The 57,671-nt window shown below is 63.9% G+C and carries 50 protein-coding genes, 1 tRNA gene and 1 pseudogene; 36 read left to right on the top strand and 16 right to left on the bottom strand.

Annotation, left to right across the window (positions count from 1 at the left end; translation table 11 throughout):
* Positions 1-70 precede the first annotated feature (70 nt).
* From RM530_RS06775 to RM530_RS06765, 3 genes are all read left to right on the top strand, one after another.
* The gene (locus RM530_RS06775) at positions 71-1,357 is read left to right on the top strand and encodes an MFS transporter (RefSeq protein ID WP_311364462.1); all 1,287 of its coding nucleotides are present in this window, start codon (positions 71-73) and stop codon (positions 1,355-1,357) included.
* 69 nt (positions 1,358-1,426) lie between these two features.
* Positions 1,427-1,651: a BrnT family toxin gene (locus RM530_RS06770; protein WP_311364461.1), complete on the top strand. Its 225-nt coding sequence runs from the start codon at positions 1,427-1,429 to the stop codon at positions 1,649-1,651.
* Positions 1,638-1,919: a hypothetical protein gene (locus tag RM530_RS06765; RefSeq protein WP_311364460.1), complete on the top strand. Its 282-nt coding sequence runs from the start codon at positions 1,638-1,640 to the stop codon at positions 1,917-1,919. The genes RM530_RS06770 and RM530_RS06765 overlap by 14 nt, the downstream gene beginning before the upstream one ends.
* Before the next feature lie 114 nt (positions 1,920-2,033).
* Here RM530_RS06765 and RM530_RS06760 read toward each other — a convergent pair whose 3' ends face one another.
* From RM530_RS06760 to tsaD, 3 genes are read right to left on the bottom strand one after another with little or no spacing between them, the layout of a single operon-like run.
* Positions 2,034-2,441 carry a hypothetical protein gene (locus RM530_RS06760; RefSeq protein WP_311364459.1) on the bottom strand — a complete coding sequence of 136 codons (408 nt, stop codon included), beginning with the start codon at positions 2,439-2,441 and terminating at the stop codon, positions 2,034-2,036.
* A gap of 25 nt (positions 2,442-2,466) precedes the next feature.
* The gene (gene folB, locus RM530_RS06755) at positions 2,467-2,823 is read right to left on the bottom strand and encodes a dihydroneopterin aldolase (RefSeq protein WP_311364458.1); all 357 of its coding nucleotides are present in this window, start codon (positions 2,821-2,823) and stop codon (positions 2,467-2,469) included.
* Complete coding sequence (tsaD, locus tag RM530_RS06750) at positions 2,820-3,887, bottom strand: tRNA (adenosine(37)-N6)-threonylcarbamoyltransferase complex transferase subunit TsaD (protein ID WP_311364457.1); 1,068 nt, start codon at positions 3,885-3,887, stop codon at positions 2,820-2,822. The genes folB and tsaD overlap by 4 nt, the downstream gene beginning before the upstream one ends.
* 129 nt (positions 3,888-4,016) lie before the next feature.
* Here tsaD and rpsU point away from each other — a divergent pair, with 129 nt between their 5' ends.
* The 6 genes and pseudogenes from rpsU to RM530_RS06720 all read left to right on the top strand — a co-directional run.
* Entirely contained in the window at positions 4,017-4,232 is a 216-nt protein-coding gene (gene rpsU, locus RM530_RS06745; RefSeq protein WP_311364456.1) for a 30S ribosomal protein S21, read from the top strand.
* A gap of 118 nt (positions 4,233-4,350) precedes the next feature.
* A complete protein-coding gene (locus RM530_RS06740; protein ID WP_311364455.1) occupies positions 4,351-4,797 on the top strand; it encodes a GatB/YqeY domain-containing protein in 447 nt (148 codons plus the stop codon).
* A 41-nt stretch (positions 4,798-4,838) separates the two neighbouring features.
* Positions 4,839-6,587 (top strand): DNA primase, encoded by a 1,749-nt coding sequence (dnaG, locus tag RM530_RS06735; RefSeq protein ID WP_311364454.1) that lies wholly within the window; start codon positions 4,839-4,841, stop codon positions 6,585-6,587.
* A gap of 251 nt (positions 6,588-6,838) precedes the next feature.
* Entirely contained in the window at positions 6,839-8,692 is a 1,854-nt protein-coding gene (gene rpoD, locus RM530_RS06730) for an RNA polymerase sigma factor RpoD (protein ID WP_311364453.1), read from the top strand.
* Positions 8,693-8,910: 218 nt separating this feature from the next.
* Positions 8,911-9,501, top strand: coding sequence for an outer membrane beta-barrel protein (locus RM530_RS06725; RefSeq protein ID WP_311364452.1), 591 nt, complete (start codon positions 8,911-8,913; stop codon positions 9,499-9,501).
* A gap of 405 nt (positions 9,502-9,906) precedes the next feature.
* Positions 9,907-10,452: pseudogene (locus RM530_RS06720) on the top strand (IS3 family transposase); the annotation flags it as partial.
* Positions 10,453-10,653: 201 nt separating this feature from the next.
* Here the strand turns inward: RM530_RS06720 and RM530_RS06715 are convergent.
* A tRNA-Ile gene (locus RM530_RS06715) sits at positions 10,654-10,729 on the bottom strand.
* Between the two features lie 203 nt (positions 10,730-10,932).
* On the opposite strand from RM530_RS06715, the gene RM530_RS06710 reads away from it, so the two are divergent.
* The 9 genes from RM530_RS06710 to RM530_RS06670 all read left to right on the top strand — a co-directional run bounded on the left by RM530_RS06710 (position 10,933) and on the right by RM530_RS06670 (position 20,566).
* The gene (locus tag RM530_RS06710) at positions 10,933-11,526 is read left to right on the top strand and encodes an HvfX family Cu-binding RiPP maturation protein (protein WP_432276080.1); all 594 of its coding nucleotides are present in this window, start codon (positions 10,933-10,935) and stop codon (positions 11,524-11,526) included.
* 58 nt (positions 11,527-11,584) lie between these two features.
* Entirely contained in the window at positions 11,585-11,845 is a 261-nt protein-coding gene (locus RM530_RS06705; protein ID WP_311364450.1) for an HvfA family oxazolone/thioamide-modified RiPP metallophore, read from the top strand.
* A complete protein-coding gene (locus RM530_RS06700) occupies positions 11,830-12,702 on the top strand; it encodes an HvfB family MNIO-type RiPP peptide maturase (RefSeq protein WP_311364449.1) in 873 nt (290 codons plus the stop codon). The genes RM530_RS06705 and RM530_RS06700 overlap by 16 nt, the downstream gene beginning before the upstream one ends.
* Complete coding sequence (locus tag RM530_RS06695) at positions 12,695-13,462, top strand: HvfC family RiPP maturation protein (protein WP_311364448.1); 768 nt, start codon at positions 12,695-12,697, stop codon at positions 13,460-13,462. The genes RM530_RS06700 and RM530_RS06695 overlap by 8 nt, the downstream gene beginning before the upstream one ends.
* A gap of 403 nt (positions 13,463-13,865) precedes the next feature.
* Entirely contained in the window at positions 13,866-15,056 is a 1,191-nt protein-coding gene (locus RM530_RS06690) for a hypothetical protein (protein ID WP_311364447.1), read from the top strand.
* Positions 15,057-15,165: 109 nt separating this feature from the next.
* Entirely contained in the window at positions 15,166-16,455 is a 1,290-nt protein-coding gene (locus tag RM530_RS06685) for a hypothetical protein (protein ID WP_311364446.1), read from the top strand.
* Complete coding sequence (locus RM530_RS06680) at positions 16,445-17,104, top strand: hypothetical protein (RefSeq protein WP_311364445.1); 660 nt, start codon at positions 16,445-16,447, stop codon at positions 17,102-17,104. The genes RM530_RS06685 and RM530_RS06680 overlap by 11 nt, the downstream gene beginning before the upstream one ends.
* 22 nt (positions 17,105-17,126) lie before the next feature.
* The gene (locus tag RM530_RS06675; protein WP_311364444.1) at positions 17,127-19,925 is read left to right on the top strand and encodes an AAA family ATPase; all 2,799 of its coding nucleotides are present in this window, start codon (positions 17,127-17,129) and stop codon (positions 19,923-19,925) included.
* A 362-nt stretch (positions 19,926-20,287) separates the two neighbouring features.
* The gene (locus RM530_RS06670) at positions 20,288-20,566 is read left to right on the top strand and encodes a transposase (RefSeq protein WP_311364443.1); all 279 of its coding nucleotides are present in this window, start codon (positions 20,288-20,290) and stop codon (positions 20,564-20,566) included.
* Between the two features lie 207 nt (positions 20,567-20,773).
* On the opposite strand, the gene dacB is transcribed toward RM530_RS06670, so the two are convergent.
* Positions 20,774-22,189 carry a D-alanyl-D-alanine carboxypeptidase/D-alanyl-D-alanine endopeptidase gene (gene dacB / locus RM530_RS06665; protein ID WP_311364442.1) on the bottom strand — a complete coding sequence of 472 codons (1,416 nt, stop codon included), beginning with the start codon at positions 22,187-22,189 and terminating at the stop codon, positions 20,774-20,776.
* Between the two features lie 221 nt (positions 22,190-22,410).
* Here dacB and RM530_RS06660 point away from each other — a divergent pair, with 221 nt between their 5' ends.
* On the top strand, positions 22,411-24,000 hold the full coding sequence (locus RM530_RS06660) for a peptide chain release factor 3 (RefSeq protein ID WP_311364441.1): 1,590 nt from the start codon (positions 22,411-22,413) through the stop codon (positions 23,998-24,000).
* A gap of 16 nt (positions 24,001-24,016) precedes the next feature.
* On the opposite strand, the gene RM530_RS06655 is transcribed toward RM530_RS06660, so the two are convergent.
* Positions 24,017-24,490, bottom strand: a complete 474-nt coding sequence (locus tag RM530_RS06655) for a hypothetical protein (RefSeq protein WP_311364440.1) — start codon at positions 24,488-24,490, stop codon at positions 24,017-24,019.
* A gap of 200 nt (positions 24,491-24,690) precedes the next feature.
* On the opposite strand from RM530_RS06655, the gene RM530_RS06650 reads away from it, so the two are divergent.
* The 3 genes from RM530_RS06650 (at position 24,691) to RM530_RS06640 (ending at position 27,746) form a co-directional block, all read left to right on the top strand.
* Positions 24,691-26,226: a CocE/NonD family hydrolase gene (locus tag RM530_RS06650; protein WP_311364439.1), complete on the top strand. Its 1,536-nt coding sequence runs from the start codon at positions 24,691-24,693 to the stop codon at positions 26,224-26,226.
* A gap of 79 nt (positions 26,227-26,305) precedes the next feature.
* A complete protein-coding gene (locus RM530_RS06645; RefSeq protein WP_311364438.1) occupies positions 26,306-26,791 on the top strand; it encodes a DUF3617 domain-containing protein in 486 nt (161 codons plus the stop codon).
* A gap of 19 nt (positions 26,792-26,810) precedes the next feature.
* Complete coding sequence (locus RM530_RS06640; RefSeq protein WP_311364437.1) at positions 26,811-27,746, top strand: MBL fold metallo-hydrolase; 936 nt, start codon at positions 26,811-26,813, stop codon at positions 27,744-27,746.
* Positions 27,747-27,762: 16 nt separating this feature from the next.
* Here the strand turns inward: RM530_RS06640 and RM530_RS06635 are convergent, their stop codons facing one another.
* The 6 genes from RM530_RS06635 to RM530_RS06610 all read right to left on the bottom strand — a co-directional run bounded on the left by RM530_RS06635 (position 27,763) and on the right by RM530_RS06610 (position 34,247).
* Positions 27,763-28,503 carry a gamma-glutamyl-gamma-aminobutyrate hydrolase family protein gene (locus RM530_RS06635; RefSeq protein ID WP_311364436.1) on the bottom strand — a complete coding sequence of 247 codons (741 nt, stop codon included), beginning with the start codon at positions 28,501-28,503 and terminating at the stop codon, positions 27,763-27,765.
* Positions 28,485-29,474 carry an amidoligase family protein gene (locus RM530_RS06630; RefSeq protein WP_311364435.1) on the bottom strand — a complete coding sequence of 330 codons (990 nt, stop codon included), beginning with the start codon at positions 29,472-29,474 and terminating at the stop codon, positions 28,485-28,487. Before RM530_RS06630 ends, RM530_RS06635 begins: the two co-directional genes overlap by 19 nt.
* Positions 29,475-29,556: 82 nt before the next feature.
* Positions 29,557-31,038, bottom strand: coding sequence for a Do family serine endopeptidase (locus RM530_RS06625; protein ID WP_311364434.1), 1,482 nt, complete (start codon positions 31,036-31,038; stop codon positions 29,557-29,559).
* A gap of 212 nt (positions 31,039-31,250) precedes the next feature.
* On the bottom strand, positions 31,251-32,423 hold the full coding sequence (locus RM530_RS06620) for a CmpA/NrtA family ABC transporter substrate-binding protein (RefSeq protein ID WP_311364433.1): 1,173 nt from the start codon (positions 32,421-32,423) through the stop codon (positions 31,251-31,253).
* Between the two features lie 11 nt (positions 32,424-32,434).
* Positions 32,435-33,004 carry an ANTAR domain-containing response regulator gene (locus RM530_RS06615; protein WP_311364432.1) on the bottom strand — a complete coding sequence of 190 codons (570 nt, stop codon included), beginning with the start codon at positions 33,002-33,004 and terminating at the stop codon, positions 32,435-32,437.
* 361 nt (positions 33,005-33,365) lie between these two features.
* A complete protein-coding gene (locus RM530_RS06610; RefSeq protein ID WP_311364431.1) occupies positions 33,366-34,247 on the bottom strand; it encodes an OmpA family protein in 882 nt (293 codons plus the stop codon).
* 912 nt (positions 34,248-35,159) lie between these two features.
* Between RM530_RS06610 and RM530_RS06605 the strand changes: the two genes are divergently transcribed.
* From RM530_RS06605 to RM530_RS06570, 8 genes are all read left to right on the top strand, one after another.
* Positions 35,160-37,061 carry a hypothetical protein gene (locus RM530_RS06605; RefSeq protein ID WP_311364430.1) on the top strand — a complete coding sequence of 634 codons (1,902 nt, stop codon included), beginning with the start codon at positions 35,160-35,162 and terminating at the stop codon, positions 37,059-37,061.
* Positions 37,058-39,949 (top strand): tetratricopeptide repeat protein, encoded by a 2,892-nt coding sequence (locus tag RM530_RS06600; protein ID WP_311364429.1) that lies wholly within the window; start codon positions 37,058-37,060, stop codon positions 39,947-39,949. Before RM530_RS06605 ends, RM530_RS06600 begins: the two co-directional genes overlap by 4 nt.
* A gap of 10 nt (positions 39,950-39,959) precedes the next feature.
* A complete protein-coding gene (locus RM530_RS06595; RefSeq protein ID WP_311364428.1) occupies positions 39,960-40,571 on the top strand; it encodes a tetratricopeptide repeat protein in 612 nt (203 codons plus the stop codon).
* Positions 40,568-40,918 (top strand): hypothetical protein, encoded by a 351-nt coding sequence (locus RM530_RS06590; protein WP_311364427.1) that lies wholly within the window; start codon positions 40,568-40,570, stop codon positions 40,916-40,918. Before RM530_RS06595 ends, RM530_RS06590 begins: the two co-directional genes overlap by 4 nt.
* Positions 40,919-41,398: 480 nt before the next feature.
* Complete coding sequence (locus RM530_RS06585) at positions 41,399-42,439, top strand: DUF3034 family protein (protein ID WP_311364426.1); 1,041 nt, start codon at positions 41,399-41,401, stop codon at positions 42,437-42,439.
* 89 nt (positions 42,440-42,528) lie between these two features.
* Positions 42,529-42,999: a group I truncated hemoglobin gene (locus tag RM530_RS06580; protein ID WP_311364425.1), complete on the top strand. Its 471-nt coding sequence runs from the start codon at positions 42,529-42,531 to the stop codon at positions 42,997-42,999.
* Positions 43,000-43,112: 113 nt separating this feature from the next.
* Positions 43,113-43,847, top strand: coding sequence for an FMN-binding protein (locus RM530_RS06575; RefSeq protein WP_311364424.1), 735 nt, complete (start codon positions 43,113-43,115; stop codon positions 43,845-43,847).
* Between the two features lie 6 nt (positions 43,848-43,853).
* On the top strand, positions 43,854-44,729 hold the full coding sequence (locus tag RM530_RS06570) for a PepSY domain-containing protein (RefSeq protein WP_311364423.1): 876 nt from the start codon (positions 43,854-43,856) through the stop codon (positions 44,727-44,729).
* A 78-nt stretch (positions 44,730-44,807) separates the two neighbouring features.
* Here the strand turns inward: RM530_RS06570 and RM530_RS06565 are convergent, their stop codons facing one another.
* Positions 44,808-45,956, bottom strand: a complete 1,149-nt coding sequence (locus RM530_RS06565) for a glycosyltransferase family protein (protein WP_311364422.1) — start codon at positions 45,954-45,956, stop codon at positions 44,808-44,810.
* A gap of 186 nt (positions 45,957-46,142) precedes the next feature.
* Between RM530_RS06565 and RM530_RS06560 the strand changes: the two genes are divergently transcribed.
* The 3 genes from RM530_RS06560 to RM530_RS06550 all read left to right on the top strand — a co-directional run bounded on the left by RM530_RS06560 (position 46,143) and on the right by RM530_RS06550 (position 51,894).
* Positions 46,143-47,693, top strand: coding sequence for a GNAT family N-acetyltransferase (locus tag RM530_RS06560; RefSeq protein WP_311364421.1), 1,551 nt, complete (start codon positions 46,143-46,145; stop codon positions 47,691-47,693).
* Between the two features lie 153 nt (positions 47,694-47,846).
* Positions 47,847-51,098: a UvrD-helicase domain-containing protein gene (locus RM530_RS06555; protein WP_311364420.1), complete on the top strand. Its 3,252-nt coding sequence runs from the start codon at positions 47,847-47,849 to the stop codon at positions 51,096-51,098.
* A gap of 4 nt (positions 51,099-51,102) precedes the next feature.
* Positions 51,103-51,894 (top strand): M90 family metallopeptidase, encoded by a 792-nt coding sequence (locus tag RM530_RS06550; protein ID WP_311364419.1) that lies wholly within the window; start codon positions 51,103-51,105, stop codon positions 51,892-51,894.
* A 10-nt stretch (positions 51,895-51,904) separates the two neighbouring features.
* On the opposite strand, the gene RM530_RS06545 is transcribed toward RM530_RS06550, so the two are convergent.
* The 3 genes from RM530_RS06545 to RM530_RS06535 form a co-directional block, all read right to left on the bottom strand.
* Positions 51,905-52,852 (bottom strand): aldo/keto reductase, encoded by a 948-nt coding sequence (locus RM530_RS06545; protein ID WP_311364418.1) that lies wholly within the window; start codon positions 52,850-52,852, stop codon positions 51,905-51,907.
* 84 nt (positions 52,853-52,936) lie between these two features.
* Entirely contained in the window at positions 52,937-54,472 is a 1,536-nt protein-coding gene (hutH, locus tag RM530_RS06540; protein ID WP_311364417.1) for a histidine ammonia-lyase, read from the bottom strand.
* Between the two features lie 29 nt (positions 54,473-54,501).
* A complete protein-coding gene (locus RM530_RS06535) occupies positions 54,502-55,137 on the bottom strand; it encodes a DNA-3-methyladenine glycosylase family protein (protein WP_311364416.1) in 636 nt (211 codons plus the stop codon).
* 71 nt (positions 55,138-55,208) lie between these two features.
* On the opposite strand from RM530_RS06535, the gene RM530_RS06530 reads away from it, so the two are divergent.
* From RM530_RS06530 to RM530_RS06520, 3 genes are all read left to right on the top strand, one after another.
* Positions 55,209-56,390, top strand: a complete 1,182-nt coding sequence (locus RM530_RS06530; protein WP_311364415.1) for a vWA domain-containing protein — start codon at positions 55,209-55,211, stop codon at positions 56,388-56,390.
* Between the two features lie 121 nt (positions 56,391-56,511).
* Complete coding sequence (locus RM530_RS06525; protein WP_311364414.1) at positions 56,512-56,913, top strand: MAPEG family protein; 402 nt, start codon at positions 56,512-56,514, stop codon at positions 56,911-56,913.
* A gap of 1 nt (position 56,914) precedes the next feature.
* Positions 56,915-57,580, top strand: coding sequence for a SanA/YdcF family protein (locus tag RM530_RS06520; RefSeq protein ID WP_311364413.1), 666 nt, complete (start codon positions 56,915-56,917; stop codon positions 57,578-57,580).
* Positions 57,581-57,671 lie beyond the last annotated feature (91 nt).

The following is a 57,671-nucleotide window of genomic DNA, read 5'->3' as shown; positions in this document are numbered from 1 at the left end:
CTTGCACAATCGCCGTCTCGCGCGCGGCCGCCCTCATTCAAGGCGCGCGCCAGGCATCCGGGGATAGCGCATGACCGAACGACCAGACACCGCCGGCGCGGTCAATTCGCCGGGGCGGGTGCTCTTCGCCAGCCTGATCGGCACCACCATCGAGTTCTTCGATTTCTACATCTACGCAACGGCGGCGGTGCTGGTGTTTCCGGCGTTGTTCTTTCCGGCCAGCGACCCCGCCTCGTCGATGCTTTCGTCGCTGGCCACCTTCGCCATCGCCTTCTTCGCCCGTCCCGTCGGCTCCGCGCTGTTCGGTCATTTCGGCGACCGGATCGGCCGCAAGGCCACGCTGGTCGCCGCCTTGATGACCATGGGCTTGTCCACCATCGCGATCGGACTGCTGCCGACCTACGCCATGATCGGCACCGCGGCACCGATCCTGCTGGCGCTGTGCCGCTTCGGTCAGGGCCTGGGTCTCGGCGGCGAATGGGGCGGTGCGGTGCTGCTGGCCACCGAGAACGCCCCGCCCGGCAAGCGGGCCTGGTACGGCATGTTCCCGCAACTCGGCGCGCCCTTGGGTTTCATCTGCTCGGGCGGCTCGTTTCTGCTGCTGTCCGAGTGTCTCAGCGATGCGCAGTTCTTCGCCTGGGGCTGGCGCGTTCCGTTCCTCGCCAGCTCGGTGCTGGTGTTCATGGGGCTTTACGTTCGCCTCAAAATCACCGAAACGCCGGTGTTCCAGAAGGTTCTGGACGCCCACGAACGCCGTAGCGTGCCGATCCTGGGTGTGTTGCGCGACCACCCGAAGGCTCTGCTGCTCGGCACCCTCATCGCGGTGGCTACCTTCGTGCTGTTCTATCTGATGACGGTGTTCGCGCTGTCCTGGGGTACCGGCGCGCTTGGGGTACCGCGCCAGCAGTTCCTGATGATCCAGCTGTTCGCGATTCTGTTCTTTGCCGCGACGATCCCGTGGTCGGCCAGGCTGGCGGACCGTTACGGCCGCCGCCGTACCTTGCTGGCCGTGTCGGCCGCCATCGCCGCCTTCGGACTGGTGATGGCGCCGATGTTCAACAGCGGCCTGATCGGCATGACGATCACCCTGGTCATCGGTCTGGCGCTGATGGGCATGACCTATGGGCCACTGGGCACGATCCTGTCGGAGTTGTACCCCACCGCCGTGCGCTACACCGGCTCGTCGCTGAGCTTCAATCTGGCCGGTATCGTCGGCGCCTCGCTGGCGCCGTATATCGCCACCTGGCTGGCCACGAACTATGGCCTGCAATTCGTCGGTTATTACCTGGCCGGCGCGGCCCTACTGAGCTTCACCGCGATGTGGTTCAGCCGCGAAACGGCGGATGATGCGTTTTGATCGTTGTTCTGGCGAGCGCATGCACCGTCGGTGATCCTTCGATCGAAAGCGGGACATATGCTGAAATGCATGAACTTCACCTGGGACGAGAAGAAGGCCAAGAGCAATCTTGAGGAACATGGAATTGGCTTTCCGGAAGCTGCCACTGTCTTCTTCGCCCCCTTGTCAATCACGGGCGCACCCGAGTTCGACAGTTCGCCGCCCCCAAAGGCGGAAATAGGCGTTTGTCGAACGGCGGATCAAGGACTTAGCGTCGGAACCAGACGGGAAAGGACGCTCTATGAAGAAAGCTAGTTCCTCCAAAGACACCCTCCGCAACGAGTACAAGCGTTCGGATTTTCCCGGCGGCTTTCAACGCGGGAAATATGCCGCTCGCGCTGCGACTGCGTCCAATATCGTCGTTCTGGAGTCCGAGATCGCCACCGCGTTTCCAACCAGCGCTGCGGTCAATCAAGCGCTCCGCACCATTTTGGAGGCAGCGGAGCAGGTTACGATTCACCCCGAATCAGATGCTCCAACGGAGCATCCACCTGCCGCTTCTCGGCGCACCGGCAACCGTTGAACTTGGGACGACCGAACTCCGTGTCGTAACGCATAACGCCCAAGTTCACCCGCGGCCCAGTTGCCGCGAAGCGGCGGCTGGGACGTCGGCGTGCAACTATTGTTAGAAGGTTACTCATCTAGAAAAGAGCCAGGAAGCAGATGCCCCGAGTAGGAAGAAAATGAAATTAACCCCTACTCCTTTCCAAAAGGACTTCTTGGATTCCTTCCTCAATTCGCCGCCGAGCACCTGAGCGATGGCCTGTACCTGCTCCTCATTCATGGATATCAGCTTGCGATGCTTTTCGGCGTCTTCCTGCAGCTCTTCGACAAGTTGTTTGCGAGTTTCAATCTCTGACTCTATTTCAGCCACAAGCCTACTGGAGTCTTTGAGCGCCCCAGTCAGTTTCGAAATGCGCTCCTCAATCGTTTCTTTGCGACCCTTGTTCTTCTTCGCATCTAAATATCCCTGCGCAAAGCCAACAAGAGCTGAGGCGGTGGCTCCGCCCACGATCATTGCTACAAGTTCAAAAGAAGCGGACATTCTTTCCGAGCCTTCTAACGCCGTTTCAACGTTCGCGCCGAATACGAATGCCCACGTTGCGCGCCACGGTGACGGCGCCGGGCTTGCGGATCGTCAGTTGCACCGAGCCCAGCAGCGAATACTCGCCCAGCAGGTCGCGCGCGATGTGTTCGGCCAGGGTTTCGATCAGGCGATAGTGCGTAGCCTTGCAGATTGCGGTGACGCGTTCGCAGACGGCACCGTAGTCCACGCTGTCTTCCATCGCGTCGCTGGCGGCGGCGCGCTGATTGTCGACGCCCAGCTCCAAACCGATCACCAGCTTGCGCGGCAGCTGCTGCTCCCATTCGTAGAGACCGACGATGCATTCGACCGTCAGGTCCTCGATCAGCACGACGTCGCTCATGGGATTGTCTCTTGTTCCATCGTTTCGGGCCGGCGCTGCACCGGACACAGTTCGGACAGGGGCCAACGCGCACGCACTTCCAGCGCTGCCACTGCCGGACTGCCTTCGGCGCGACGCATCCAGCCGACCAGAGCCACCATCGCCGCATTGTCGGTACAGAAGGCCTGCCGCGGGAAGAACACTTCCGCTCCGCGCGCCCGCGTCCTCTCCCGCAAACTGGCGCGCAGGCGCAGATTGGCGCTCACGCCACCGGCCACCACCAGCCGTTCATAGCCGGTGGCCTCCAGGGCGCGCAGGCACTTGATACAGAGCGTATCGACCACGGCTTCTTCGAAAGCGCGTGCCAGATCGGCGCGCTCGGCGTCACTGGCCGCCTTGGGCAAACTGGTCAGCACCGCCGTCTTGAGTCCGCTGAAACTGAAATCCAGACCCGGCCGGTCCGTCATCGGCCGCGGCAGGCGGAAACGTCCCTCGCGGCCGGACTCGGCCAGTCGCGCCAGCTCGGGGCCGCCGGGATACGGCAGGCCCAACAACTTGGCGGTCTTGTCGAAGGCTTCGCCGACCGCATCATCAAGGCTTTCGCCGAGCAGGCGGTAGTCACCGACGCCGCGTACGTCGACCAGCAGCGTGTGGCCACCGGACACCAGCAGCGCCACGAACGGGAAGGCCGGCGGACGATCTTCCAGCATCGGCGCCAGCAGGTGCGCCTCCATGTGATGCACCGGTATCAGCGGCAGGCCGTGCGCCAGTGCGATGCCGGCAGCGGTGGCGCCGCCGACCATCAGCGCGCCGATCAGGCCGGGTCCGGCGGTATAGGCGACACCGGCCAGATCGCGCGTCCCCAAACCCGCTTCGTCCAGCACCTGCCGCAACAACGGCGCGACACGACGCACGTGATCGCGGGAAGCCAGTTCCGGCACGACGCCACCATATTCGGCATGCAGCGCGACCTGCGAATGCAGGGCATGCGCACGCAGACCACCGTCGTAAATGGCCACGGCGGTTTCGTCGCAGGAGGTTTCCAGGGCGAGAACGGGGGCGGTTTTTGGCAGAGAGGCGCTCATCGGCCGCGGCATTGTGCATCAGCGCAGGCGGCCTTTCGACAAAGGGCTTGTGTATAACTTGCCCAGCCCCTAAAATCGCGGCCCATTTTCCCCTAAGCAACGAAACCCGTTGCCAAGTGAGAGTTGTGAATGCCTAGCGTCCGCGTCCGCGAAAACGAGCCGTTCGAAGTTGCCCTGCGCCGTTTCAAGCGCACCTGCGAGAAAGCCGGTGTCCTCACCGATGTCCGCAAGCACGAATACTTCGAAAAGCCGAGCCAGGAGCGCAAGCGCAAGCGTGCCGCCGCTGTGAAACGCCAGTTGAAGCGCGTTTCCCGCGACGTGTCGCGCCGCACGCGCATGTACTGAGGCGGTACGCGGTCGGGCCGCGGGCATCGCGGCCTTCCCACTACGCGAAAACCGGGCGCTTGCGTCCGGTTTTTGTGTTCCTGCCGATCAAGTTTTGAATCTTAAGAGGTCCAGGCCGATGTCCGAGCTCAAGTCCCGCATCACCGAAGACATGAAGACCGCCATGCGTGGCGGCGACAAGGCGCGTCTGGGCGTGATCCGCATGCTGCAGGCAGCGATCAAGCAGCGCGAAGTGGACGAACGCATCGAACTCGACGACGCCGCGATCGTGGCCATCGTCGAGAAGATGATCAAACAGCGCCGCGATTCGATCCAGCAGTTCAACGACGGCGGCCGCCCGGAACTGGCGGAGCAGGAGGCCTTCGAGATCGAGCAGATCAAGGACTACATGCCGCAGCCGCTGTCCGAGGAGGCCCTGTCCGCAATGGTCGAGCAGGCCATCGCCGAAACCGGTGCCGAATCGGCCAAGGACATGGGCAAGGTGATGGGCTGGATCAAGCCGCGCGTCGCCGGGCGGGCCGACATGGGCGCACTGTCGGGCCGCATCAAGGCGCGCCTGGGCTGAGAACCCCAGGTTCGGGGCCCGCGGCGGCGTAAGCTTCCGACATGAGCGGACGTATTCCAGACAGCTTCATCCAGGATCTGATTGCCCGTGTCGATATCGTGGAGGTGATCGGTTCGCGGCTGGAACTCAAACGCGCCGGCCGCGAGTTCAAGGCCCTGTCGCCGTTCACCAACGAGAAATCGGCCTCGTTCTTCGTCTCTCCGGCGAAACAGATGTTCTTCGACTTCAGCTCGGGGCGCAGCGGCACCGCGATCAGCTTCCTCATGGAGTACGAACGGCTGAGCTTTCCGGAAGCCGTGGAGGAGCTGGCCCGTCAGGCTGGCGTCGAGGTACCGCGCGTCGGCAGCTCCGGGCCATCCAGGGCCGTGCTGGAGGGGCCGCTGGATGCGCTGGCCTTTGCCGACCGCGTGTACCGCGCGCAGCTGCGCGAGGCGCCTCAGGCGGTCGAATACCTGAAGAAGCGCGGCGTCTCGGGCGAAACCGCCAAGACCTTCGGCATCGGATACGCGCCGGAATCCTGGGACGCGCTGACCCGCCAGCTGCCCGATCCGCGGCATGCCATCGAAGCCGGGCTGCTGATCGAGAAGGATCAGGGCGGCGCCTACGACCGCTTCCGCAACCGCATCATGTTCCCGATCCGCGACACGCGCGGCCGCGTCATCGGCTTCGGGGGACGCACCCTCGGCAATGACCCGGCCAAATACCTCAACTCGCCGGAAACCGTGCTGTTCCACAAGGGCCGCAATCTGTTCGGCCTGTACGAAGCGCGACAGGCGGTGGCGCATCCCGCCTACCTGCTCGTGGTGGAAGGCTATATGGATGTGGTGGCGCTGGCTCAGGCCGGCATCCCCGAGGCGGTAGCTACGCTCGGCACCGCAACCACCCAGGACCATCTCAAGCTGCTGTACCGCGCCACCTCGCGCGTCGTGTTCTGTTTCGACGGTGACCGAGCCGGTCGCTCGGCGGCCTGGCGCGCGCTGGAGCAGGCGCTGCCGGAGGTCAACGACGGCCGCGAGGCGGCGTTCATGTTCCTGCCCGAGGGACAGGATCCCGACTCCCTGGTGCAGGAAATCGGCGCCGAGGCCTTCCGCCAGCGCGTGGACGAGGCGGTACCGCTGACTCAGTTCCTGATCAACGAACTTTCGAAGCGCAGCAAGCTGTCGAACATCGATGGGCGTGCTCGCTTCGCGGCCGAGCTGAAGCCGTACTTCGAGCGCATGGTCGGTGCGACGCTGCGCACGACGCTGGTCGATGCGATCGTGCCCATTGTGCGAATGCCGCGCGCGGACGTGGAGGCGATGCTGGGTGGCCGCGGTGGCGGCGAGGGCTCCGACAACAACCATCAGGACCGTCGCATGCTCAAGGGGCCGGTTCTGCGACTGCTGCAACTGGTCCTGGATCGGCCGGCACTGGCCAGTTCGATTCAGGGCTTCGGCGAACTTCACAGCCTGGACGAACCGGGCCTGCCGCTACTGCTGCGTGTGGTCGAATACTTCCACGACCATCCCGAGCAGAACGCGGCCGCGCTGACGTCCACCTGGGACGATCCGACCGAGGCGAAGCTGCTCGGCGAGATTCCGCCCCCAGAGTCCCGCATCTTCGGCAGTGAAGCCGCAATGGTGTCCGAATTCAACGACGGATTCGAGCGTCTGCGGACTCAGGCCCGCCGTCAGCGTGCCAGCGAACTGCTCGAAATCGCCCGCCAACGCGAGCTCAGCGCCGGCGAGCTTGCGGAGCTACGAGAATTGACTGCCTCACGCGCGGCACAAAGCCTGGATCGTCCTGTCTGACGGCCATGCCGCAAGCGCCACCCTGCAGAATGAATCGCCTGCGACACGGCCGTTCCCCCTCAGCCACCACTACTCCCGCAAGCGGGCGAGGGTAGGTCGGCGTCACGCCGCGCGTGATTCACGTCAAACCTTGAATCGGTGGGAGCTTGGACCCATGAAGCGGTTCAAGCCCCGCCATCCTTTCCAAGCGAAAAACCGACGACATCGTTACAATGTCAGGTTCCGCGCCCTCTCTTATCCGTCGGACTTCTATGAGCGTCGAAAAACAATCCCAGATGAAACTCCTCATTGCCCAGGGCAAGGAGAAGGGTTATCTGACCTACGCCGAAGTGGCGGACCACCTTCCTGAAATCGTCGATTCCGAACAGATCGACGACGTCATCAGCATGCTCCAGAACATGGGCATCACGGTGCACGAGGAAACCCCGGACGAAGACACGCTGCTGCTGGCGGCCACCGTCAACGCGGGTGAGGACGAAGAGGAGATCGACGAGGCCGCCGCTGCGCTGGCTGCGCTTGATGACCAGTTCGGCCGCACCACCGATCCGGTGCGCATGTACATGCGTGAGATGGGCAGCGTCGAACTGCTCGACCGCGAGGGCGAGATCCGCATCGCCAAACGCATCGAGGAAGGCCTCAACGAAGCCCTCTACGCGATGGCTCAGTACCCGGAAACGGTCGCCATTCTGCTCGAAGCCTTCGACATGGTGAAGGAAGGCAAGAAGCGTCTCGCCGATGTTGTGGTTGGCTTCATCGATCCGGAAACCGGCTATCCGGAAGGCGCCGGCCCGAACGACACTCCGGCTGCGGAGACCTCGTCGACCGATGACAGCGACGATGATTCGGACGACGACAGCGACGACGACGACGACGACAGCAGTGATGCACCGACCGGACCCGATCCGGTGGTCACCGCCGAGCGCTTCGCCGAAATGCAGCGGCTCTACGACCAGGCCTGGGAAGCGCTGGAGAAGCGCGGTTCCGGTGACGAGAAGACCGAGAAGTATCGCGACGAGGTGGCCTACCACCTGATGCGCTTCAAGCTCTCGCCGAAGATCGTCGACGAGGTTGCCACCAATCTGCGCGCGAAGATCACCGAGATTCGTCGTCTCGAACGCCAGATCATGCGCATCTGCGTGGTCGATTGCGGCGTGCCGCGCACCGAATTCATCGAAAAGTTTCTGCGCGCCGAAAGCGACGAGGGTTTCGTCGAGCGGCTGGTGCGCTCCAAGAAAAAGTATTCCTCGTCGATCAACGAACGTCGTGGCGAAATCATCGGACTGCAGAAGTGCATGCAGCAGATCGAGGCCGACTGCCTGCTGACGGTCGAGGAGATCAAGGACATCAATCGTCGCATGGCGATGGGCGAGGCCAAGGCCCGCCGCGCCAAGAAGGAAATGGTCGAGGCCAACCTGCGACTGGTGATCTCGATTGCCAAGAAGTACACCAACCGCGGCCTGCAGTTTCTGGACCTGATTCAGGAAGGCAACATCGGCCTGATGAAGGCGGTGGACAAGTTCGAGTTCCGCCGCGGCTTCAAGTTCTCGACCTATGCGACGTGGTGGATTCGCCAGGCGATCACGCGTTCGATCGCCGACCAGGCCCGCACCATCCGCATTCCGGTGCACATGATCGAGACGATCAACAAGCTCAATCGCATCAGCCGCCAGATGCTGCAGGAGATGGGCCGCGAGCCCACGCCCGACGAACTGGCCGAGAAGATGGAGATGCCGGAGGACAAGGTTCGCAAGGTGCTCAAGATCGCCAAGGAGCCGATCTCCATGGAAACCCCGATCGGCGACGACGAGGATTCGCATCTGGGCGACTTCATCGAGGACGGCAACGCGATCTCACCGGTGGAATCGGCCACCACCGAGTCGCTGGGCGAGGCCACGCATCAGATTCTGGCGAGCCTGACGCCGCGCGAGGCCAAGGTACTTCGCATGCGTTTCGGTATCGACATGAATACCGACCACACGCTGGAAGAGGTCGGCAAGCAGTTCGACGTGACGCGCGAGCGGATCCGCCAGATAGAGGCCAAGGCCCTGCGCAAGCTGCGTCACCCGAGCCGCGCCAACTACCTGCGCAGCTTCCTCGACGAGTAAGCGCCAGCCGGCTGTGATTCGTGGATGTGAAAAGCCCTGCGCTGGCGGGGCTTTTTCTTGCGCCAGAGCCGGTCGCTGTCCGGGCTTGCGCTGCACGCGTGGCTGAACGCCGAGCGGGTATTTCGATGTCAACAACGTTTAAAGCAGGCCGTTCTATACTGGCGCCACGTCGCCACAGAAGCGGCGTATCCCCAAACTGACAACAGGAAAACAAGCACATGAAACTGGCACCTATCGCGGCTGCACTGTCGCTGAGCCTGGCACCGGCCCTGAGCTTCGCCGCCACCACCAACAATCTGGACATCTACTACATTCCCAGCGCCGATATCGAGATTGACGCCGACGCCGGCGGTGAAGCATCGGACGACGGCGACGGATACGGCATCAAGGGCGAGTTCCAGTTCACCGATCAGGCCTTCTTCACCGGCGAATACCAAAGTGTGGAATACGACGATGCCGGCGATCTCGATCAGATTCGCGCCGGCGCCGGCTACCGCTTCACCACCGATGCCCTGCCGATCTGGTACGTCCGCGGCGAGTTCGTGCAGTTTGACGATGGCGACGACGATCAGAACGGCTACGGCGTCCACGGCGGTGTGCGCGGCGAAAACGGCCGTTTCGGCATCGTGGCCGAAGTCGGCTATGTCGACGTCGATGAAGCCGACGGCTTCGAGTTCCTGGTGGGTGGCGACTACTCCATCGACAGCACTTTCGCGCTGTTCGCGGACTACCGCTATACCGAGCTCGATGCAGATGGTGGCGACATCACCCTGGAGGATGTGCGCCTGGGCGTGCGTGCCCGCTTCTGAACAAGCTCGACGCTGCGTGAGGCCTGGCGGCCTCTATCGGGTAGGAGGCGGGTAGAGGAATAATTCTACCCGCCGAACTACTCACCCCCTGCTACCTGGCTGTGACCTTGCCCGCGAAAAACGTATCCCTTGCCGTGTGATTCAATCCACGCAAGACCAAGACAACACGGGCGCGCTATACGCTTGAATTCAAGCAAGAGGCGGTGCGTGGTCGAGGGTGGTCAAAGCCAAGCCTCGGTGGCCAAGACGCTGGGTCACGTTGAGCAGACGCTGTTCAACTGGGTCAAGGCGAACCGGCAAGGGCAGCTCAAGGACACCGACAGCAAGCCGGTGAGCGCCGAGCTGATCTTTTGGACCGATACACCACGCGGCACCGGCGAAGGGAACGGAAGGTCGAGGATGCAACATCTGCTCGACCGCCAATTCACCATGGCCGAGCCGGACACGGTCTGGGTGGGCGACATCACCTACATTCCCACCGACGAAGCTTGGCTGTACTTGGCCGTGGTGATCGACCTGTTCAGCCGTCAGGTCGTGGGTTGGTCGATGCGTGCGGACATGGCCCGCGACCTCGTGATCGATGCACTGCGCATGGCATGGTTCAAGCGCCATCCCGACAAGGACGCCGGATTGATTTTTCACAGTGACCGCGGCAGCCAATACGCCAGTGAGGATTTCCGAGACGTGCTCAAGGACTACGGCATCACCGCTTCCATGAGTCGGCGTGGCAACTGCTGGGACAATGCCTGCAGCGAAACGCTGTTCGGCTCACTGAAGGTGGAACGGCTGCACGGTCAAGGCTTCATTACTCGCCGCCATGCCAGGGATGAAACGATTGCCTGGCTGCTCTGGTATAACCCGTCCCGATTACACTCCACCTTGAACTACGTCACCCCGATGCAGTTCGAGCAACACTGGCTGACCGACCAGACCAAACAAGCCAGCTCATGACCTCGGTTATGGGGTACGGAATTCGAGGGCAAGGTCAGGTCGTCGCGATGCGAAAACGGAGACGGAGCTATGGGAAGTGCTCGGAGCTGCCGGCTGAAGTGTCTCCGAGGGCCAAGTCGACTTGCGAAAGGCCCGCAAAGTGCGGCCTTTGCGGGCCTTTCAGCGAAAAATATACTTCAAAAACAATAATCTGAGATTGTATGGTGGGCCCACGAGGATTCGAACCTCGAACCAAGGGATTATGAGTCCCCTGCTCTAACCGTTGAGCTATAGGCCCGTTTTGCGTTGCGTTGCGTTGCGCTGCGCCGGGCGGGCAATGAAGGATGCGGATGATACCGTTTTTTGCGTCCTGGTCCGGCAGGGCTTCTGGACGATCAGACACATTTTCGGAACCTCGGGGCGCAGGCGGCTTGCCTTGGGCCGTCTACGCTGCTTGTCATGGACACGACAACCAATCCAGGCAACGACAAGCCCACGCTGATGGCACCCGTTCGAGCAGCGCTCGACCGGACCCGCATTGCGGACGGCCTCGCTCCACTCGCGTTCCGGCTCTACCTGGCGCCGGTGATGTGGATGGCAGGCAGCTCCAAACTGGCCCATTTCGATTCCACGGTGGAGTGGTTCGGAAATGCGGATTGGGGCCTTGGCCTGCCGTTCCCCTGGTTGATGGCTGCGCTGGCAATGGCCACTGAGCTGGGTGGCGCAGTATTGTTGCTGCTGGGCTTGGGCGTACGCTGGATCAGCCTGCCTTTGATGGCGACGATGCTCGTGGCGGCTGCCACCGTGCATTGGGGCAACGGCTGGCTTGCGATAGCCGAGCCCGGCGGCTTGTTCGCAACGGAGCGGACGATGGAAGCGGCCGAACGCTTGTCACGTGCCAAAGCGATCCTGATGGAGCATGGCGATTACGAATGGCTGACCGAGCATGGCTCTCTGGTCATTCTGAATAACGGCATCGAATTCGCTGTAACGTACTTTATCTTGTTGTTATCGTTGTTTTTTTCGGGCGGCGGTCGATTTTTCAGCCTCGATTTCTGGCTGTGGAAGCATCTGAATCGGCAGGTTCGCACGTAACTGTGTCGACCCCGGTCCGGGGATCGACGTGAAAATTGACGGAAAACTGGAGATTCAAATGAAGAAGACGCAGATCAAGAAACCGCTCGCGGTCGCCCTCGGCACCGCAGCCCTGAGTCTGGCCGGCATGAGCGCCGCTCAGGCCTCTCCGTTCGCCGCAAGCGATCTGGCCGCCGGCTACATGATCGCGCAGGCCGACAAGGGCGGGGAAGCCAAGTGCGGGGAAGCCAAGTGCGGTGAGGCCAAGTGTGGTGAAGACAAGGCCGAGCACAAAGATGGCGAAGCCAAATGTGGCGAGGCCAAGTGCGGCAGCAAGTAAGTCCGGTGGCTTCCGGCGCTCGGGTTTCGGGCGCCGGACTCGGTCTGCGGCGGGCCCTGATGGACCCGCTTGCGGACTGTGCCGTGGCCGACCGTCCGGCCTTTCTGGAGGTGGCTCCGGAAAACTGGATGGGACTCGGTGGGCGGCTTGGTCGTCGATTTCGTGAGTTCATGGAGCGATACGACTTCGTGACCCACGGTCTGTCGCTGTCGATCGGTGGCCCCGATCCGCTGGACCTGGCGTTCATCGATCAGGTCAGGAATTTTCTCGACATGCATGGCATCGCTGACTACAGCGAGCATCTCAGTTACTGCACCGACGACGGTCACCTCTATGACCTGATGCCGATTCCGTTCACGGAGGAGGCGGTGCGTCACGTGGCCAGCCGCGTGAAAATCGTTCAGGACGTACTGCAGCGCCGGATTGCGCTGGAGAACGTCAGCTATTACGCCGCACCCGGCGCACGCATGAGCGAACTGGCGTTCGTCAACGCGGTGCTCGCCGAGGCCGACTGCGACCTGTTGCTGGACGTCAACAACATCGTGGTCAATTCGATCAATCACCGCTACGACGCCAGCGCATTCCTCAAAGGATTGCCGCTGGCGCGCGTGCGGTACATCCATGTGGCCGGGCACTACGTGGAGGCGGAAGACCTGCGCGTGGACACACACGGCAGTGCGGTCAGCGACCCGGTCTGGGATCTGCTGGACGAAGCCTACGCGCTGCTCGGACCGGTACCGACGCTGTTGGAACGGGACTTCAACATTCCGCCGATGGAAGAGCTGCAGCGCGAACTCGGCGTGATCCGCGGCTTGCAGGCGCGCCAGCAAGCCCCCCGGAAGTCGGCGAATGACTGAAGCTGCCGGTCTGCGCGAACTACAAATGCAGTTTGCCGCGCATCTGCGCGATCCGGCCGCCAATCCGGCGCCCGCAGGCATCGAGGATCGGCGCCTGCAGATCTACTGCGATCTGTTCTACAACAATGTGCAGGACTTTCTCGCCAACGCCTTTCCGGTATTGCGCCGGATACTCGGCGACGATGCCTGGCACGCTCGCGTTCGCCACTTCTACGCGAACCACCGCGCTGTGTCGGCGCAGTTGTACGCACTGGCCGAGGAGTTCGCGGACCACCTGGCTGCGGAGGCCGGCACGCGCGTGGACGATCCGCCGTTTCTGGCGGAGCTGGCGCACTACGAATGGGTGGAAATGGCGCTGCTGGTCGACGAGGACGAAATCGACGCGGTCGAGGTCGATCCCGATGGCGACCCCATGCTGGGGCTGCCGGCACTGTCGCCACTGGTGTGGACACTGGCCTACCACTGGCCGGTGCATAAAATCTCGCCGGATTTCCAGCCGCAGCAAGCGCCTGCGCAACTCACCTACCTGCTTGTCTATCGCGACCGTGCCGACAAGGTTCGCTTCATGGAAGTCAATGCGGTCACGGCGCGCCTGATGGAGCTGATCGAGAGCGAACCGGATACCGGCAATGCCCTGATGCATCGCATCGCCGTGGAAATGCAGCACCCGCATCCCCGCAGTGTGGTCGACGGCGGCGCCGCATTGCTGGCCGATCTGCGCGCGCGTGACATCGTGCTGGGCACCCGTCGACTCGCCTGAAGACGCGCCGGCGCGATTCGCCGAAGGCATCCGTTCGTGCCGCGTATCGAATGGCGCATACCGCGGGCTTGAATCCCGGCGCCCGAATCGCGAGCATGGCTGGCGGCAATCGCGGCGGCCGCGGTAATGGATTGAACTTCCGGATGCAGGTGCCTTCAAAAATGGCTCACCCGCCTGGAACCGTTCATGCTTGAACCATTGCAGCTCGGGACTTGATGCACAGTTCGGCCGCGTCCATGCGTGCAAGCTTCTTGCGTGCGTCGGGAAAGCAATGCGACTTATGCGACTTGGATTTTTTTGGGTTGTTGTGACGAGGAAACACGTGAAAGGCTGGAGCCTGCGTCAAGCCTTTGTGCTTTTGACGCTGATCACTACGGGATGCGCGTCGGCGCCGAGTACGCCGATGCCCGGTTCGGCTGCCTGGGAATCCCGCTACGACCTCATCTATCAGGACCTTTCCGACGAGCGCCTGTTCAGCGCACAGGCCCAAGCCGATGCCCGCCTCGTGGGCCCGGTCTCGTTCAGTGTTGCCAGCGCGCTGCCACTGGTGCAGCGGCAGGCAGATACCTGGCTCGCCAGCAACCTCAACGTAGGGTCCGGCAGCGGACCGCTCAGCTACATGGCCAGCTACTCTCTGACGCCCGGCGACATCATCTTCGCTGACGATATCGAATACGCCAATCTCAACAAGCCTCAGCGTTTTGGCGGCCAGCACATCGGACAGAACGTACGTCTGCAGCTGCCGGCTTTGGCCGGCGCGCCGCTGGCGATTGCCGTGACCCACGAGTCCGATGATTTCTGGACGGTCAATGGCTATACCCAGCAACAGCGGGAGATTGCCGACCTGAGCTGGAAGCCACGGCATGCGATGGTCAACCTGCAATGGGCCGGCGCCTCGTCGGGTCTGGATTCCAGCCTGGCGCTGGACTGCGAACTACGTGGATCGGTCGGCGTTCCCACACCCAGCCGGGCGAATCGCAAGCGGGCGGTGCGCATCTCGGGCCGCGATTGTCAGGTCGTGTCCGACGATGTCCGTTACAGCGATCTCGCCGCGCAGACCTACGGCGTGGCCTACACCTGGGCGCGTCCGCAGCTCGAAAACGCGGTGAAGCTGTCCGCGATCGATCCGATGTGGGGGGGGGGCTCCATGCAGCCGGATATCGACCCGAGTTACGAACTTGGCCTATCGCAAACCCGGACACGGGGCGCCTGGACGGCCAAGGCCTTGGTGGCGGTGCGCCACGCCGCCACAGGGGCCTCCATCGAACTGGTGGACGGTGACACGATGGGCATGCCGATGGCGGACAGCGACACCTATTTCGCCTCCAACGCCACGATTACGCGGCGCTTGCCGACGGTCTCGGTATCCGCCACCTGGGCGCACGGCGCCGACCCGCTGTGGTTCGTTCCGGAAATCGGCCAGGAAGCCGACCGCTTCGGACTGGCGGTGGATTTCACGCGCTGGGCGCAGACGCTGGCCCCTGGCGTGAACCCCACACTGGCGATGAGCTGGAACTGGACGCAGGCCAAGACCCGAGCCAATCAGCGCACCTCCGACAACGCCCTGAAGCTGAATCTCTCTGTGCTCTGGTAGCCCGGCGCGCAGACGCCCGCGCCTGTAGAATCGCCGGTTTAGAGTCGCCCATCCGCAGGTGGCTTGAGGCGAGTTCCCCCCGGGACGCGCCACCGTGCGAATCACGAGTATGTCCCGACCCATCCCTAGCACCGAAGACCGGCTGGCCGACTTTCTGCAGCCGCATATCGAACCCGGCGATGTGGCCGCATTGCTGCCCTTGCAGCGCGCCCGGCCTGCGCTGAATGCCTTGACCACGCTGTTTCATGGCGGCGAGGCGGCCGTAATGGCGCGCCTGCTGGTGCTGCGCGAAATCGCGGCGCGTGGCGACGCCCCGTTCTGGACGCCGGCCGAGCTGCGCGAGCGCCTGGCCTATCTCGATACCGGCAAGCTCGAAACCATCCTGCTGCGCCTGCGCGAGAACGAGCTGCTGCTGTGGGACAGTGAAACCCTGCGCTATCAGATCAGTCCGGCCGGGCGCATGGCGATCGCCGCCGTCAACACCCTGCTGAAGTTCGACGACGAAGGCTCCGAGCTCGGTTACCTCGCCTCGCAGCTGGCCGCCAGCGGCGCGCTGGGCCGCGTCGCCGCCGATGAGCTTCAGCACCTATTGTCGCGCCTCACCGAGCTCAAGGACGATTTCGAACGCGCCGTGCTGTCGGGCTCCGAATCGCGTATCCGCAATGCCGAGAAGCGGCTGGCGCAGGTCTGGGATTGGGTCGACAAGGGCACCGAGGTGTTGCAGTCGATCACTGAAAACGACGAGCTCGACGCCGCCTCGCACCGCGTCGCGCAACGCATCGGCCAGGTGCAGAGCGAGCTGCTGCGCATGGGCGGCGTCTTCCAGCGAGCGCTCAACCAACTCGAAAGCCAGAAAGTGCACCTGGGCACCACCGGCCTGTCATCCTCGGACGTCACCCGATGGCTGCGCACCTGCTCGATCGACCAGCTGATCGGCCTGGTCGGCGCACCGGAGACCGTGTCCGCGGTGCCGACGCTGCCGCTGGTGCTTGGCGACATCGCGCTGGACATCGCCGAATACGAACTCGTCGACAAGGCGATCCCGGAACGCATCGAGACACCGCTGCCGCCGGTGGAGGCGAACACCACCGCGACACTCGATGTGGAGGCCATCGACTTCAGCGCCGCCGAGGATTTTCTCGACGCGATGCGCGTGGCGCCGGACGGCCTGCCGCTGCAGGACGCCGTGGCCGCGCGCGACTATCTGGAATCGAGCTATCGGCTGTCGCTGCTTTCGGTGTTGGGCGATACCGACATCGAAACCCTGGACGGCCCCTTGGCGGCACTGGCGCGCCTGCCGCGCCGTCCGCAGTGGACCGGCGACATCGTTCAGGTCGCGCGCGGCGGCATCGCCGAAATGAGCGCCGGCCAACTGACGGAAACCGAACATGGATGCTGAAATCCGAACGCTGGCGGCGCGCCTCGCGGCCGCCCAGGTATTGCGCCGCGACGACCCGATGGTACGCCGCGTGCTGACCGACGAACTGTTCTATCAGCAGCTCAGCGAGCGGCTGGCGGCCGTCGGTCTGGAGTTCGTCGATCATCCGTACGCGGAGCACGTTTCGGTGCGTCTGGCGCGAGAGCAGGAACAGGCCGTGTTCGGCGGCGAGGAAACCTGGCTGTCGAACAATCTCGGCCTCGCCCGCGACCAGATCGCCCTGCTGGTAGTGCTGTGGGCGCTGCTGATCCTGCCCAAGCGACAACGCCAGATCGAACGCAAGTCCTCGCGTGATTCGATCTCGCAAAGCGAGATGTTCGCCACCGACAAACCCATTCCCACCGGCGCAGAACTCGGCATCGGCGTCAACGAGAATACGCTGCTCGCCGATTTCGGCGACCGCCTCGGCGGCAAGACACGCATCAGCATCGGTCTGGGTGTGCTGTCGCGACATCGACTGATCGACCGCCGTGGCGGCCAGATCGTCGAAGGGCCGCTGCTCGATCTGGCACTCGACTATGAGCGCATGGCCGGCCGCGTGCTCGACGGCACGCTCACCGATCTGTTCGGCACGCAGCTGGCCGATGTCCTGCCCGCCGCCGACGTCTGACGCCCCACGCCTCACGGACAAAATGTTCAGCTTCCACAATCTAGAAGTCGTTCACTGGGACTACTGGCGTCGCTTCGGCATCCCGCTGGATGCCGGCATCGTCACGGTGGTCGGCCCCAACGGTTCCGGCAAGACCACGCTGCTCGACGCGCTGCGCACGCTGCTGGTGATCGGCTGCTCCTCCGGCCGCGATTACAAACGCTACGTGCGGCGTTCGGACGCACCCTATGCCTGGCTGCGCGCCGAAGTCAGCAATCCGAGGCGACCCAACGGACAGCTCGCGTTCTGGCCGATCACCGGCGAGCGCGTGACCCTGTTCTGCAATATCCGCAAGAAGGGCGGCGACTGGGAACGCCGCTACGGCATCGCGCCCGGCTCGGTCTCGGTGGAAGACGCCGAAACCAGCGAGCGCATCGTCTGGAAAGCCGTGCGCCAGTACGAAGCGGAACTGGAGCACGCCGGGCTCACACGCGCGATCAAGCGCGTGCTGGCGCTGGACCAGGGCCATACCGACAAGCTCTGCGAATACAGCGGACGCCAGCTGCTCGAACTGGTGTTCAACGTGTTCGGCGACCAGGAAGTGCTCGACAACTACCAGGCCGCGAAGCAGGACCAACTCGCGGTGGAGCGCGAACTGGAAGTGCTGAAGACGCGCCTCGCGCAGCTGGGCACGCAGTTGCGCGAGGCCGAGGCCGAGGTCAATTCGTTCAACGAATGGATGCGGCTGACGCGTGAACTGGCCGATCTGCAGGCCGAATGGCTGCCGCGTGTCGCCGTCGCCGAACTGCTCGGCGGCGTGCGCGCCGGCCGCAGCCAGTTGCAGGGCGCGCGCCGCGAACGCGTGCGCCTGGAACGGGATCACGATGACACGCGGCGCCGCCACGCCGAACTCGACGCGGCCGCAGATCAGGCCGAACTCGACACCGAGGCGGCGATCGATGACGAGTCCAGGGCGCAGGAAGCCTTCATTGCCGCACGTAGCGATGCCGGCGCCATTGAAAAGACCCTGGAATCACGGGAGCGCCTGTTGAGCATGGCGCGCGAACAGGCCGCGGGCGTCGATGTCGAGAAAGCCAGCACGCAGTTCGACGCAGCCCAGCAGGAACGCTTTTCGCTGACGCGCCGACAAACCGAACTGGCGCAAAGCATCAGCGAACTCAAGGCGCGCATCGCCGCCCTGGAAAGCGGCCGCAGCCTGGCGCCGCGTGAGGTCGAGCAATTTCGCTCGGCGCTCACCGACGCCAGAATCGCACATTGCGGCCTGGCCGAGATCGTCGAAATCAGCGACCCCGCCTGGCAGGGTGCGGTGGAGGCGGTACTGCGTGGCCTGCGCCACGTCATATTGCTGGACGACCCCGACGACCGCATGCGCGCCTGGCGGCTCGGCGAACAACTGCGGTTCCGCCACTACGTGGTGCCGGACCGCGAGCTGGCGCCGCCGGCCACGGCCGGATCGCTCGGTGCCTGCGTGCGCTTCACCGCCAAACCGCCGGTGTGGCTGCCGCGCATGCTTAATGACATTCAATGCGTGCGCGACGCCGCCGAGGGCGCGGACCTGCCGGCACGGCAAAGCTGGATCACGCCGCAGGGCTATCACCGCGAACGGCGCGGCGCGCGCGATGTGTCCGTGAATGATTTCTATTTCGGACGCGCCGCTGCCGCGCCGATGAAGCAGCGCGTGACTCAATTGCAGGCCGAACACGACGCCGTGCAACCGGCGCTGGAGCAGACGCTCAAGCGCATCGCCGATCTGCAGATGCTGATTGCCGGCGTGGACGCCGCGCGCGAGCTGGCGGCGCGACAGGCCGAGTTTTCCGATGCCGAAACGCGTGGGCCACAGTGCGCCGCGCGCGCCCAGACCGCCGCCGAAGCCCTGGCCGATGCGCAGGCACGGCGACGCGAAGCCGGTCTGCGCGCCCAGGCCGTGCGCGAACAACGTGGCGAACTGACCGCGCGACTGAAGCAGGTGGAAACGGCCATCGAACGACTCTCCATCAGCGTCGGTAATTCCCGCGAAGAGCAGGTGCGGCGCATTGTCGAACTGCGCAAGCAACGCCTGCGGTTGCCGGCCGAAAAGCGGACACCGGATGCCCTGGATGAAGCGCGCAAGAAGTTCGAGAGCGTGCATGAAGTCGAGCGCGAGATCGACCGCGAACGCACCAGACTGGAGGAAGGCAAGTTCGTGCGCGACGACAGCTGCATCGCCAAGCAAGAAAAGCTGGCGCGCGACCACGAGCAACTGGCCGGCACCATCGACAACCAGTACGTCCACCTCGAACGCGCCAAGACCGCCACCGAACGCGCGCGCGGCAGCTACATCAACGTGCTCAAGGGCACCATCCGGCGCTACGCGCAGAACCTGCGCACGCTCGGTGAACTCGCAGGCATCGCCGTGGAAGTCGAACATCCGCAGCTCGCCAACGACGACGTACAGCTCGCCCAGGCGGCGCTGGCGGTGCGCTTCAACTTCGATCAAAAGGGCATGATCGGCCTCAACGACGGCGAGGCCTCAGGCGGTCAACAGGTCATGAAGTCCATGATCCTGCTGGTCAGCCTGCTGATGGATGAGGACGCCGGCGGCGGCTTCGTGTTCATCGACGAACCCTTCGCGCATCTCGACATCTTCAACATCGACAAGGTCGGCGGCTTCCTCGAAGCCACTCGTGCGCAATACATTCTGACCACGCCCAATACCCACAACGTCAACGTCTACAAGCCCTCAGACCTGACGCTGGTGACGCAGAAGCGCCGCCCCGGCGAGCAGTGGGCGCCACCGGTGGCGTTTCTGCGGCGGGATCGCAGCAGCGACGCTGCGGCCTGACCCGGGTTCAGGCGTCCGCCGCGCCTCTCGAACGGCGCGCCCTGGACGCGGACTTGTTGCGGGCAGCATGTAGCGCCCGCCCCGCCCAGAGGCCGAGCCGTTCGTCATCCTCGAATATCCCGTCCGGCACCGGTGTAGTAGCCGGTGACCGTAACGGCCTGGGTGCGGGTGGAATAGCCGAACGGCTGGGCAGCGTATTGCTCGTAGTCCGACCGCGAGTCGTCATCGACGCGCAGGTACAGGGAACCATTCCCAAATGATATTGACTAACGAATCTGAGATCTGAATCCGGGGAAGCTTGGCTTCAGGTCGCTCAGGCAGCGATTGCCGAATGCCAATCTGTTCAAAGCCGTGGAACCGTGATGAAAAAGAACCAGTTTTCCCCGAAGCAGATTCAGAACATCCTGCAGGAAATGGACGCGCAGGAAGCTCCCTCCGTTGTGGCGCTGTGCCAGAAGTATTCGATATCACGGCAGACCTACTACTACTGGCGGGCCAAGTACGGCACGGACGCGACACAGGCCGACCGCATCCGCCAGCTTGAACTCGAAACACGCGAGCTGCGCAACATGTTGATCAAGCAGCGCTTCCAGATCGAGATGCTGAGCAGCAGCGGTTTTGCCGCCCAGGCCACTCGCTGATCTGAAAGGCTTGCGTTCGATTCCACGCCCTCTCGGGCGCGGACATAAGGTTCTGCTGAGACTTTTCGGTTAAGTTCGCGCATCGCTATTTGCCGTATCTCGCGCTGCTGCCGCTGCTTGCCGTTTCGCGGGGGCCCTGGACGGCGAACTGCATGCTTTCGATACCGCCGATGGCAACGAATTGTGACGCTACTAGGCGCTTAGGGCTCAGTACCGCGCCAGCAGCCGGTCGATGTCGCTGCGAATCGCCGCCAGGGTTTCGCGCATCGGCACCGGCTTGTGTGGGGCGCCGTTGGCCAGCACCGCGAAAGCGATCCAGCCGCCGTTGCTCTTGCGCAGGTAGCCGGCCGTGCCGAACACGGAATGCGGTTCGCTGAGCGTGCCGGTCTTGAGCGCCACGCGTTCCTTCCAGGCGGTGTCACCGCGCTTGAGATAGCCATACGGCGCCTGACCGGGCACCACCAAGCCGGCGTAGTACACCGGAAAGGTCTCGGTGCGCCGGTACTCGTATTCCAGCACCGCCACCAGATCCTGCGCGGACAGCCGGTTCTCCGGCGTCAGCCCGCTGCCGCTGAGCAGCGTCGGCGGCCCGGCCTCGGCGTGATTCGCGGCCAGCAGCGCGCGTTGCACCAAATCGGAAAGATTGCGCGAGGCGCTGGCCAGACTGGACACCGGTTCGAGTACCTGCTCGGCGGCGATGTTGAGGGTCAGCACATCGGTGATGTAGTTGTTCGAATAGCGCAGCAGGCGCTGGATTTGCTCGCGCAGCGGCATGCCCTGCATTTCCGCGAGCAGGCTGGCCTTGGCCGGTACCGGCTGCGGTTCCACCACCACATTGCCACGAACGCTCACCCCGAGACTGGCCAGCACCTGACGCAGCAGCAGGCCGCCGCCCAGCGCCGGGTCGCTCATCGACCGGTACAGCCGGACCGGGACGCCGGACGCAACGCCGCCGCCCATGCTGAGCGTATCGCCGTCCGGCAGCGTCACGCGGTCCAGCCACAGCCCGCTGTCCAGCGGCGTCGCGGTATTCACACTGCCACTCAGGGGAATCGGCAAGCCCACTCCGGCGCAGCTGAAAATCTGCGCTGCGGCGCCCGGCAAGGTGGGCTTGACGTCCAGACACCAGCTGCCATAGTCCACGCCAAAAGCCGAGGGCAGCGCGTTATACGAAGTGTGCGTGCGCACCATGCCCTCACATCGGTCCTTGGTTTCGCAGGCCAGTGGGCCGAACGGCAGCGGATTGATCACCAGATCGCCGTCCACCGTGCTGATGCCGGCCTGCTTCACCTGCGCCGCCAGAAACCACAGGGACTGATGATCGAAGGTGGAATCGCCTTCGCCGACGACCATCAGATCCCCGATCAGGCTGTCGCCTTCGATGGCACCGTTGGCAAGTATGCGCGTGGCGAAGGTCTTGTCCGCCGGCCAGGTATCAAGGGCTGCGGCCGCCAGCACCAGTTTGGTCAGCGAGGCCGGCGTCAGCCGCAACGACGGTGACAGCGACTGGATTACCTTGCCGTTGTCCAGGTCGACGGCGACCGCCGTCACCGTAGCGCCACGCCGCATTTCGAGCGCACGCATCGAATCCCAGGCCGCCAGGGCTCGGGATACGGGCGTCACCACGCAAACGAGGGCGAGAACAGCGGCGCCGATGCGACAGCGCGCAACAGATACATTCATCATGGCGCAGTGTTCTACAGCGGTATGACATAAAAGTTCAATGCGCGAACAGCCGAAGTCCAACACGAAGGCGCACGAATGGTCGCCGCCGGACGCGCTCAGCTCAGCGGCCGCGCGGACCTGTACAATCCGCGCCCCACGTTGAACCCTGGATTGACCCGATGTCCGCCCTGTCCGATGAGGTGGCCCGTCGCCGGACCTTCGCGATCATTTCGCATCCGGACGCGGGCAAGACGACGCTGACCGAAAAGCTGCTGCTGTTCGGTGGTGCCATTCAGTTGGCCGGCACCGTCAAAGGCAAGAAGGCCTCGCGCCACGCCACCTCCGACTGGATGGCGCTGGAACAGCAGCGCGGCATTTCGGTGACGACCTCGGTGATGCAGTTCCCGTATCGGGAACGCATCGTCAATCTGCTGGACACACCGGGCCACGAGGATTTCTCGGAAGATACCTACCGCACGCTGACGGCGGTGGATTCGGCGCTGATGGTGATCGACGCGGCCAAGGGCGTGGAGCCGCGCACCATCAAGCTGATGGAAGTCACGCGTCTGCGCGACACACCGATCGTCACCTTCGTCAACAAGCTGGACCGCGAAAGCCGGCCCTCGCTGGACCTGCTCGATGAGATCGAGAACGTGCTGGGTCTGTCCTGCGCACCAATCACCTGGCCGGTGGGCATGGGCCGTGACTTCAAGGGCGTGTACCACCTGCTCGAAGACCGCTTCTATCTCTACACCGGCCCCAAGGACCGGGTTTCGGACATCGAGACCGTCGATGGCCTGCACGCGCCCGGTCTGGCGGAGCGTCTGGGGCGCCCGTATCAGACGCTGCTGGAGGAAATCGAACTGGTGCAGATGGCCGGCACCCCGTTCGACATGGAACAGTACCGGCAGGCCAAGCTCACGCCGGTGTTCTTCGGTTCGGCGATCAGCAACTTCGGCGTGCGCGAATTGCTCAACGGCTTTGTCGACTGGGCGCCGCCGCCGCAGCCGCGCGAATCCAGCGTGCGTCCGATCAAACCGTCCGACGAGCGCTTTTCGGGATTCGTGTTCAAGATCCAGGCGAACATGGATCCCAAGCACCGCGACCGCATCGCCTTCCTGCGGGTTTGTTCCGGCGTGTACACGCGCGGCATGAACCTGCACAGCGTGCGCGTGGGGTCGAACGTGCGCATCTCCAATGCGCTGACCTTCATGGCCTCGGACCGCGACGTGGTCGAACAGGCCTATCCCGGCGATATCATCGGCCTGCACAACCACGGCACGATCTCGATCGGCGATTCGTTCACCGAAGGCGAGGATCTGGTGTTCTCGGGCATCCCCAACTTCGCACCGGAACTGTTCCGCCGCGTGGTGCTGCGCGACCCGCTGAAGTCCAAGCAGCTCAACAAGGGCCTGGACCAGCTATGCGAGGAAGGCGCCACCCAGGTCTACCGTCCGGTCAGCAACAACGATATCGTGCTCGGCGCGGTCGGTGTGCTGCAGTTCGATGTGGTGCAGTACCGGCTCAAGGACGAATACGGCGTGGACTGCGTGTTCGAGCCGGCCGCGATCAGCACGGCGCGCTGGGTGTCGTGCCCGGACGAAAAGAAGTTCCGCGAATTCCGTGAGAAGAACGAACTGCGCATCGCCGCCGATCATCAGGGCGCGCTGGTCTATCTCGCATCGAGCCCGGTCAATCTGGCGATGACGCAGGAACGCTTTCCGGACATCGCCTTCGACGACACGCGCGAACATTCGCCAGCGCTCTGAATCGTGTCGGCCGGCCTCAATGCTCGGGTTTGGGCAGACGCGTGGTCATGTCATTGGGCCGGATCGAATGCGAGGTTTCGTCGCTGGGAAACTCGAACAGCATCTGGCGCCGGTCGCCGGAGGCGATCTCCACTTCACGTTCGATCGGCTTGCCGTCGCGTTCGGCGCTGATTCGATAGCGGCCCGCCGGCAGATCGACCAGCATCAGCGGGCCGTCGGCCTTCGTCTCCACCATTTCGTCGTTGTTGCTGTCGCGAATGCGCACGGCGACGTCCGTGGTATAGGCCGCCTTGCCGTCGATCGACTCGGCAAAGGTCATGGCCAGCGGGTACTGATCACGCGCCGCTTTCATTTCGCTGGCGGACTCGCGTCCCACGCCGCCGATTTTGTACTCGACCTTGCCGCCAGCGTCGGCGGCGGCAGTCGCTGAAGCTGTCCACAGCAGGCCAGGAACCAGGACGCCGAGGGTGGAAGGAATGGCAATTTTCATCGCAATCTCCTGAAATCCATGTCGGGGTGAAGCGTGTTGCAGTGCCCCATTTTTGCGATCGGCACTGAAAGCTGCCTGAAGCACGGCAGCGACAAAGGCGGACGGATCGGGCGCCGCGGCCGAAAACCGTCATAGAATGGTCACAAAGGCGCCACCGAGCGCCTGAAACCAATCTTGCGAGTTCTGGAAGGGAGACGCTCATGACGATACGAATCCGTTGGTCGGTACTGGCCGCGCTGTTGCTGGCGGGCTGTGGCGACGGCGGTGGTGGTGGCGGTGACACCGATTCCCTGGACCCGCCACCCGATGCCGAAACGCGTGCCGGCACGGTCGAAGACGTGTATCTGGCCTCGGGCGTGGACGGCGAGCAGATCGCCTTCACCGTGATCGAACCGGAAACATTTGCGGAAGGCGCAAAGTACCCGCTGATCCTGCACAGCCACGGTTACGGCGGTTCGCGCCAGGGCAGCCGGCCCACCGAAGGCCTGCTGGCGGCGCTGTCGGCCGCCGGCTACGGCATCATTTCCATCGACCAGCGGGGGCATGGCGAATCCGGTGGCACGATTCGCATTCTCGACCCCAATCTCGAAGGTCAGGATAACCTGCAGATCATTGACTGGGCCGAGGACAATCTGGACTGGCTGGCCTATCGAGACGGCAATCTTCTGCTCGGCGCCACCGGCGGAAGCTACGGCGGCGGCTTTCAGCACCTGATCTACGCGATCGACCCGGAACAGCGCCTGGACGCGATCGCCCCCGAAATCACCTGGAACGATCTGCGCTACAGCCTCTATTCGGGCGAGGTGTTCAAAAGCTACTGGGCCACGCTGCTGTCCCTGGGGGGCGGCGCCAACCAGGATGCGGAGGTCAATGCAGGGCTGATGCAGGGCATCACCACCAATACGCTCAGCCAGGAACAACAGGCCCTGCTCTACCAGAACAGTCTTGCCTCGTACTGCGAGCTTGGCACGCTCACGAAAATCGACGCGCTCTACTGGCAGTCCGCGCGTGACACCCTGTTCAACCTCAACGAGGCCTACGCCAACTATCGCTGTGTGGAAGCGCAGGGTGGCGATGTGCGCCTGCTGGTCAAGGCACCGGGCCACGATTCAGGCGGCCTCGAAGCCTGCGGCAAGCTCGACAAGAACCGCGCGATCCTCGCTTGGTATCAGGAGAAGCTGCGCGGCGTTTCCGGCGCCGATGACGACATCCCCGAATTCTGTTTCCACCTCGGTGACGACGGCGAGGACGGCGTGGTGCCGAACGAGCTGCCGGAAGCCACGCAGGTGTTCCAGGTGCCGCCGACCTCGATCACGCCGTCCAACAATGTGTTCCGCAAGCGCATTCCGCTGACCACGATCGGCGCCGGTGGCGCGGTGATGATCGGCCTGCCGGAAATCAGCATGATGGTGACCGACGCCGTGGCCGGCGCGCCGCAACTCGGCGATCCGATCCTGTTCGTCGGCCTGGGCCGGCGCGCGCCGGGCGAGAACATCGATACCCTGATCATGGGCAATCAGGTGCGTCCGTTCCGTGGTTACGGGATGTTCGAGGACGAACTCACCGGCGTCTCGGTGCGGCTCGACGAAGGCGATGAAATCAGCCTGTTGCTCTATCCGTCGTTCGTGGCGCGCTATGTGGGTTCAGCCTCGACCGTGGGCGCGCCGGTCACGGTGGAAGCGACGGTGGGCCTGCCGCTGTTCGAAGGCGATCTGCCGCAGGCACCGGCCAACTGAAACCGGTGCCGAACGCGGCATGGCGGCGTAAAGCCGCCATGCCGTGTTCGGCACGGCTCCGCTATGCTGGATGCCCCTGTTGTCCAAGGCCCTGGTCATGAAGTCCGCTCGATTCGTCGGTTGCATCGTCCTTTTCGGCGCCGCGTCGCTGTCCGCCACTGCGTGGTCGGAGACCCCGAAAACGGGCTTGTGGAAGATCACGATGCAGGGCGCCAGTGCCGCGCACGAGAATTTCGACTGCGTGACCGACGAGGAAGTGGCGAAGTTCGAAAGCGGCGGCTGGGATTCGTTCGAACCGCCCTACGAGAACTGCGAGACCACCGATCGCAAGCAACGCAGCGACGGCTTCTCGCTGGAGTACCTGTGTGACAGCGAACATCAGAAAGGTACCGGCAACATGAGCATGACGCTCAGCGATTCCGAGCACTGGACGATGACGATGAACTTCAAGGGCAGCCTGAGCATGCGGCCGGATGTCAAGCCGATGCCGATCGACGTGGACATGAAGGTTGACGCGGCCTGGTCGGGTCCGGACTGCGGCAAGTACGCTGACCAGGACGAGTGACTCGGCACCGGGGGATTTCATGCGGCTACTGAAAGCAACCGGCGTAACGCTGTTGGTGCTGGCCGTGGCATTGGTCTGGACCTTCCTGCCGCAACGGCTGGATTTCGAAGCGATGTCGGCCGAGCTGTTGCCGCCGGCGAATCCGCCGGCGGAGATGCACCTGAGCCTGCTACAGACCGGGCGCATGCATTCCCAGGCACTGTTCGCGTATCGCGGCGGATCGCCGTTCGATGCGCGCGATTTCTCGATGGGCGGCATCCTCGTGCAGCACCCGCGCGGCGATCTGCTGTTCGATACCGGTTTCGGCCGGCACGTGGTGGACCACGCCGAGACGCTGCCGCCGTTGATGAAGCTCACCACCCGCTACAGCGTCGGCACACCGATCGCCGACCAGTTCTCGGCGCACGGCTACCAAGCTGCACAACTGGCCGGCATCGTGCTCACGCACGCGCACTGGGACCACATCAGCGGCATTCCGGACCTGCCGGGCGTGCCGGTGTGGCTGGATACGGCGGAACAGTTGTTCATCGGTGGCGACAAGCCGATGGCGCAACTTGCACACAGCCTGTTGCCGCTGCCGATCCGCACCTACGGCTTCGATGAAAAGCCGTACCTCGGTTTCGCGCGGAGCTTCGATGTCTGGGGCGACGGCTCGATCGTGCTGGTGCCGGCGGGCGGCCATACGCCGGGTTCGATCATCGCGTTTCTGAATCTGCCGTCCGGCAAGCGCCTGGCCCTGATCGGTGACATCGCCTGGCAGACCGAGGCGATCGGGATTCCTGCCGAACGTCCCTGGGTATCGCGCATGCTGGTCGATGACGACGCCGGGGCGGTGCGCGAACAGCTGCGTCATCTCGCCGCGATCCATCAGCGCTTTCCGGAAATCCAGATGGTGCCGGCGCACGATGCCCGGGTCGCCGCAGGTCTGCCGCAGTTTCCGGAAACGATGCGCTGAGCGCGCATCGACGCCTTCAACTCGGCTTCACGGCCTCGTTCGTTCCGCGCAGCTCGGCCGGCACTTCGAGATCTTCTGACTTCGCGGTTCGCGCCTTCGCCACCAGATTGCGGAACAGTCGGCGCTGCGGAGCCAGATAGGGCAGGTACTCGGGGTGCCATTGCACGCCGATCAGGTATTGCTCGTCGCTCGATTCGATCGCCTGAACGAAGCCGTCCAGATCGCGTGCCGCGACATCCAGGTTCCTGCCAGGACGCTCAACGGCCTGATGATGCAGGCTGTTGATGCGCCAGCGTGTACGCCGCAGGATGCGGTGCAACTCCTGCTGCACCGTGCCGATCGCGGACTTGGTGGGCAGGATGCTGCGCCGGTTCGAGGTGCGCCGACGCAGCCCACGGATGTCGCCGTACAGTGAGCCGCCGCGCATCACGTTGATCAACTGCGCACCGCGACAGATTCCGAGTATCGGCAGATTGGTACGCAGTGCGCGATCAATGATCTCGAGTTCGAAGCGGTCGCGCCGTGTATCGATCTTGGCGATGCCGTCGTCGCTGCCGCCATACAGACTGGGGTCGATATCCGACCCGCCGCCGATGATCAGGCCATCAAAACGGCGATGAACGCGTTCCGGCGGTGTGGACGGCGTCAGGCGCAGCGCGCGTGCGCCGGCCAGCCACAACTGCAAGCGCGTCGCCCACCATGCCAGCGGTACGCCACGATCCGAGCCAGTGACGGCGATCAGCGGCCGCTCAGCCACTGCGTCACCTTGTCGCGCCAGCCAACGAAGTCGATGGAGTTCTCGGAGTCATCCGCACGCCAGGCGGCGCTCCACCGTTTCAGGCGCGCCTGATCGTCGGCCAGCGCTTCGACCTGTACCCAGCGGTTCCACGGCGCGTGCAGCGACCATTGCGCATCGTCGATCTCCGAATTCGGCAAGCGATAGTGAAACGTCGGGCGCTTGTTGATCTTCTGATCCGGCACCTTGGCACGGACCCGCGCCTCGTCGATCAGCGCGAACAGCGGCAGCATGTCCAGGGTGCGATTGCGCGTCGGATTGTGTTCGAGGTAGTCGTCGATCAGACCGTTCATGTCCGGCGCATAGTCCGGCTGCAGCAACAGCCGCAGATAGGCCAGCGGATAGTCGCGGATGAACGGCGACAATCGACGCGTGGGCGGAATCTGTTCCTGGTCACGCAGCCAATCCGTCAGGCAGGCGAAAGCCTGGAGGTGACGGCGGATGGTGTCCGCGTCCAAGGCCGGGAGCTCGGCATTGAATTGCAGGCCAAAGGCGTAGATCACCGAGGCACCGGTGCCGAGTGCGCCGGCCTCGCGCAGCGCCGTCACGGTATCGTCGAGCCGCGCCAGCTGACTGATCGGCAGTGGCGGACAGACCAGCTCGGCCGGGACCACCGTTTCAGCCAGACCCAGCAGTACGTCTTCGGCATAACGCTCCACGGCCGCCCACAATTCGCTGACTTCCTCGCTGTCGCTTTTCTTGCGGTCATGCAACCAACGTGCATCGAACTCGATTCGATAGTCGCCGAAGTCCGCCTCGCGCACGTCGATCAGGAGGCGGTCATGCGCATCGATGCTGCCGCCATGAACGGACTGCACGCATTGCGCGATCTGCTCCAGGGAGATGCCGGACATTTCCAGCTCCACGCCGACGCGGCGTTCCTCGCCGTCGGCATTGTGGCACCGTGGCGGCATTTCGTATCGGCTGGTCATGGCTCCATGCAAAGACGGGTCGTATCGCGCTTCACGATACGACCCGTCGGATGTCCCAAAGATGAATGACCGGGAAACGCGCTCAGCCGAGCCCGACCGGCACGAAGATGCGTACCTGCCCGCGCTGGATCAGTAGCGCGACACGGTCATCGTGTTTACCGACGATCTTGCGCATCTGTTCGGCACTGCTGACTTCCTCACCATCGATCGACAACACGACATCGCCGCGCTGGATGCCGGCCTCGGCCGCGGGTCCGGACGCTTCCTCGACCAGCATGCCGGCCAGCAATCCGGAAGCCCGCTGCTCCTCAGGAGACAGCGGCCGAACGGCAAGGCCCAAGCGAGCGTCGTCGGCTGAACCGCCGTTGCCATCAGCGGAGGCGACTTCGCTCAAGGCGCCGAGCCTGGCGACCACAGTCTTGGTCTTGCCGTCACGCCAGACTTCGAGCTCCGCCTTGTCACCCGGCGAGGCCAGACCGACACGCGACGAAAGATCGCCGGCCGCGCGGATCGGCACGCCGTTGTAGGACAGCAGTACATCACCCGCCCGAAGCCCGGCCTTTTCAGCCGCACTGTCGGGTTCGACCTTGGCGACCAGCGCACCGGCCGGCTCCTCGAGCCCGAAGGACTGCGCCAGCGACTGGTTCACGCCCTGCACCGAAACACCGAGCAGTGCGTGCTCGACCTTGCCGTGCTTCACCAGCTGATCGCTGATGTGCATGGCCACGTCGATCGGAATCGCGAAGGACACGCCTTCATAGCCGCCGGTGTTCGAATAGATCTGGGAATTGATGCCGACCACTGCGCCGCTGGCGTCGAACAGCGGTCCACCGGAATTTCCGGGATTGACGGCCACGTCGGTCTGGATGAACGGCACGAAGGCATCGTTCGGCAGCGAGCGCGCCTTGGCACTGACAATACCGGCAGTGGCACTCTGTTCCAGGCCGTAAGGCGCACCGATTGCCAGCACATAGTCGCCAACGCCGAGCGTCTCAGGGTTACCGGTGCGCACCGTCGGCAGATTCTTCGCGTCAATCTGGATCACGGCGATGTCGGTGGCTTCGTCGCTGCCGAGCACCTTGGCTTCGTACTCATGATTGTCGGACAGCTTGACGGTGACCTTGGTGGCATCGGCCACCACGTGGGCATTGGTCAGGATCAGACCGTTCTCGCTGACGATGAAGCCGGAACCGAGACCTCGCGTCGGCACGCGCCCCTGCGGCGACATTCCCGGCTGTCCTCGAAAGAACTGCGAAAACGGGCTGTTCTCGCCAAACGGATTCTGCATCTGCGGCGCCTTGGCCTCGCCGATCGTGGTGATGCCGACCACGGTGGAGGCGTTCTGCTCGACGATGGCGCGATAGTTCGGCGCCGTCATCATCGGAATCGGCTGCTTGTCGCTGAGCGGCCGCGGGGGCGAAGCACTGGAGATCATGGTGACGGTCGGCGACGCATCGGTCGGCGTCAGTGTGCCCGGAACCACCGCGCTCACCGCGCCGAGCGCGGCGCCGGCTGCGACCAGCCCGGCAGCGGCGATTGCACAGCTTGTCCTGCGTAACTGCATCGGTGAACTCCCGAATCTGCTGTTGTGGTGGATGCACTCTGGAGCCGGATTCTTAAAGGAGTCTTAGTGAGCTGGACCCCAAGCCTTCGCGTCCTGGACCGCTACGCCGATCTCTGCTGCCCGGTGCTGGACGTGATCGACCAGCGCTACCACTGGAGCTTGATGCAGGTCGAGTATTCCACCAACTTTCACGCTAAGAACCGTGACTGTTTTCAGACCTCGAAGGTGGCGCCGTCGAAGAAGCGGTCCGGACCCATGGTCAGCACCTGTTGTGCCACCGGCATCGGCCAGCTGCCGTTGTGCGTTCCTTCCGGTTTTGTATCCGCGCCGGGATAGCTGGCCCCGACCAGGTCGGCCGCCTGCCGATAGATCTGCGGCAGGTAGACCTGGGCCGCGATGTCGCTGGCCTGGATCTCGGCGCCGATCTGATTCCAGCGCTGCATCTGTTTGATGAACCAGGCGGCGTGCGAGCGCCAGGGAAAACTGGCGGCGCCGTTGTAGAACACCAGGCCGGGGCTGAACAGCGCGCTGTCGGCATCGGGTACGCCCAAGGCTTCGCGTATGGTCGGCTCCGGTGAATCCAGCACGCCGCTTTCGATCAGCACACGCGCGGCCTCGCCGCGGTTTTCGGGGACGTCGAGCCAACGGTTGGTTTCGATCAGCGCAGCGATCAGCGCGACATGGCTGTTCGGGTGGCGGGCGGCCCAGTCGCGCGTCACGCCCAGCACCTTCTCGGGACTGTTGTTCCAGATCTGGTAGCTGCTGACGATGCGTCGCCCGACGCCGGCGCTTTCGGCCACTGCGCCCCAGGGCGCACCCACGCAGAACCCGTCGATGCGTCCGTCGCGCAGATGCTGAACCATTTGTGGAGGCGGGATCACTTCCAGCCGCAGATCCCGGTCGGGATCGATGCCGCAGGCGGCCAGCCAGTAGCGCAGTTCGTAGTGATGCGCCGAGAACGGGAATACATGCGCAAACACACGTGGCTTGCGGCCTTCCATACGGTCGCGTTGCAGCAGTTCGCGCAGCGCGGTGCCGACGGCTGCGGGCTCGGTTTGCTCCAGCACCATCTGACTGTAGAGCTCGTTGGACACCGCGATCGAGTTGCCGTTGAGATTGAGCGACAGCGCAGTGACCATCGGCATGCCGATGCCATCCACGCCCAGTGTGGCGGCCAGTGGCATCGGCGCCAGCATCTGTGCACCGTCGAGCACACCGGCCACGACCTTGTCGCGAATGCTGGCCCAGGAGGCTTCGACACTGATCCGTATGTCGAGGCCGTGGCGCTCAAAGAAGCCCTTGGCCTGGGCGACGACGATCGGCACCGCATCCACCAGCGGAATGATGCCGAGTTCGAGGGAGGCCTTCTCCAGCCGGCTGGTCATCGACGGTTCCATTAGATGAGGTCCGCCGCGGCCAGCAAGGCACGCGCGGCGTCTCCTAGTTTGAGGTTGCGATCCATCGCCATGCGCCTCAGCAGTTCATAGGCATCGTTTTCGGAGAGTCCGCGACGTTGCATCAGCACGCCTTTGGCGCGATCGATGTCGCGCCGGTCGGCGAGCCGTGTCTTGGTGTCTTCGAGTTCCCGCTTCAGGGCCTGATGTTCGTGAAAGCGGGCGATGGCCACGTCGATCACCGATTTCAGGCGCGAGGCGGACATGCCATCGACGACATAGGCGGACACCCCCGCCCGCATCGCACGGCGGATGGTCTCGGCGTCGCTGTTGGCGGCGAACAGCACGATGGGGCGCGGCCGGTCGCGTGCGATCTGGCCGAGCGATTCGAGCGTGTCGCGGCTGGGTGCATCGACGTCGATCAGCACCACGTCCGGTTGATGCCGGTTGACCGCGGTCAGCAGATCACTGCTGGTCGCGAGTTCGGCGACGACCTCATTGCCACTACCGACCAGCGCTTCGCGCAGCAGCTTCAGTCGGTCGTGGTCGTCATCCACGAGCATTACGCGCATAGGTTTGTTGGCTGGCTCAAAGGCGGGCGTGGAGTCATTCCCGTCGGGGCGCTGCAAGGTTTGTGCCCTTGGGTGGGGCATTGCGCCATTGGCTGAACTATCTTGGTGCCGCAGCGCCTTGGACGCTCGCGTGCGCACGGCGATGCCGCCGTGGCGCTTGAGTGTGGGGGCCGTCATCGTCAATTCCCTGATTGATGAGTTCCGCGACTCGTCCATGCGCTGGATGCGCCGGACGCAACGGGGTGGCAACACCAGTCGGAGCCCGCGCCCGGACCAAGAAAAAAACCCCGCCAGCGAACCGGCGGGGGAAGGGGGGCGCAACGCTAGACTGGGTCAGTCGATGGACGAAAGCCGTGGGCGCTTACCGCACCACCACGGTTCCCGTCATCGACGGGTGAATCGAGCAGGCATAGCTGTATTCGCCGGAATCGCTGAAGGTGCGGCTGTAGGTCGCACCTTCGCGCAGGCGGTCGCTACCCTGGTCGCTGAACGTGACGAAGTGGTTGGAGCCATCCTCGTTGGTCCAGGTCACGGTGGTGCCGGGGACGACCGCGAGGGCCTCCGGAGAGAACGCGAAGTCGGCGATGGTGACCGCAGCCGTACCGCTGGCTGCGGCCGGAGCGGCCTTCTTCGGTGCGGCGGCCATCGGCGCCGGGCTGCTGGACATGGCCATGCCGCCGCTGGAGCGCAAGATTTCCAGTTCCACGCGGCGGTTCTCGGCGCGACCATCCTCGCTGTCGTTGGAGGTCATCGGACGTGATTCACCGTAGCCGACACTGGTCATGCGGCTCGCCGCGATGCCCTTGGAGATCAGATAGGCGCGTACCGATTTGGCGCGGCGGTCGGACAGGCCCTGGTTATAGCTGTCGGAACCCATGGAATCGGTATGACCGGCGATCTCCACCTCGATGTCGGAGCGCTTCTTGAGAGCGGCTGCGACGTCGTCGAGGATGGTCTTGGCATTGATCGTCAGGCTGTCCTTGTCGAAGTCGAAATTCACACCACGCAAGACGATCTTGTCGCCGACATCGCAGCCGGACATGGTGCCGGCTTCACATACGGGCGGCGGCGGGGGAGGCGGTGCCGGCGCGGGTGCCGGCTTGGGGGGCGCAGGTGGCGGCGCCGGGGTGGTGTAGATCGGCTTGCGCAGACCGGAGGTCGGTGAGGGCCCGTAGGAACAGGCACCCAGTGCAAGTAAGGACGTCGCTACCATTGCGACCAGTATCGGGTGATTCTTAGACATGTTGTCGGACTCCCTGCAGTCTCGTTTGTAACGGTTGATATCCGGACTCGCTGCCCGTGTGATTGCGGTGAAATGAACACCGGTGTTGAGCTTGGAAAGATGGGGCTGCGGCGCCTGGCGCGAGCCGGCCGGCACTTTTGTCGCGGGCATGATCGACGCGGTGCCACCCAGGGGGCTGAGCGCCTCGTTGGCGCGCCGCCAGCCGGCCGGATCGAGCGTATGTCGCGGAGCCAGCGCTCCCCCTGAGCCATTCATGCAATTCCCTTTGCCGAGGCCATCCCTGTCGCGAATGCAGAAATCTGCCTTTCGCGAAGCCAAAAAAAATCCACCGCCGCTCCAGATGGAGCGAGGTGGACGTCATTATCCGTTTCGATGTGGACCTTCGTTGGTCCAGGCCGGGCGCAGCATGCGACGGTGCGCCACGGTCCGGATTGCTGACGCAATCGCTGTGCCATCTGTTCGACCTGGCGTCGTCGTCCGCTTGAATGTTTTACTTATTCGTAATGAAAACAAATCATTAGTCCGGGTCTTTGGGAAGTGGCGGTTTGGCCCGAACAGTTCATGCGAGGCGAAATCCCCTATGCGGTGCGGTGCATCGACGGTTTGCTGTGCTCTTATTGAGTACGCCCGCGGCACCAATCCTGTGCCGTCGCCGGCTGCTTGGTGTCGATGGGCGCGTCGCACCTGCGCCAGTGGCGCGTGGCACGATGGTTGCTGCACTTTAAGTTACGAGCGAAGCATCATCGTTTGCGCACCGGAGCGTCAGACGAATCATCACTTTCGATTGAAGACGCTTTGGGCGAAGGTGATACCGGACAACGACGTCCGCTTGCGCAGCAATGCGCTTGCGGGCGTTTTTTTTGCAAGTTTTACGAGCGGTCCACATCCGTAAAACGGCAGGGAGGCAAGACGGTGGGGCAGGCAGTCGAGTCCTTGGCAGGGAACCTGAGCAAACGCCTTGCTCGTGCATTCGCGTACTTCAGGCTGCGGGCCCTGATGGCGCCGCCGTTGCTGCTGGGCTGCGCGCTGGCTCATGCGGTATCGCCGACCGCTGAGCTTGATGTGGCACGCGCCGCCGCGATCCAGCAGGCCCTGCAGGTGGACGCCGAAGCCTGGCATGCCGAACGGCCTGGTGCTGCATCCGCGGCGACCACACTCTATGTCGGCATTGCCGATACCGAGTTGCTGTTGCGCAAGGTCGAGGTTCGCATTGATGAAGCGCCGGCCCGCATCCATGACTTCAGCCTCGATCAGTCTCGCGCCCTGCGCCGCGGCGGTTTGTTTGCGCTCATGGTGCATGACGCGGACGCTGCACCGCACCGAATTCGTGCGCGCTTCGTGTCGCGGACCATGGATGTCCGCGGCAAGCCGATTTTCGCGCAACTCGACGAAACGCTGGACTTTCCGGCGGGACGCAACGCGCTGGTGCTCGAGCAGCAGCCTGCCGGAACCTTCGGCGGGCCTCGACTCAGTTGGGTCCGGTCAGCGGTGCCAGCGGGTTTGCCCGGCGGTAGCGATCCAAGACTGCTCGCGGTCGATGTGGATTTCGCGGCGGCGGACTATGTTTCGGCCGCCAGCCGCCTGCTTCGCGCCGAGGCGCTGGCTGGCGCGGGTGCGGCACCCATGCCCGAATTTTCTCAACGACTGGATGCCAGCCTGCGCGGCCTCGGTGTGAAGCCCGGCAGTGCGTCCGATGGCGCCGCGATCAGTGTTGACTACTCAAGATTCAACACCGCTGTCGAGGCGATCAACGCCGGGCAGGCCGCGACCGGAATCGCCATTCTGCAATCCATGGGCAGCACCAAGCTTGCAGATTCGGACAGTGCCGCGCTGGCCCTGCGAGACCGGGCCAATCTGCTGCTCGGTGCGCAATCCCTGGCGAGCGGAGATGGCATGGCCGCCATCGAAGCCTACAAGCGGGTGCGCAGCCCAGGGCCTTATTCCACTGCCGCCCTGCTCGGGCTTGGCTGGGCTTATCTGCAGCCGGCCGGCAGTGGCGGTGACGCCGCAGAGGCTGCCGATGTGCCTGGCAGCGGAGCGATGCCCTGGCTCGGTGGGCGCGACCCCCAGTTGGCCGCGCTACGTCGTGAGCAGCCGTTCCGCTACTACACCTCCACCGCATCGGCACGGCGCGCCGATGACCTGAATCGCGCGCTGGTGCCCTGGGCCGAACTGGTCGGGCGCGATCCGCTGGATCCGGCCGTGCAGGAAGGCATGCTTGCCGTACCGTATGCCATGGATCATCTGGGATCGCGGCAGCAGGCTGTGCAACGCTATGAGCGCGCGATCGAATTGCTGGAACTGAGCTACCGCAGGCTCGGTGCGGCCGTCGATGATGTCGCGCACGGCGGTCTGGCGGCGACCGTGCGCGGATTCGATGCCGGCCCGAGTCGGGGATGGGCCTGGTGGCTGGTCGAGTTGCCGGACGCGCATTGGTGGTTGCAGTCCGACGATGAAGCCTCGCCGATGTTTTACGTCGCTTACCTGCTCGAATCCGAACCGGTGCGTGACGCGATTCGCAAACTGCGCAGCCTCGACGATCTCGACCGTCTGCTGGCCGCCCGTGCCGCGAGCCTGCGCGAATCGGAACAAGCCAGCGGCGCGTTGCCGGCACGTATAGATGCCACGCGTGCACGTTTGCGAGTGGTCGGTGAGCGACAGGCCCGTGAAATGGAGGCACTGGCGTCGGCGCAATTGCAGGAACTTCGCAAGCAGACCGAGCGCTACCTGGTCGAGGCGCATTTTGCGCTGGCGCGCCTGTACGACCGGCCGCCTGTGGACCTGGCGATGTCCACGCCGCGAGTGCAGCGATGAGCATGCCGTTCCGTCCGGTGATGACGCTCGTGAATCCGCTCGCGCTGAATGTGACGCTTGTTTCGTCGCTGCTGCTTTGCTTGTCGGCTTGCGGCTCGGTATCTGCCATTCGCAACGTGGACGCGCCGACCGTCGCCACGGTGGCCGATGCCAATGGCCGCACCAGCGATGGCTGGTTCGTGGTGCGAACCACCAGTACCTTGCGCGTCGACGCGGCCAGCGAGGTCGAGCCCGACCCGCAGCAGGCCATCGCCAACTACGACCGACTGTTGCAACTCGATGCGCCGCCAAGGCTGCGCGCCGAGGCGCTGCGCCGTTCCGCCGATCTGCGTCTGCAAGGCTTCGAAAGCGGTGAGGGCGACACGGCGGACCTGCAGGCGGCGGCCGACCGCTACCAGACGCTGCTTGCCGAGTTCCCCGAGGATCGTCTTGCCGATCGTGCGCTGTATCAGCTGGCTCGCGCCTACGAGCTGCTCGGCAACGATGATGGATCGATCGAGGCCCTGCAGCAGCTTGGGCGACGCTATCCGGATTCGGTACGGGTCGCGGATGCCCGTTTTCGCGCTGCCGAAAAGCTCTATCTCGAACGCCGTTACGACGAAGCGACCGAGCAATACGCGGCGGCCATCGAACTTGGTGACGACGCGCCGTACGCCGACTACGCGCGCTACAAGCATGGCTGGGCGCTGTACAAGCAGGCGCGCTACAGCGAAGCCCTGCCGGAATTCATCGCCCTGCTCGACCGCGCCTTGCCAGACGACGGGGAATTCGATTCCAGCAATGGCCTGTTCGATCGTGTCGAAAGCGGGCGTGCCGACATGGCGCGGGATGCGCTGCGCGTGACCGGTCTGTGCTTCGCGGCGCTCGGCGGTGGCACGGCCATCAACGACTATCTGAGCGCTCAGGACTCGGAGCCTCGCTTCACACCGGCGCTGTACGCCGCGCTCGGCGAACAGCTGCTCGACAGGCGTCGCTATACCGACGCCGCCGAGACCTACACCGCGTTCATCGATACTCACCCGCGGCACCGCTTGGCGCCCGAATTCCAGGCGCAGGCCGTTGCCGCCTATCAGGCCGGTGGCTTCCGCGAATTGCTGATGGCGTCCAAGCGTGACTATGTGGAAGCCTTCGCGCCGGGTGCCGACTACTGGCAAGACAATGCACCCAGCGAAACGGTGCTCGCCACCGTGCGCGAGGATCTGGATCAACTTGCCAGCGAATCCCACGCCCGCGCGCAGACCCTGCCGCAAGGCACGGACGAAACGGTTCGTCGAGCGGCCTTCGCCGAGGCTTCGGGCTGGTACGAGAAGGCGCTGACCTGGTTCCCGGACGATGCGCACGCCGCCGCGACGCGCCTGCTCTACGCGGACAGCCTGCTCGAAGCCGGACACACCGCGCAGGCAGCCGGACAGTATTCGCGGTTGATGCGCGACGCGCCGAACGGCGAACATGCGCCGGAGGCCGGACTCGCCGCTGCGCAGGCCTGGCAGCAACTGGCCCGTGAGGTGCCTTCGACGCGGCGCGCCGAAGCCCTGAAGGCTTCGATCGCCGCCAGTCTGGAATGGGCGGATCGCTATCCCGAACATCCGGAGCTGGCGCGCGTGCTGACACGGGCCGCCGAGGACCGTTTTGAGCTCAAGGACTACGAGGGCGCCATCGAGCTGTCGCAGCGCGTGCTGGCGCTGAGCGCACCGGCATCGCTGCAGGCCACGGCGTTGGGTGTGCGCGGTGATGCGGAGTTCACGCTGGAGCGCTACGCCGATGCCGAGGCAAGCTATACGCGCCTGCTGGCGACTGGCGCAAACGAAACCACCGATCAGCAGATCGAACAGCTGGCAGCCGCGGTCTACAAGCAAGGCGAGATGGCGCGCGATGCCGAGGACCTGCGTGCCGCCGCCGAAGCCTTCGCCCGGGTCGGACGTGTTGCGCCGACGGCGAGCATCCGTGCCGCAGCGGACTACGACGCGGCGATGGCCAATGTCGGTCTCGAAGACTGGCCGCTGGCCGAGCAGCAGATGGAAGCGTTCCGGCGGCGTCACATCGAGCATGCGCTGCTGCCGGACGTCGACAAGAAACTCGCGTTCGCCTATCAGCAGGACGACAAGCTGGCTGCAGCCGCCGAGGTCTATGCTCGCATCGCGCAGCGGAACAGCGAGGCTCCATCGGTGCGTCGCGAGGCGGCTTGGCTGTCGGCGGAGCTGGCCGAGCAGGGCGGACGCGCGGATCGCGCCGAAGCGGCCTACGAACGCTATGTCGAGCAGTATCCGCAACCCTTGCTGGCCGCCTTGCAGGCGCGTCAGCGCCTCGCCGACCTGGCGCTGCAGGAAAGCGGTAACGGTTCGCGCCACGTGCACTGGCTCGACGAAATCCTCAGCAACGAGTCCGCGGGCGGCCGGCAGCGTAGCGACGAGACCCATCTGATCGCGGCGCGTGCCGCCTTGAAGCTGGGTCGGCTCGATTCCGCCAATGCCCGTTCGGTGAGTTTGCGTGCCCCCATCGAGAAAAGCCTCGACCGGCGCAAGCTCGCGACGGAAAAGGCGATCGCCACCCTGTCGCGGGCATCTTCATTCGGTTTTGCCGAGGTCAGCACCGCAGCCACCTACGAAATCGCGAACGTCTATCGCGATTTCGGCAAGGCGCTGATCGAGTCCGAGCGGCCGCGCGGACTCGATGCACTGGCGCAGGAACAATACGAGTTGCTGCTCGAAGAGCAGGCCTATCCCTTCGAGGAAAAGGCGATCGCCGCCTATGAAGTCAATCTGCAGCGCCTGCGTGAAGGGCTCTGGGATGAATGGATACGGCGCAGCTCGCATGCGCTGGGTGAAATCGTGCCGGCGCGCTATGGCAAGCAGGAACAACGGGACATGCGCTATGAATCCCTACTCTAGAAATCTGACTTTGGCCCTGCTCGCCATTCTGGCGGCGGGTTGTACCACCACTGCGCCCCGCGCCTCGCGCGCCCCGGTGGGCGCGGAGATGGCGAGCGCGCAAGTCGCTCATGATGACGCGGCGGACGAACGATTCCGCGCAGCGCTGCAGATGATGCGCACGCGGCCGGATACCGCGCGCGAGGAACTGCTGGCGCTGTCGCGCGAATATCCCAGCTTCTCGGGCCCGCTGACCAATCTTGGGATTCTGTACGCCAGTGGTCGCCAGCGTGGCGACGCCGTGGCGAGCTTCTCGCAGGCCGTGTCCGCCAACCCCAACAATGCCGTGGCCTTGAACTGGCTGGGTACCCTGTACCGCGAGACTGGCGACTTCGGGCGCGCCGAGGCGGCCTATCTGAAGGCGCTGGAGGTGCAGCCGAATTACGCCGCCGCGCATCTGAATCTGGCCATTCTGTATGAGCTTGCGCTGGGACGTCCGCAGCAGGCTCTGGAGCACTACCGGGACTACCGGGATCAGGCCGACGATCCGCGTCTGATCGTCAGTGCCTGGATCAAGGAGCTCGAAACCAAGGGCGTGCCATCGCCGGCCACGTCGGTCGCCAGCGCGCAGATGACGCCATGAATGCACGGATCAGCACGCACCGCGCAATGATCCTGGCCGCGCTGCTGATGGCCGGCACGGTCCACGCGCGGCCCGAAGGAAAGGACAGCAGCCAGTCGCAAGCGGCGGAGGAACCAACGGTGGGTCCGGCCGCTGGTTTGGGTGCGACCATCGTCGGTGACCAAGACGCCGCGCTGGGCCTGTTCATCGTGCCTTGGAAGGAAGAGCGGCCGGACGATCTGGACCATCCGCCTCGCATCATCGTCTCCACGCCAACGGCGATCTCGGCCGACAGTTTCGAGCGTGATGCGGAATACGAAGACAGCCGTACCGCGTATCGGCGTGCACGGCTGGAGCGCACGCGCTGAGGCAATGAGCGCGTTGCCGATCGGTACGGAAGGCGACGCTCCAACAACTGAAGCGGTGTTGCACCGATTCGGGGTGCAGCGCACTGGCACGGGGCCAGATCGGGTATCGCAATCGGGTATCGCAGCCAGACCGAATCCCACAGCAGTGTGAATTTTGCGCTTCAGTCGATGACGACAATGTGTCGATGAATTTGGTGATGTCTGGAAATAACCGTAAAAACAATGACGTACAGGCAGTCTGGCGAGAATTTACCCATGAATGGCACGCCGATTGCTTAGTTAGACCTGTCTGCGACACGTAGTCGTACGACACCAAACAAACCGGGCAAAGAAGCTCGGTTGAACGGATATCGACGTCCACCTGTTGGCTTTGCTGCCAGCAAGTGGACGTTTTTTTTTGCCCGCAATCAGCCGGTCCATACCGAGCGATGGCGGAGTTTTCAGGGCTACAGCGTGAAATCCACAAAAGGAGTTGAGGACATGAAAGGGGTCAGAGGGAGCAAACTGCGTCTACTTCAATGCGCGGCGATTTTGGGCGCCACCGTCTGCAGCAACGCGGCATGGGCGGATTGGTATAACGATGGCAAGGTGTTTCTCACCGGCGGCGTGTTCACCATTGATGGTGCTGGCGGCGGCGGTGCCGTGCCCTGGGCCACCATTACAGGCTACGAAACCCGCGATGGCATCAACGGCGGTGTGGGCTTCACCTATGTGAAGCTGCCGAACTACGACATCAACTTCTTCGGGGGATCGATTGGCTTTTTCGATCGCTTCGAGCTGTCGATCGTCGACGCGAAGCTTGTGACCGACGACCTTACGACGGTGGATGTCGCGGCACTCGCTCTTGACGGTCTGCTCGGCGCCGACAATGGGCTGAATCCGAACGGTTCGACGATCCACATGACGACCTATGGCGCAAAGCTGCGATTGTTCGGTGACGCCGTCTACACCTCGGACAGCTGGATCCCGCAGACGTCGATTGGTTTCCTCTACAAGGAAAACAAGGACCCGGCATTTGTTGAAGGCACGCTCGGCGCTGCCGAAACGGAAGACTGGGAAGCCTACGCCGCGTTCACCAAGGTGTTCTTCCGCTACAGCACGCTCGTGAACGTTACGGCGCGTTATACCTCGGCAAACCAGACCGGTCTGACGGGGTTTGGTGTGTGCCACGACGCTCTCAGGAGAGATTGTGAAAATGAAAAGGAAGTCCGTGCCGAGGTGTCGGTGGCTCATCTGTTGCAGAAGAATTTCGCCATCGGTTTCGAGTACACGATGCACGGCGACAATCTTGACAATCGCGGCGTCGATGTTCTGGGCTTGACGACCTCGGTGCTGGACGACCTGCTTCCCGGTATCCAAGACGCCTTGATGCAGAAGGAAGAAAGCGACTGGTGGGATTTCTTCTTCGCTTATGCGCCGAGCAAGAACTATTCGATCACGATGGCTTACCTGATGCTTGGCAATATCGCCGTCGCCGAGGACCAGAACGGCTTTTACCTGTCGCTGCACGCGACGTTCTAGGTAAACCCGATACACGGCGGTGCCGCCAGGGCACCGCTCTTTCAACGAGAGTCACAAGGCTAGTCAAAGGCTAGTCAATGGAGGTTGTCATGAAACGGACCAGCAAGATTTTCACCGCCCTGTTCGGTGCCACGCTGTTTTTTGCCTCGGCGCAAACAACGATCGCAGCCGAGCAGCCCACCAATCCCATCCTCGGTGTCGAATCCGACAGTCTTGCCAAGTTCGGCGGGCGTGAAGGTGTGCACAACTGGGTTGAGAGCCTGTTTTATTACATCATGCTCGATAACCGGATCAATCACATTTTCAAGGAGTTCGGTAACGTCGAGCGTCAGGTGTTCCTCAACACCCAGCTGGAAACGATGGTTCTGGGCGGCCCGAACGAGTACCAGGGCGCCAGCATGAGCGCGGCGCACGCCGACCTCGGCATCACCATGACCGAGTTCAATGCGGTTGTGGAGGCGGCCTACAACGCCTGTGAACGCAACGTGATCGCCTATCACACCTGTAACCAGTTGATCAATGCCTTGGCGCCGTTTACCAAAGACATCGTCACGCGTTAGGCGTTGTTGTTGATCCTCGAAGGTAGTGGATCAGCTTGCGACACGTCGGGGGCGGAGCGCTGGGTCTGCACAAACGAGTGTGCAGCCCGCCGCTTCGCCTTCTTCAATGTGTAGTGAAGCCGGTCGGCGACATCCGGGATGGCCGGGTTCGTCGTCGGTCATGTCTTCAAAATATTTCGACTGAGCCGCCGAATTTATCAAGACTAATGAATAAATACTCCCCAAACCAAAAGAATGTGCCGGTACAGCGCATCACCGCCTGCTTGCGGATCGGCGGGTTGGACCTGATGCGCCGTCATGCACAATCGATGTTCGTCGCCACCGCTGTCGGTTTGTTGTTGTTGAGCTTCGGCATGGGCTCGGCGCAGGCGGTCGACAGCTGCACGCCGCCGGTCTGCATCACTTTCCAGACGCCCGAGGCCTTCATCGGTGAGGCCTTTGCCGGGAGTCGCCCGGTCGCGGGCGTACTCAATCTCGATGGAGCAGCGGCCTCGCGCGTCCAGGCCGTCTACGGTCGCGCATTTCCGCAGTCGCGCGTGCGTTACTGGACCAATGGTGCGCGTACCGCGTGGGTATTCGACGATCTCGGCAAGGAAGGCTATCAGCCCACCACCGCCGCATTCGCTGTGGAGAATGGTGCGATCGTCGCGGCCCGCGTGATCTACTACCGTGAGTCACGCGGCGAGCAGGTCGGTGAAGGCTATTTCCTGCAGCAGCTGACCGGCGCGCATGCCAATGGCGGGGGACTCGACCAATCGGTCGACAACATCGCCGGAGCGACCTATTCGGTTGAAATGATGAAACGAATGGCGCGAACTGCAATCGAGTTCGACGCGCTCACGCGGTAGACGGTCATGAGTGAGCAGAACTTGACGGTCACTGAAAATACGGCGATCGGTCCCGGCTTCACCGCGAGGATGCGGCGCTGGCGCACTCAGGTCGTGACGGTTTCGGTGTCGCGGTCCAGCAGTGCCACGCGCAAGCCCAACCTGACGATGACGCTGCGCACCTGGCACAAGCGTGCGGGCCTGTTTGCCTTCATTTTCATGGGCTGGCTCGGCGCCAGCGGCTTTCTGATCAATCAGAGCGCGGACTGGGGCTACGACACGGTGCGCATCGACTGGCCGTGGGTGATGTCGTTGTACAGCCTCAAGCCCTCGCCGCCGCGTTCCGGTTTCGCGACCGGTGGGCACTGGATCGCGGCGACGCCGGAGAGCACCGTTATGGACGGCAAGGCGCTTTCCGACCATGTTGCCAATCCGGTGGGCTTCGCGGTCGGCGGTACGCCGGAATCGCCGCTGATGTTCGTCGCCGGCAGCGACAAGCTGCTGCTGTACACGCCCGACGGCGGCCGCGTCGACGAGCTCAGCGGATACCTGCTGCCGGTCGAGGAAATCCGCCGTCTCGGTCGCGTTGAAGGCAGTGATCAGATCGCGATCCAGGATCTGGATGTCTACGCGACCGTGGATGGCCTGGACTGGGAACCCTTGCCCGAAGGCCGGCGCGTGCAGTGGTCGTCAGCGACGGCGCTGGACGCCGAGCAGCGTGCCGCGATGGAGCCGTATTCGCGACCGACCGTCTCTCTGGAGCACGTGTTGGTGGACGCGCACAGCGGGCGCCTGTTCGGGCGATTCGGTGCCTATGTGATCAATGCCGTCGGGATTGCCGCAATGCTGCTGTCGATCAGCGGCGTGTGGATGATGTGGCGTACCAGCAAGCGACGACGATAGCACTCAACCGGGGCGGCGAGGTCTTTCTGGAGGGAAAGGCTAGGCCGGGCAACGAGCACTCCATCAAAATGGGGGACATCAGGCCGGCCGCGCGGCGGCCAGCGGCACACGTCGCCCGTCTTTGCCGCGGACGCCGACGCCGCGGTTGCGGATCTTGCGGTGCTGCGAGCCGCCGAGTTCGTCGATATCCCGCAGCAGCGTCTGCACGGCCTGCGCGCGGCCGTCGCCGGCATGCATGCTGGTGTTCGACTGGTAGTAGTCGTACTGGGCCAGGAAGCGGTCGATGTCGCTCGGTGTCAGCGTGCCGAGTTCGGCACGCATGCCGACACCCATGCGTTCGATCATGTAGGCGTTGAGCCGCTGTTCGAAAGCCTGCTCCGGCAGTGCCAGAAACGGCTTGCCGAAATGGATCGCCTCGCCGATCAACTGGTTGCCGGCGGTCGACAGGACCGCGCGGCAATGCGCCAGGTCATGCACGAACCATTCGTTGGACGGCGCGCGGAAGTCGAGATTCTCGACCTGGCCGCGCAGCGGAGTCCCGTAGACCACGACCGGCATGTCGAGCAGGCGCAGCGCGCGGTCGATATGCGGCAGGTACTGATGGTCGCCCTTGTTGAAGTAGGCCAGCAGGTAGTCGCCATTTTGGGGCTTGATGCGCTTGATCTCGTCGCGCAGCATCGGTCCGACGATGCTGGTGTTCGGATACGCCGGCTCGGCCGGATAGAAGCTCGACAGCAGGATGCGTTCCGGTACGCCCATGAGCTGGCGGTAGCCCCAGGCATCGCGCATGCCGCTGAGCCACAGGTCGGCCGGGAAATGCGGCTTGCAGTAGGCGATGATGCCGATGTGGTCGAAGCTGATGCGCGGCAGGCCCAGGCGCCGCGCGGCGCGATGCGTCCAGGCTTCCGAATCCGAGATCACCAGGTCGATGCCGCGACTCTTGATCTCGCGATCGACGCAGTCACTGCCGTGCCCACGCCATAAAAGATCGGCCATCGGCGCGAGATTGCGTGCCATGCTGCGCGGCAGAGAGTGCGATCCGCGCGAGTTGTAGACGTAACCGATCGTCGGTATTCGCACTGTGGGAAACAGTGGCGCCAGCACGTCGTAGGCGTCGCCGCCGGCGAACACGGTGATTTCATGCTGCTTCATCAAGCTCGGCAACACACTCATGGTGCGCATGGCGTGGCCGCGCCCGTAGCCCATCACTCCATATGCGATTCGCATGGCATTTCCCCTACTTTGTCATCGGCCACGCTACGGGCGCGCCTTGATCGGGATATGACAGAGCAATGACCATTCGGTGACATCGAGCCAAAGTGCACAAAAACCGATTGGACTCATCCGGTAGACAGCGCTGCGCTGACATAATCAGCCACTGCCCGGATACCTGGGCGCAGCAAGACGAGTGGTATGCCAAGAACCAAGACGCTGACGATCCGACGTGCGGAACCGACCGATATCGGTGCGATCCACAAGCTCATCGAAAAGGCCTACCGCGGGGAAGACGGCTATTCCCTGGATCAATTGCGCGGACAGGTCAATCATTTCCCTGAAGGCCATCTGGTGGCGGAATTCGACGGCAACATCGTCGGCTACTGCGCCACCTTGATCATTTCGGCGAAGCGCGCGCTGGGACGTCATACCTGGCATCAGATCACCGGAGGTGGCTACGGCAGCACGCACGATCCGGACGGCGACTACCTCTACGGCTACGAGGTCTGCACCGACCCGGACCTTCGCGGGCGCAGGCTCGGCGAGCGGCTCTACCAGGCGCGGCGCAAGCTGTGCGTGGACTTCGGGTTGGACGGTATCGTCTTCGGCGGCCGGATTCCCGGCTACGGGCGACGCCAGCGCCAGTTCGAATCGCCGGATGCCTACTGCGAAGCCGTGCACAAGCAGACCGTGCGCGATCCGGTGATGACCTTCCAACTACGCCAGGGCTTCGAGTACCTCGGCGTGCTGCACGACTACATCCCCTCGGACCGCGACTCGCGCGGCCACGCCACCCACATGCTGTGGCGCAATCCGGCCGCGCGGCGCGATCACACACGGGCCTTCAGTGCACCCGATCGCGGGCCGTCGACGGTGCGCATCGCTGCCGTCCAGTATTTCCAGCGACAGATTCCGTCCTTCGACGAATTCGCGCGCGTGGTGCGCTACTTCGTCGATACCGTGGCCGACTACAAGTGCGACTTCGTCGTGTTTCCCGAGTACTTCGCATTCCAGCTGCTGTCGATCGAGAACGAAGCGATGAAGCCGCGCGAGGCCATCCTCAAGCTGGCCGACTACAACGAGCGCCTGGAAGCCCTCTTCCAGGATCTGGCGATTCGCTACAACGTCAACATCATCGCCGGCTCGCATCCGCAGCTCGAAGCCGATGGCCGGCTGTTGAACGTGGCGCACGTGTTCCTGCGTGATGGCTCGGTGCACGAGCAGCCCAAGATTCATCCGACACCGGCCGAGCGCTATTGGTGGCAGATCGAGGGCGGCGATTATGTGCGCGCCATCGAAACCGACTGTGGGCCGATCGGCGTGCTGGTCTGCTACGACGCGGAGTTTCCAGAGTTGACGCGGCATCTCGTCAACCAGGGTGTCAACATCCTGTTCGTGCCGTTTTCCACCGAGGAACGCTCAGGCTATCTGCGTGTGCGCTACTGCGCCCAGGCGCGCGCGGTCGAAAACCAGATCTACGTGGCCGCCGCCGGCAACGTCGGTAACCTGCCGCGCGTGCACAACATGGACATTCACTACGCGCAGAGCTGCATCCTGACGCCCTGCGATTTCCCATTCGCGCGCGATGGCGTGGCGGCCGACACCACGCCCAACGTGGAAATGATCGCCTTTGCCGATGTCGACCTTTCGGCCCTGGCCACGGCCCGGGTGCACGGCACGGTCCGCAACCTCAAGGATCGACGGCACGACCTGTACTCGGTGGTGTGGCGCGGGCCGTCGGCGCCGTGAATCGCGTGGTGCCGGCCCTGGGCGCCGCCCTGCTGCTGTCTGAGGCGACCGAGCGCCTGGGTCTGAGTACCCTTCGCCGCGCAGCTGCTGTTCGTGCTTGCCCTGCTCTGTCTGTTCCGGTGGACGCCGGGCGCGGGCCGGTAGAATCGCGCGATGCGATTTGACGACGACGACATCACCCCTCTCCTCGAAGGCCTCAACGATGCCCAGCGCGAGGCTGTCACCGCGCCGCCGGAGCACCGATTGGTGCTGGCCGGTGCCGGCTCCGGCAAGACCCGCGTGCTGGTGCACCGCGTCGCCTGGTTGATCTCGGTCGAGAACGTCTCGCCGCATTCGGTGTTGGCGGTCACCTTCACCAACAAGGCCGCCGCCGAGATGCGGCATCGTCTGGAACTGCTGCTGGACATGCCGGTACGCGCGCTGTGGGTCGGTACCTTCCACGGCATCGCGCACCGCATGCTGCGCCTGCATCACAAGGAAGCGCGCCTGCACCAGAACTTCCAGATCATGGATGCCGATGACCAGCTGCGCTTCATCAAACGCGTGTTGCGGGGGCTCGACCTTCCGGAGGATCGCTGGCCGCCGAAGACCGTCACCGGCTGGATCAACGCGCAGAAGGAGGAGGCTCGGCGCCCCGAGGATTTCGACGATCGTGGCGATTTCTCGCAGCGCCAGCTGGTGCGCATCTACAGCGCCTACCACAATGCCTGCGAGCAGGCCGGGCTGGTCGATTTCGCCGAACTGCTGCTGCGCGCCTTCGAGCTGTGCCGCGACGATCCCGCTATCCGCCAGCACTACCGCAACCGCTTTCGCCACATTCTGGTCGACGAGTTCCAGGACACCAACACCCTGCAGTACAAATGGCTGCGTGTACTCGCGGGCGATTCGGGGAAGTTGTTCGTGGTGGGTGATGACGATCAGTGTCTCGCGGCCGGTACGCCGGTCACGCTCGCGGACGGATCGCGCGTGCCGATCGAGCGAATCCGGGCCGGGGATCGCGTGGTGTCCGGCTACGGTAGCGGAGAGGTGCGCGCGGCGGTCGTCACCGAGACCTTGTCACGCGGACGCCGCCGGGGGCTCGTTGAAATCCGCACGGCTGGGGGGCGGCGTTTGCTCAGTACTCCCGAACATACCCATTTTGCGCGCTATGTTCTGGGCGAGACGCCGCAACTCTACTTCACCTACCTGATGTACAAGCGCGGTGTCGGATTCCGGATCGGCACTTCGCAGTCCTACACGCGCGGCATTGCCAGACCGAAGCTCGGCGTCGAGCAGCGCCGCCTTCAGGAGCACGCCGATGCGGCCTGGATACTCGCGGCACACAGCTCGGAGTCTGCCGCCCGTGCCGACGAAGTGATCATGGGCCTGCGCTACGCCATCCCGATGCTGCCGTTCGTGGCTCGTACCGGGAAGTCGACGAATGGACTGGTCCACGATCAAGCGGCGATTGCACGCGTATTCGCGTCGCTCGACACCGAGTCGGGCGGACGACGCCTGCTCGACGACCTCGGCCTGGACTGGACGCAGCCACATCATTGTCCGCAGTCCCGTGATTCGAATCGACGTAACGTCGTCGTGACCTTGTGCGGGGGGCGTCGCGGGGCCTCGCCGATGCACAGGATTTCCATCGTCGGCAATGACGAGGCGGGGCGCGAAGTCTTACAGCGGCTCGGCCTGTCGGTGCGCGAGGCGAAAAAGGGTTCGCGAAGCTGGCGCTTCGAAATCTGCCGCAAGGATTTCGGTGAAGTGATGACGATTGCCGAACGCGCCTGCAAGAGTCTCGATGCTCAAATGATCCTGTCGGCGCGTCTGGGCCGACGTTCCTTGCGCTTCGTGCGTGCCGCCAGCCTGCGTCCCGGAATGGCGCTGGTCACGGAGGAGGGTGCGTTCGATACCGTCGAGTCGATTTCGCGCTGTGACGAGGCGCTGCCGGTTTACGACCTCAACATCGAAAAGACCCACAATTTCGCGGCCGGGGGGCTGCTGACGCACAACTCCGTGTACAGCTGGCGAGGCGCGCGGGTCGAGAACATCGTCAAGTTCACGCGCGACTTTCCGGGCAACGAAGTGGTACGTCTGGAACAGAACTACCGCTCCAGCGGCACCATCCTCAAGGCTGCCAATGGCCTGATCGCGCGCAATTCCGAGCGCATGGGCAAGCAGCTCTGGACCGATGCCGGCGATGGCGAATCGATCCAGCTGTACGCGGCGTTCAACGATCTCGACGAATGCGATTTCGTCGTCAGCCGAATTCGCGAAGCGCACGAGCGCGGCACGCCCTTGCAGGACATGGCGATTCTGTACCGCTCCAACGCCCAGTCGCGTGTACTCGAAGAGGGCCTGATCCGGGCGCGGCTGGCCTATCGCATCTACGGCGGCCTGCGCTTCTTCGAACGCATGGAAATTCGCGACGCGCTGGCCTATCTGCGCCTGATCGGCAATCGCGATGACGATCCGGCCTTCGAGCGCGTGGTCAACACGCCCACGCGCGGCATCGGCAACACCACCATGGAACGCCTGCGCGCGGTTGCGCGCGAACAGGGCGTGTCGCTGTGGAATGCCGCGAAAACCGGCGCTTCGGCGCTGGGCCGTTCGGCCGGCAAGGTGGCCCTGTTTCAGGATCTGGTGGACCGCCTCGCGCGTGAGGCGGACGATCAGGCGCTGGGTGTGGTGATGGACCGCGTGATCGAACAGAGCGGCTTGCGCGAGCATTACAAGAAGGAAAAGGGCGAGCAGGCCGAGGCGCGTCTGGAGAACCTCGACGAACTGGTCACCGCCGCGCGCAGTTTCGAGGACAGCGCCGAGGACGATCTACCGCCGATGACCTCGTTCCTGACGCACGCCGCGCTGGAAGCCGGCGAGCGCCAGGCCGGCGAGGGCGAGGACTGCGTGCAGCTGATGACCCTGCACGCCGCCAAGGGTCTCGAATTTCCGACGGTGTTCATGGTCGGCCTGGAAGAAGGCCTGTTCCCGCATGTGCGCGCCGTGCAGGAAGGCAATATCGAGGAGGAACGCCGCCTGTGCTACGTCGGCATCACCCGTTCTTGCCGGCAGCTTTACCTGTCCTATGCGGAACTGCGGCGCCTGCACGGCCAGGAGCAGGTGTGCATGCCCTCGCGCTTTGTGCGAGAGATCCCCGCAGAATGCGTACTGGAAACGAGACCGCGCAGCGGTACCTCGCGCCCGGCTTTCGCGCCGCGCAGCGCCGGGCTCGGCAGCCGCTTCGCTGGAGAGCCGCCGCGCAATGGCTTGAAGCTGGGCGCACACGTGCGTCATCCGCGATTCGGCGAAGGCGTGATCACCGCCTTCGACGGCGAAGGTGATCGTGGCCGGGTCGAGGTCTCGTTCCGGGATGTCGGCAGCAAATGGCTGATTCTGAGCCTGGCCAAGCTGGAGGCGGTCTGAGGCGATGGCCTGGATGCTGCTCGCGGCGGCATTTGCCGCCGGGCTGATCGCCTGGCCGTTTCTGCACAAGGCGCGTGAACAGCGCCGCCTGCGGGCCTTGCAGGCGCGGCCGATCGAACCGGCCCGCTGGGCGATGCTGCGCGCGGCGCTGCCGGTACTCGATCGCCTGAGCCCGGAGCTGCGCGCGCTCTACGAGCTGCGCCTCAAGGAATTCCTGGCCTACAAGCGTTACTACGGCTGCGACGGGCTGGAGGTCAGCGAAGACATGCGCTGGCTGATCGCCGCGCAGGCCTGTCTGCTGGTGCTGCGGCCGGAGTCCGGAACCTTCCCCTCACTGCGTTCGGTGCTGGTGTATCCGTCGGTTTTCGAGGTGCCGCCGATGCCGGCCCCGGTGGAGTTCGGCGAGTTCGAATTGGTGGACGACGAAGCCGACGAACGTATCGGAGAGTCCCACGACAGCGGTCGTGTGATTCTGTCCTGGGCCGATGTGGAAGCGGCGCTGGACGGTGATCCGGTCAATGTCGTCGTCCACGAATTCGCGCATCAGCTCGATGCAAGTGATGCCGGCGCGCCGCAGCTGAGCGACTACACGCGCTGGAGTGCCGTCATGCAGGCCGAGTACGACCGCCTGCACGAGCAGGCTTCACCGGTGCTCGACGACTACGGGCTCGAAGGGCCGGGCGAATTCTTCGCGGTCGCGAGCGAGGCTTACTTCCAGCAAGGTGCCGCCTTGAAGCGCTGTCACGCCTCCCTGTACGAACTGCTGCGCGGCTTCTACCGGATCGACACGGCGTAGCGGATTCCGTTCAGGCGCTCGCCGAATCCAGCAGGCTGATCGCCTCGGCATCGAGTTCCACCTGCGTCGCCTTGACCAGCGATTCGAAGTGCTCCGGTTTTGTCGCACTGGCGATCGGTGCCGTCACCGTCGGTCGTTGCAGCAGCCAGGCGATTGCGACGGTCGCCGGGCTCAGGCCGAGCCGCTCTGAGACCTGGTCCAGTGCCTGCAGGATGGCGACGCCGCGATCGGTCATCTTCGAGGCCACCATGCCGGCGCGGGCCTGTCCTTCGAGATCCTCGGGCTTGCGGTACTTGCCGGTGAGAAAGCCGGAGGCCAGCGCAAAGAACGGCAGCACGGCCAGGCCTTCCTGCGCGCACAGTTCGGCCAGGCCACCCTCGTAGTCCGCGCGGTCATAGAGGTTGTACAGCGGCTGCAGCGACTCGAAGCGCATCAGGTGGTGCTTGCGGCTGGCGCCCAGGGCCTGCGAGAGTTCGTCCGCCGAATAGTTCGAGGCGCCGAGCGCGCGCACCTTGCCGGCGCGCACCAGGCGGTCGAACGCATCCATGGTTTCCTCGATCGGCGTTGCCGGGTCCGGCGCATGTGCCTGATAGAGATCGATGTAGTCGGTCTGCAAACGCTTCAGCGAGGCTTCGACGGCCTGCTCGATGTACCTGGCGCTCAGGCCCGAGCGGCCTTCGCCCATGCTTTTGCCGCACTTGGTGGCGAGCACGATGCGATCGCGCTTGCCGCTTTGCGCGATCCAATTGCCGAGCACCGTTTCCGATTCGCCGCCAACGTGGCCGGGAACCCAGCTCGAATACATGTCCGCGCTGTCGACGAGGTTGAAGCCGGCGTCGACGAAGGCGTCGAGCATCGCGAAGGAAGCCTTTTCGTCCAGCGTCCAGCCGAACACATTGCCACCGAAAGCCAGCGGTGCAACCTGAATGCCGGAGCGGCCGATCTCGCGCATCTGCATGGTCGATCTCCTGAAGTGCGGTCCGATGTCAATCTATCAGCATGCGGGTGCGGCCTGAAGCGATACTGACGGAGCGCCACGGATTCACGCTTGGCTCGGCAGCAGCGCGAGCACGCTGTCCGGCTTGTCACCGTCGCGTACCCAGTCGCGCATCGCCAGCAGGTCGGGCTGCAGATAGCGGTCCTGGTCCACGTAGGCGACGCGGCCGCGTACATCCTCGAACACCGCTTCGACCGCTTCGGTCGAACGCAGCGGCCGGTGCAGTTCCAGCCCCTGGCAGGCCGCCATTGCCTCGATGCCCACGACCTGGGCGACGTTGCCGGCCAGCGTCAGCGAGCGACGCGCGCCGTGCGTGGCCATCGACACATGATCCTCCTGGCTGGCGGAGGTCGGGATCGTATCCACGCTCGCCGGGTGCGCCATCATCTTGCACTCCGAGACCAGCGCGGCGGCAGTGACCTGCGCGATCATGAAACCGGAATTGAGCCCGCCCTGGGTCACCAGAAAGGCCGGCAGGCCGCCGTTGAGCGAGGGATCGCACAGCATCGCCGTGCGCCGTTCCGAGATCGAACCGATTTCGGTGGCGGCGAACGCCAGGATGTCGGCCGCGAACGCGATCGGTTCGGCGTGAAAGTTGCCGCCCGAGATCACCTCGTCGGTGTCGGCGAACACCAGTGGATTGTCGGACGCGGCATTGGCCTCGATCTGCAGGACCGCGGCGACCTGACGCAGCTGGTCGAGAATCGCGCCCATCACCTGCGGCTGGCAGCGAATGCAGTAGGGGTCCTGTACACGCGAGCAGTTGATGTGGGATTCGACGATGGTGCTGCCTGCGATCAGGCCGTGCAGCACCCGCGCCACCTCGATCTGTCCGGACTGCCCGCGCGCGGCATGAATACGCGGATCGAAAGGCTTGATCGAGCCCTGGATCGCTTCCAGCGACAGTGCGCCGGCCAGCAGTCCGGCGCCGAAGACATCCTCGCTTTCGAACAGCGCCGCCAGCGCCAGCGCGGTCGACACCTGGGTGCCGTTGAGCAAGGCCAGACCTTCCTTGGAGGCGAGTTCGATCGGCGCCAGGCCAGCGGCGGCCAGGCCTTCCGACGCTGGACGCTGCTGGCCGCTGATACGCACTTCACCCACACCCAACAGCGCCGCGGCGAGATGCGCCAGCGGCGCAAGATCGCCCGAGGCACCGACCGAACCCTGCGAAGGGATGATCGGCAGCACGTCGTGGCGGTACAGCCTCAGCAGGGCCTCGACGACGTCCGGTCGGACACCGGAGCAGCCGCGCGACAGCGACACGATCTTGGTGACGAGAATCAGGCGTACCAAGGCGTCCGGCAGTGCCGGCCCCACGCCGACGCTGTGCGAGAGCACCAGATTGCGTTGCAGTTCGGCCAGTCGCGCGGTTTCGATCGAGGTCTGCGCCAGTCGGCCGAAACCGGTGTTGATGCCGTAGACGGTGCGGCCGGAGGCGACGATGCGGTCCACGGTTTCGCGCGACGCGCGGATTGGCGCCCAGGCCGAGTCGGCCAGACGCAGCGGCGGTGCCTCGCGGTAGATGCGGCGCAGCTGGGCCAGGGAGACCTGTCCGGGAACCAGGGTTTCTAATGATGTCATAGGTGCGCGTCAGAGATAGAGAGCTGGGATCAGACCCAAGCCTGCAGATTGCCATCGACCAGCCGCCACAGATACCAGCTGGCGATCGAACGATACGGCGCCCAGGTCTCGCTCAGCGCCAGGGTTTCGGCGTCGCCGAGTTTTTCACCGGCGTGATAGATGTGGTTGATCGCGCGGCGCAGGCCGACATCGCCCATCGAGAAGATGTCGAGTCGATCGAAGGCGAAGATCAGCACCATTTCCGCAGTCCAGCGTCCGATACCGGGCAGGGCGTCGAGCACCTCGATCGCCGACTCGTCGTCGAGTGTCGCCAGTTTCGGGAACGACAGGCGACGGCTGGCGCGCGCCTCGGACAAGGCATGCAGCCAGCGTGCCTTGGCGTTCGACAGGCCGCAGGCGCGCAGGTCCTCCGGTGTCAGCGCCAGCAGTGTTCGCGGCGTGAGCTTGCCGCACACGCCGGCACGGACTTCCACGCGCGCCTGAATGGTGTCGGCGGCGCGCACAGAAAGCTGCTGCGAGATGATCGATGTGGCGATCACGTGAAACGGATCGCGCCGCCGCGCGCCGAGCGTGCAGGGGCCGTGGCTCGCGATCAGGCGCTTCATGTGCGGATCGACGCGCTTGAGGTAGCGCTCCGCTTTGCTGATGACGGCGGGTTCGATCATGCGCGTAACGCTGGGGGTGGAACGCGTAGAATGCCGGAACCATTCGAAAACGGCTCCACCCGGACGCAGCCATGCTCGAGAACTTCTTCTTCACGATGCGCAGCGCAGGCCTCAAGCCCTCGTTGCCCGAATACCTGACATTGCTCGAAGCCTTGTCCAAGCACGTCGCGATCTACAGCATCGACGACTTCTACTTCCTGTCGCGCGCGACCCTGATCAAGGACGAATCGCAATACGATCGTTTCGATCAGGCCTTCGCCGCGTACTTCAAGGGCGTGCAGACCCTGGGCGATGAAGTGTTCGGCGCGGACATTCCGGAGGAATGGCTGCGGCGCATGGCCGAGAAGCACCTGTCGCCCGAGGAGATGGCGCAGATCCAGGCGCTCGGCGGGCTCGACAAGCTCATGGAAACGCTGCGTCAACGCATGGAGGAGCAGAAAGAGCAGCACCACGGCGGCAACAAGTGGATCGGCACCGGTGGCACTTCGCCATTCGGGCACAGCGGCTACAACCCCGAGGGGGTGCGCATCGGCGGCGAATCCGGGCACAAGCGCGCGGTCAAGGTCTGGGAGAAGCGCGAGTTTCGCAACCTCGACGATTCAGTCGAACTTGGCACGCGCAACATCAAGGTGGCACTGCGCCGTCTGCGCCGTTTCGCACGCGAGGGCGCTCAGGACATCCTGGATGTCGATGACACCATCCGCAGCACCGCCAAGAACGCAGGCTATCTCGATCTGAAGATGGTCGCCGAACGCCGCAACGCGGTGAAGGTGCTGCTGTTCCTGGACGTGGGCGGTTCGATGGACCCGCACGTGCGCGCCTGCGAGGAACTGTTCTCGGCCTGCAAGACCGAGTTCAAGCACCTGGAGTACTACTACTTCCACAATTTCATCTACGAATCGGTGTGGAAGGACAATCGCCGCCGTCAGTCCGAGCGCATTCCGCTGTACGACGTGCTGCACCGCTATACCCCGGACTACAAGGTGATCTTCGTTGGAGACGCCACCATGAGTCCCTACGAGATCGCGCAACCGGGCGGCTCGGTCGAGCACTGGAACGAGGAGGCCGGCGCCACCTGGATGCGGCGACTGATGCAGACCTTCCCGCAACTGGTCTGGCTCAACCCCGAGCCGGAACGTTTCTGGGACCAAACGCCGTCGCTGCGGATGACGCAGGAGGTGATCGGTGCCGACCGCATGTTCCCGCTGACGCTGGACGGCCTCGATCGCGGCATGCGGCGACTGATGCACTGAGGCTGCGGTTCGGTGTTCGTCGCTTCGCGACCGAGCCATGAGCGCAGCGAGCCGATAGAATACATTGGGCCGAGGGTCCGGCAGGCATCCAAAGAACGACAAACGACAGAGGAGAGCGACGATGGGTACATCGGTGATGGCGGTATTGCTGTTTACGGCATGGACGCTGGTGGTGGTGGCGATCGTGCTGCTGTGGCGCGGCTTCGAGATCGCGCGAGGGGTCCCGGCCAATTCCTGGGGACGTGGCGCCGAACGCGACCGTCCCGGGCTGGTCAAACGCGCAGAGCACGCGCACATCAACTGTCTCGAAAACCTGCCGGTGTTCGCCGCAATCGTGATGGCGGCGGTGTTCAGCGACAAGAGCGCCGTGACCGATGGTGTGGCGATGTGGGTGGTCTACGCCCGCGTGCTGCAAAGCGTGATGCATCTCATTGGCGTCTCGCAATGGCTGGTACTGCTACGCGCGACTTTCTACTTTGTACAGGTGGCGCTGTTTGTCTACATGATCGTGGGACTGCTCTAGCTTGCGAATTCGTCGCCTGATCAAACGCTGGTTGCTGCTGGGTTTTGCGGTCTTCGTGCTGCTGGTACTGCTATCCAATCGCTGGGTCATCAACAGTACCGATGCCTATGTGTTCGAGGACTGGTCGCTGATCCCGGCCAACGAGGTCGGCATCGTTCTTGGCACCAGCGCCTACACCAAGAGCGGCGCGTTGTCGGCGGACTTCCGCGGGCGCATCGACGCGGCGGCGCAGCTCTATGAACTGGGCAAGGTGCGGCATCTGGTGGTGTCAGGCGCCAATCCGGATTCGACCTACAACGAGCCACGTCGAATGTGGCAGGAACTGGTCAAGAAGGGCGTGCCGGCGAGTGCGATCACCATGGACTTCGCCGGTTATCGCACGCTGGATTCGGTGAGCCGCGCCAAGGCGGTGTTTGGACTCGAGCGCTTCACGCTGGTCACGCAGAAGTACCACACCTACCGAGCGGTCTTCATCGGCCGCAAGATGGGTCTGGACGCAATCGCCTATGTGGCGCCCGGTACCGAATTCCGACATCCCGCGCGCGAGGTGTTCGCGCGCGTCAAGGCGGTGCTGGACCTGTTCCTGCTGCGGACCACGCCGAAGTTCCTGGGCGAGCCGGTTGATATCGAACTGGAACGTGAGTCCGCGGAGCCTCAGGTGACCTGACCGACAATGCCCAGTTGCGCCGCAATGCGTGCGGCTTCGGCATGCGAGGAAATCGAAAGTTTGGCGTAGATGTGCTTGTTAAACCAAAAAG

Origin of the sequence: Banduia mediterranea (genome assembly GCF_031846245.1) — a bacterium.
Classification (GTDB): Bacteria; Pseudomonadota; Gammaproteobacteria; order Nevskiales; family Nevskiaceae; genus Banduia; species Banduia mediterranea.
Note: the sequence above shows the minus strand (reverse complement) of the source record. Positions and strands in the feature narration are given on the sequence as shown.

Bases quoted from the DNA above. Each gene is read 5' to 3' on its own strand.
- RM530_RS06775 (WP_311364462.1), top strand. From the start codon at position 71: ATGACCGAACGACCAGACACCGCCGGCGCGGTCAATTCGCCGGGGCGG.
- RM530_RS06770 (WP_311364461.1), top strand. From the start codon at position 1,427: ATGAACTTCACCTGGGACGAGAAGAAGGCCAAGAGCAATCTTGAGGAA.
- RM530_RS06765 (WP_311364460.1), top strand. From the start codon at position 1,638: ATGAAGAAAGCTAGTTCCTCCAAAGACACCCTCCGCAACGAGTACAAG.
- RM530_RS06760 (WP_311364459.1), bottom strand. From the start codon at position 2,441: ATGTCCGCTTCTTTTGAACTTGTAGCAATGATCGTGGGCGGAGCCACC.
- folB (WP_311364458.1), bottom strand. From the start codon at position 2,823: ATGAGCGACGTCGTGCTGATCGAGGACCTGACGGTCGAATGCATCGTC.
- tsaD (WP_311364457.1), bottom strand. From the start codon at position 3,887: ATGAGCGCCTCTCTGCCAAAAACCGCCCCCGTTCTCGCCCTGGAAACC.
- rpsU (WP_311364456.1), top strand. From the start codon at position 4,017: ATGCCTAGCGTCCGCGTCCGCGAAAACGAGCCGTTCGAAGTTGCCCTG.
- RM530_RS06740 (WP_311364455.1), top strand. From the start codon at position 4,351: ATGTCCGAGCTCAAGTCCCGCATCACCGAAGACATGAAGACCGCCATG.
- dnaG (WP_311364454.1), top strand. From the start codon at position 4,839: ATGAGCGGACGTATTCCAGACAGCTTCATCCAGGATCTGATTGCCCGT.
- rpoD (WP_311364453.1), top strand. From the start codon at position 6,839: ATGAGCGTCGAAAAACAATCCCAGATGAAACTCCTCATTGCCCAGGGC.
- RM530_RS06725 (WP_311364452.1), top strand. From the start codon at position 8,911: ATGAAACTGGCACCTATCGCGGCTGCACTGTCGCTGAGCCTGGCACCG.
- RM530_RS06710 (WP_432276080.1), top strand. From the start codon at position 10,933: ATGGCACCCGTTCGAGCAGCGCTCGACCGGACCCGCATTGCGGACGGC.
- RM530_RS06705 (WP_311364450.1), top strand. From the start codon at position 11,585: ATGAAGAAGACGCAGATCAAGAAACCGCTCGCGGTCGCCCTCGGCACC.
- RM530_RS06695 (WP_311364448.1), top strand. From the start codon at position 12,695: ATGACTGAAGCTGCCGGTCTGCGCGAACTACAAATGCAGTTTGCCGCG.
- RM530_RS06690 (WP_311364447.1), top strand. From the start codon at position 13,866: ATGCCCGGTTCGGCTGCCTGGGAATCCCGCTACGACCTCATCTATCAG.
- RM530_RS06685 (WP_311364446.1), top strand. From the start codon at position 15,166: ATGTCCCGACCCATCCCTAGCACCGAAGACCGGCTGGCCGACTTTCTG.
- RM530_RS06680 (WP_311364445.1), top strand. From the start codon at position 16,445: ATGGATGCTGAAATCCGAACGCTGGCGGCGCGCCTCGCGGCCGCCCAG.
- RM530_RS06675 (WP_311364444.1), top strand. From the start codon at position 17,127: ATGTTCAGCTTCCACAATCTAGAAGTCGTTCACTGGGACTACTGGCGT.
- RM530_RS06670 (WP_311364443.1), top strand. From the start codon at position 20,288: ATGAAAAAGAACCAGTTTTCCCCGAAGCAGATTCAGAACATCCTGCAG.
- RM530_RS06660 (WP_311364441.1), top strand. From the start codon at position 22,411: ATGTCCGCCCTGTCCGATGAGGTGGCCCGTCGCCGGACCTTCGCGATC.
- RM530_RS06655 (WP_311364440.1), bottom strand. From the start codon at position 24,490: ATGAAAATTGCCATTCCTTCCACCCTCGGCGTCCTGGTTCCTGGCCTG.
- RM530_RS06650 (WP_311364439.1), top strand. From the start codon at position 24,691: ATGACGATACGAATCCGTTGGTCGGTACTGGCCGCGCTGTTGCTGGCG.
- RM530_RS06640 (WP_311364437.1), top strand. From the start codon at position 26,811: ATGCGGCTACTGAAAGCAACCGGCGTAACGCTGTTGGTGCTGGCCGTG.
- RM530_RS06630 (WP_311364435.1), bottom strand. From the start codon at position 29,474: ATGACCAGCCGATACGAAATGCCGCCACGGTGCCACAATGCCGACGGC.
- RM530_RS06625 (WP_311364434.1), bottom strand. From the start codon at position 31,038: ATGCAGTTACGCAGGACAAGCTGTGCAATCGCCGCTGCCGGGCTGGTC.
- RM530_RS06620 (WP_311364433.1), bottom strand. From the start codon at position 32,423: ATGACCAGCCGGCTGGAGAAGGCCTCCCTCGAACTCGGCATCATTCCG.
- RM530_RS06615 (WP_311364432.1), bottom strand. From the start codon at position 33,004: ATGCGCGTAATGCTCGTGGATGACGACCACGACCGACTGAAGCTGCTG.
- RM530_RS06610 (WP_311364431.1), bottom strand. From the start codon at position 34,247: ATGTCTAAGAATCACCCGATACTGGTCGCAATGGTAGCGACGTCCTTA.
- RM530_RS06600 (WP_311364429.1), top strand. From the start codon at position 37,058: ATGAGCATGCCGTTCCGTCCGGTGATGACGCTCGTGAATCCGCTCGCG.
- RM530_RS06590 (WP_311364427.1), top strand. From the start codon at position 40,568: ATGAATGCACGGATCAGCACGCACCGCGCAATGATCCTGGCCGCGCTG.
- RM530_RS06585 (WP_311364426.1), top strand. From the start codon at position 41,399: ATGAAAGGGGTCAGAGGGAGCAAACTGCGTCTACTTCAATGCGCGGCG.
- RM530_RS06580 (WP_311364425.1), top strand. From the start codon at position 42,529: ATGAAACGGACCAGCAAGATTTTCACCGCCCTGTTCGGTGCCACGCTG.
- RM530_RS06570 (WP_311364423.1), top strand. From the start codon at position 43,854: ATGAGTGAGCAGAACTTGACGGTCACTGAAAATACGGCGATCGGTCCC.
- RM530_RS06565 (WP_311364422.1), bottom strand. From the start codon at position 45,956: ATGCGAATCGCATATGGAGTGATGGGCTACGGGCGCGGCCACGCCATG.
- RM530_RS06560 (WP_311364421.1), top strand. From the start codon at position 46,143: ATGCCAAGAACCAAGACGCTGACGATCCGACGTGCGGAACCGACCGAT.
- RM530_RS06555 (WP_311364420.1), top strand. From the start codon at position 47,847: ATGCGATTTGACGACGACGACATCACCCCTCTCCTCGAAGGCCTCAAC.
- RM530_RS06550 (WP_311364419.1), top strand. From the start codon at position 51,103: ATGGCCTGGATGCTGCTCGCGGCGGCATTTGCCGCCGGGCTGATCGCC.
- RM530_RS06545 (WP_311364418.1), bottom strand. From the start codon at position 52,852: ATGCAGATGCGCGAGATCGGCCGCTCCGGCATTCAGGTTGCACCGCTG.
- hutH (WP_311364417.1), bottom strand. From the start codon at position 54,472: ATGACATCATTAGAAACCCTGGTTCCCGGACAGGTCTCCCTGGCCCAG.
- RM530_RS06535 (WP_311364416.1), bottom strand. From the start codon at position 55,137: ATGATCGAACCCGCCGTCATCAGCAAAGCGGAGCGCTACCTCAAGCGC.
- RM530_RS06530 (WP_311364415.1), top strand. From the start codon at position 55,209: ATGCTCGAGAACTTCTTCTTCACGATGCGCAGCGCAGGCCTCAAGCCC.
- RM530_RS06525 (WP_311364414.1), top strand. From the start codon at position 56,512: ATGGGTACATCGGTGATGGCGGTATTGCTGTTTACGGCATGGACGCTG.